This window comes from Marinobacterium sp. xm-a-127 (assembly GCF_013283425.1).
GTDB lineage: Bacteria > Pseudomonadota > Gammaproteobacteria > Pseudomonadales > Balneatricaceae > Marinobacterium_E.
Window position 1 is genome coordinate 287,157 of sequence record NZ_WBYH01000004.1, and the last position, 57,671, is coordinate 344,827.

54 protein-coding genes and 1 pseudogene (2 of these 55 cut by a window edge) are annotated in these 57,671 nt (G+C 48.0%); 14 read left to right on the top strand and 41 right to left on the bottom strand.

What is annotated here, in order from left to right:
• The 6 genes from XMA127_RS09285 to XMA127_RS09305 form a co-directional block, all read right to left on the bottom strand.
• A protein-coding gene (locus XMA127_RS09285; protein WP_173483404.1) for a sigma-54-dependent Fis family transcriptional regulator crosses the window boundary here: on the bottom strand, positions 1-1,191 show its 5' portion. Its footprint begins 585 nt before the window's first position; 1,191 of the gene's 1,776 nt are visible here — the first part of the coding sequence; it begins with the start codon at positions 1,189-1,191; its stop codon lies beyond the left edge, outside the window.
• Positions 1,192-1,567: 376 nt separating this feature from the next.
• A complete protein-coding gene (locus tag XMA127_RS09290; RefSeq protein WP_173483405.1) occupies positions 1,568-1,999 on the bottom strand; it encodes a hypothetical protein in 432 nt (143 codons plus the stop codon).
• Positions 2,000-2,073: 74 nt separating this feature from the next.
• Positions 2,074-2,397, bottom strand: coding sequence for an HGGxSTG domain-containing protein (locus XMA127_RS12095; RefSeq protein WP_371731529.1), 324 nt, complete (start codon positions 2,395-2,397; stop codon positions 2,074-2,076).
• A gap of 113 nt (positions 2,398-2,510) precedes the next feature.
• Entirely contained in the window at positions 2,511-5,036 is a 2,526-nt protein-coding gene (locus XMA127_RS09295) for a phage/plasmid primase, P4 family (protein WP_173483406.1), read from the bottom strand.
• A gap of 225 nt (positions 5,037-5,261) precedes the next feature.
• Positions 5,262-5,489: an AlpA family transcriptional regulator gene (locus tag XMA127_RS09300; protein ID WP_173483407.1), complete on the bottom strand. Its 228-nt coding sequence runs from the start codon at positions 5,487-5,489 to the stop codon at positions 5,262-5,264.
• A gap of 182 nt (positions 5,490-5,671) precedes the next feature.
• On the bottom strand, positions 5,672-6,961 hold the full coding sequence (locus XMA127_RS09305) for an integrase family protein (protein ID WP_173483408.1): 1,290 nt from the start codon (positions 6,959-6,961) through the stop codon (positions 5,672-5,674).
• A gap of 262 nt (positions 6,962-7,223) precedes the next feature.
• Between XMA127_RS09305 and mutS the strand changes: the two genes are divergently transcribed.
• Complete coding sequence (gene mutS / locus XMA127_RS09310; RefSeq protein ID WP_173495277.1) at positions 7,224-9,818, top strand: DNA mismatch repair protein MutS; 2,595 nt, start codon at positions 7,224-7,226, stop codon at positions 9,816-9,818.
• 44 nt (positions 9,819-9,862) lie between these two features.
• On the top strand, positions 9,863-10,186 hold the full coding sequence (fdxA, locus tag XMA127_RS09315) for a ferredoxin FdxA (RefSeq protein WP_173481434.1): 324 nt from the start codon (positions 9,863-9,865) through the stop codon (positions 10,184-10,186).
• Here the strand turns inward: fdxA and rpoS are convergent, their stop codons facing one another.
• The 26 genes from rpoS to rpsB form a co-directional block, all read right to left on the bottom strand.
• Entirely contained in the window at positions 10,187-11,179 is a 993-nt protein-coding gene (gene rpoS, locus XMA127_RS09320) for an RNA polymerase sigma factor RpoS (protein WP_173483410.1), read from the bottom strand. It abuts the gene before it with no gap.
• A gap of 52 nt (positions 11,180-11,231) precedes the next feature.
• Positions 11,232-11,957 carry a peptidoglycan DD-metalloendopeptidase family protein gene (locus tag XMA127_RS09325; protein WP_217362076.1) on the bottom strand — a complete coding sequence of 242 codons (726 nt, stop codon included), beginning with the start codon at positions 11,955-11,957 and terminating at the stop codon, positions 11,232-11,234.
• A 4-nt stretch (positions 11,958-11,961) separates the two neighbouring features.
• Positions 11,962-12,906 (bottom strand): DUF368 domain-containing protein, encoded by a 945-nt coding sequence (locus XMA127_RS09330; protein ID WP_217362077.1) that lies wholly within the window; start codon positions 12,904-12,906, stop codon positions 11,962-11,964.
• A gap of 6 nt (positions 12,907-12,912) precedes the next feature.
• Positions 12,913-13,548 (bottom strand): protein-L-isoaspartate(D-aspartate) O-methyltransferase, encoded by a 636-nt coding sequence (locus XMA127_RS09335; RefSeq protein WP_173481480.1) that lies wholly within the window; start codon positions 13,546-13,548, stop codon positions 12,913-12,915.
• A gap of 35 nt (positions 13,549-13,583) precedes the next feature.
• Positions 13,584-14,336, bottom strand: a complete 753-nt coding sequence (surE, locus tag XMA127_RS09340; protein WP_173481436.1) for a 5'/3'-nucleotidase SurE — start codon at positions 14,334-14,336, stop codon at positions 13,584-13,586.
• A gap of 46 nt (positions 14,337-14,382) precedes the next feature.
• Positions 14,383-15,408 (bottom strand): tRNA pseudouridine(13) synthase TruD, encoded by a 1,026-nt coding sequence (gene truD, locus XMA127_RS12100; protein WP_173483411.1) that lies wholly within the window; start codon positions 15,406-15,408, stop codon positions 14,383-14,385.
• Positions 15,401-15,715: a cell division protein FtsB gene (gene ftsB / locus XMA127_RS09350; RefSeq protein ID WP_371731460.1), complete on the bottom strand. Its 315-nt coding sequence runs from the start codon at positions 15,713-15,715 to the stop codon at positions 15,401-15,403. Before ftsB ends, truD begins: the two co-directional genes overlap by 8 nt.
• 38 nt (positions 15,716-15,753) lie before the next feature.
• Positions 15,754-17,049, bottom strand: a complete 1,296-nt coding sequence (gene eno / locus XMA127_RS09355; protein ID WP_173484535.1) for a phosphopyruvate hydratase — start codon at positions 17,047-17,049, stop codon at positions 15,754-15,756.
• Between the two features lie 15 nt (positions 17,050-17,064).
• On the bottom strand, positions 17,065-18,693 hold the full coding sequence (locus tag XMA127_RS09360) for a CTP synthase (RefSeq protein ID WP_173484534.1): 1,629 nt from the start codon (positions 18,691-18,693) through the stop codon (positions 17,065-17,067).
• Positions 18,694-18,782: 89 nt separating this feature from the next.
• Positions 18,783-20,060 (bottom strand): tRNA lysidine(34) synthetase TilS, encoded by a 1,278-nt coding sequence (gene tilS, locus XMA127_RS09365; RefSeq protein ID WP_173495276.1) that lies wholly within the window; start codon positions 20,058-20,060, stop codon positions 18,783-18,785.
• Positions 20,060-21,019 carry an acetyl-CoA carboxylase carboxyl transferase subunit alpha gene (accA, locus tag XMA127_RS09370; RefSeq protein ID WP_173488743.1) on the bottom strand — a complete coding sequence of 320 codons (960 nt, stop codon included), beginning with the start codon at positions 21,017-21,019 and terminating at the stop codon, positions 20,060-20,062. Before accA ends, tilS begins: the two co-directional genes overlap by 1 nt.
• A 93-nt stretch (positions 21,020-21,112) precedes the next feature.
• Positions 21,113-24,604 (bottom strand): DNA polymerase III subunit alpha, encoded by a 3,492-nt coding sequence (gene dnaE, locus XMA127_RS09375; protein WP_173495275.1) that lies wholly within the window; start codon positions 24,602-24,604, stop codon positions 21,113-21,115.
• Position 24,605: 1 nt separating this feature from the next.
• Positions 24,606-25,208 carry a ribonuclease HII gene (rnhB, locus tag XMA127_RS09380; RefSeq protein ID WP_173483414.1) on the bottom strand — a complete coding sequence of 201 codons (603 nt, stop codon included), beginning with the start codon at positions 25,206-25,208 and terminating at the stop codon, positions 24,606-24,608.
• Positions 25,208-26,401 carry a lipid-A-disaccharide synthase gene (lpxB, locus tag XMA127_RS09385; protein WP_217362078.1) on the bottom strand — a complete coding sequence of 398 codons (1,194 nt, stop codon included), beginning with the start codon at positions 26,399-26,401 and terminating at the stop codon, positions 25,208-25,210. Before lpxB ends, rnhB begins: the two co-directional genes overlap by 1 nt.
• Positions 26,361-27,131: an acyl-ACP--UDP-N-acetylglucosamine O-acyltransferase gene (gene lpxA, locus XMA127_RS09390; RefSeq protein WP_173484531.1), complete on the bottom strand. Its 771-nt coding sequence runs from the start codon at positions 27,129-27,131 to the stop codon at positions 26,361-26,363. Before lpxA ends, lpxB begins: the two co-directional genes overlap by 41 nt.
• Positions 27,132-27,133: 2 nt before the next feature.
• Positions 27,134-27,571 carry a 3-hydroxyacyl-ACP dehydratase FabZ gene (gene fabZ / locus XMA127_RS09395; protein ID WP_173481446.1) on the bottom strand — a complete coding sequence of 146 codons (438 nt, stop codon included), beginning with the start codon at positions 27,569-27,571 and terminating at the stop codon, positions 27,134-27,136.
• Between the two features lie 15 nt (positions 27,572-27,586).
• Entirely contained in the window at positions 27,587-28,618 is a 1,032-nt protein-coding gene (gene lpxD, locus XMA127_RS09400) for a UDP-3-O-(3-hydroxymyristoyl)glucosamine N-acyltransferase (protein WP_254443599.1), read from the bottom strand.
• 7 nt (positions 28,619-28,625) lie between these two features.
• Positions 28,626-29,120, bottom strand: coding sequence for an OmpH family outer membrane protein (locus XMA127_RS09405; protein ID WP_173481448.1), 495 nt, complete (start codon positions 29,118-29,120; stop codon positions 28,626-28,628).
• A complete protein-coding gene (bamA, locus tag XMA127_RS09410; RefSeq protein ID WP_173481449.1) occupies positions 29,120-31,393 on the bottom strand; it encodes an outer membrane protein assembly factor BamA in 2,274 nt (757 codons plus the stop codon). The genes XMA127_RS09405 and bamA overlap by 1 nt, the downstream gene beginning before the upstream one ends.
• 21 nt (positions 31,394-31,414) lie before the next feature.
• Positions 31,415-32,767, bottom strand: a complete 1,353-nt coding sequence (gene rseP / locus XMA127_RS09415) for an RIP metalloprotease RseP (RefSeq protein ID WP_173484529.1) — start codon at positions 32,765-32,767, stop codon at positions 31,415-31,417.
• A 9-nt stretch (positions 32,768-32,776) separates the two neighbouring features.
• The gene (locus XMA127_RS09420) at positions 32,777-33,583 is read right to left on the bottom strand and encodes a phosphatidate cytidylyltransferase (RefSeq protein WP_173481451.1); all 807 of its coding nucleotides are present in this window, start codon (positions 33,581-33,583) and stop codon (positions 32,777-32,779) included.
• Positions 33,576-34,337, bottom strand: a complete 762-nt coding sequence (locus XMA127_RS09425; RefSeq protein WP_173481452.1) for an isoprenyl transferase — start codon at positions 34,335-34,337, stop codon at positions 33,576-33,578. The genes XMA127_RS09420 and XMA127_RS09425 overlap by 8 nt, the downstream gene beginning before the upstream one ends.
• 41 nt (positions 34,338-34,378) lie before the next feature.
• On the bottom strand, positions 34,379-34,936 hold the full coding sequence (frr, locus tag XMA127_RS09430) for a ribosome recycling factor (protein ID WP_173481453.1): 558 nt from the start codon (positions 34,934-34,936) through the stop codon (positions 34,379-34,381).
• Complete coding sequence (gene pyrH, locus XMA127_RS09435; RefSeq protein ID WP_173481454.1) at positions 34,936-35,685, bottom strand: UMP kinase; 750 nt, start codon at positions 35,683-35,685, stop codon at positions 34,936-34,938. Before pyrH ends, frr begins: the two co-directional genes overlap by 1 nt.
• A 92-nt stretch (positions 35,686-35,777) precedes the next feature.
• Entirely contained in the window at positions 35,778-36,638 is an 861-nt protein-coding gene (gene tsf, locus XMA127_RS09440) for a translation elongation factor Ts (RefSeq protein WP_173481455.1), read from the bottom strand.
• A 105-nt stretch (positions 36,639-36,743) separates the two neighbouring features.
• Positions 36,744-37,478, bottom strand: coding sequence for a 30S ribosomal protein S2 (gene rpsB, locus XMA127_RS09445; protein WP_173481456.1), 735 nt, complete (start codon positions 37,476-37,478; stop codon positions 36,744-36,746).
• 387 nt (positions 37,479-37,865) lie between these two features.
• Here rpsB and map point away from each other — a divergent pair, with 387 nt between their 5' ends.
• The 3 genes from map to XMA127_RS09460 are packed head-to-tail and all read left to right on the top strand — an operon-like array spanning position 37,866 to position 41,647.
• Complete coding sequence (gene map, locus XMA127_RS09450) at positions 37,866-38,636, top strand: type I methionyl aminopeptidase (protein ID WP_173481457.1); 771 nt, start codon at positions 37,866-37,868, stop codon at positions 38,634-38,636.
• 5 nt (positions 38,637-38,641) lie between these two features.
• On the top strand, positions 38,642-41,341 hold the full coding sequence (locus tag XMA127_RS09455; protein WP_173481458.1) for a [protein-PII] uridylyltransferase: 2,700 nt from the start codon (positions 38,642-38,644) through the stop codon (positions 41,339-41,341).
• A gap of 9 nt (positions 41,342-41,350) precedes the next feature.
• The gene (locus XMA127_RS09460; RefSeq protein ID WP_173483424.1) at positions 41,351-41,647 is read left to right on the top strand and encodes a DUF1244 domain-containing protein; all 297 of its coding nucleotides are present in this window, start codon (positions 41,351-41,353) and stop codon (positions 41,645-41,647) included.
• Between the two features lie 42 nt (positions 41,648-41,689).
• On the opposite strand, the gene XMA127_RS09465 is transcribed toward XMA127_RS09460, so the two are convergent.
• On the bottom strand, positions 41,690-42,343 hold the full coding sequence (locus XMA127_RS09465; protein WP_173483425.1) for an OmpA family protein: 654 nt from the start codon (positions 42,341-42,343) through the stop codon (positions 41,690-41,692).
• A gap of 178 nt (positions 42,344-42,521) precedes the next feature.
• On the opposite strand from XMA127_RS09465, the gene XMA127_RS09470 reads away from it, so the two are divergent.
• Positions 42,522-44,369 (top strand): beta-ketoacyl synthase, encoded by a 1,848-nt coding sequence (locus XMA127_RS09470; protein WP_173484528.1) that lies wholly within the window; start codon positions 42,522-42,524, stop codon positions 44,367-44,369.
• On the opposite strand, the gene XMA127_RS09475 is transcribed toward XMA127_RS09470, so the two are convergent.
• The 3 genes from XMA127_RS09475 to XMA127_RS09485 form a co-directional block, all read right to left on the bottom strand.
• Positions 44,366-45,139, bottom strand: coding sequence for a TatD family hydrolase (locus XMA127_RS09475; protein ID WP_173484527.1), 774 nt, complete (start codon positions 45,137-45,139; stop codon positions 44,366-44,368). The genes XMA127_RS09470 and XMA127_RS09475 overlap by 4 nt on opposite strands.
• A gap of 1 nt (position 45,140) precedes the next feature.
• Positions 45,141-46,727, bottom strand: a complete 1,587-nt coding sequence (locus XMA127_RS09480; RefSeq protein WP_173481463.1) for a peptide chain release factor 3 — start codon at positions 46,725-46,727, stop codon at positions 45,141-45,143.
• 256 nt (positions 46,728-46,983) lie between these two features.
• Positions 46,984-47,631: a LexA family transcriptional regulator gene (locus XMA127_RS09485; protein ID WP_173484526.1), complete on the bottom strand. Its 648-nt coding sequence runs from the start codon at positions 47,629-47,631 to the stop codon at positions 46,984-46,986.
• Between the two features lie 117 nt (positions 47,632-47,748).
• Here XMA127_RS09485 and XMA127_RS09490 point away from each other — a divergent pair, with 117 nt between their 5' ends.
• The 7 genes from XMA127_RS09490 to eexR are packed head-to-tail and all read left to right on the top strand — an operon-like array spanning position 47,749 to position 51,421.
• Positions 47,749-48,000 (top strand): helix-turn-helix domain-containing protein, encoded by a 252-nt coding sequence (locus tag XMA127_RS09490; RefSeq protein WP_024015942.1) that lies wholly within the window; start codon positions 47,749-47,751, stop codon positions 47,998-48,000.
• Positions 48,001-48,055: 55 nt separating this feature from the next.
• Positions 48,056-48,925 (top strand): hypothetical protein, encoded by an 870-nt coding sequence (locus XMA127_RS09495; RefSeq protein WP_040132807.1) that lies wholly within the window; start codon positions 48,056-48,058, stop codon positions 48,923-48,925.
• Complete coding sequence (locus XMA127_RS09500) at positions 48,912-49,574, top strand: DUF6475 domain-containing protein (RefSeq protein WP_001158521.1); 663 nt, start codon at positions 48,912-48,914, stop codon at positions 49,572-49,574. Before XMA127_RS09495 ends, XMA127_RS09500 begins: the two co-directional genes overlap by 14 nt.
• A complete protein-coding gene (locus XMA127_RS09505; protein ID WP_000848909.1) occupies positions 49,561-50,109 on the top strand; it encodes a lytic transglycosylase domain-containing protein in 549 nt (182 codons plus the stop codon). The genes XMA127_RS09500 and XMA127_RS09505 overlap by 14 nt, the downstream gene beginning before the upstream one ends.
• Positions 50,106-50,405 (top strand): flagellar transcriptional regulator FlhD, encoded by a 300-nt coding sequence (locus XMA127_RS09510; RefSeq protein WP_000210563.1) that lies wholly within the window; start codon positions 50,106-50,108, stop codon positions 50,403-50,405. The genes XMA127_RS09505 and XMA127_RS09510 overlap by 4 nt, the downstream gene beginning before the upstream one ends.
• A complete protein-coding gene (locus XMA127_RS09515) occupies positions 50,402-50,935 on the top strand; it encodes a FlhC family transcriptional regulator (protein WP_000566752.1) in 534 nt (177 codons plus the stop codon). Before XMA127_RS09510 ends, XMA127_RS09515 begins: the two co-directional genes overlap by 4 nt.
• A gap of 54 nt (positions 50,936-50,989) precedes the next feature.
• Positions 50,990-51,421 (top strand): entry exclusion protein EexR, encoded by a 432-nt coding sequence (gene eexR, locus XMA127_RS09520; protein WP_173495274.1) that lies wholly within the window; start codon positions 50,990-50,992, stop codon positions 51,419-51,421.
• Between the two features lie 105 nt (positions 51,422-51,526).
• Here the strand turns inward: eexR and XMA127_RS09525 are convergent.
• A pseudogene (locus XMA127_RS09525) lies at positions 51,527-52,462 on the bottom strand (FAD-dependent oxidoreductase); the annotation flags it as partial.
• A gap of 159 nt (positions 52,463-52,621) precedes the next feature.
• Positions 52,622-53,659 (bottom strand): IS5 family transposase, encoded by a 1,038-nt coding sequence (locus XMA127_RS09530; RefSeq protein WP_173482300.1) that lies wholly within the window; start codon positions 53,657-53,659, stop codon positions 52,622-52,624.
• 187 nt (positions 53,660-53,846) lie between these two features.
• Between XMA127_RS09530 and XMA127_RS09535 the strand changes: the two genes are divergently transcribed.
• Complete coding sequence (locus XMA127_RS09535) at positions 53,847-54,371, top strand: LysR substrate-binding domain-containing protein (protein ID WP_371731482.1); 525 nt, start codon at positions 53,847-53,849, stop codon at positions 54,369-54,371.
• A 216-nt stretch (positions 54,372-54,587) separates the two neighbouring features.
• Here the strand turns inward: XMA127_RS09535 and XMA127_RS09540 are convergent.
• The 3 genes from XMA127_RS09540 to XMA127_RS09550 form a co-directional block, all read right to left on the bottom strand.
• Positions 54,588-55,560 (bottom strand): IS5 family transposase gene (locus tag XMA127_RS09540; protein ID WP_371731477.1). Its coding sequence is split into 2 segments (ribosomal slippage): positions 54,588-54,662 and positions 54,664-55,560, totalling 972 coding nucleotides; the frame shifts between segments, so codons are not numbered across the junction.
• A gap of 168 nt (positions 55,561-55,728) precedes the next feature.
• A complete protein-coding gene (locus tag XMA127_RS12105) occupies positions 55,729-55,896 on the bottom strand; it encodes a hypothetical protein (protein WP_371731478.1) in 168 nt (55 codons plus the stop codon).
• Positions 55,897-56,239: 343 nt separating this feature from the next.
• Positions 56,240-57,671, bottom strand: partial view of a triacylglycerol lipase gene (locus XMA127_RS09550; protein WP_254442938.1) — the 3' portion only. Its footprint extends 488 nt past the window's final position; the window shows 1,432 of its 1,920 coding nt (coding positions 489-1,920); its start codon lies beyond the right edge, outside the window; its stop codon occupies positions 56,240-56,242.

Below are 57,671 nucleotides of genomic sequence, written 5' to 3' on the forward strand. Positions count from 1 at the left end.
GAGTAAAGGCATATCCCCGATTTCATCCAGAAACAAAGTCCCACCATTTGCTTCACCAATTAATCCGGAACTTCCACTACTTAAAGCACCAGTGTAAGCACCTGGAACATACCCAAAAAGTTCAACCTCCAGCATATTTTCGGGAATAGCAGCGCAATTAATTGCAACAAAATTTCCATCTTTGAAGTGACTTTGGGAATGAATTTCTCTGGCAGCAACATCCTTACCGGTCCCAGACGCTCCAGTTAATAATATTGGCAACCGGGATATGACTTTGCCCGCGTTATGTAGCGAGAGTTTTAAATCTTCTTCTCGCATCTGATTTACTAAACGCGATTGAGGAGGCTTACATATTTCAGTTTGGTCCGAATTGAATTCAGATATCAAATTAAGGCCACGAATAGTCGAAGAATTTCGATTTTCAGTCTGTACAACTCCATACAAAACTATGTCATTTTTCAAAACCATTTCAAAGACACGTCCTCGCATCAAGCCAAAGTCGAGCACTTCAGAAAATGAAGTTTTAAAAATATCTTCAAACGAAGCATTTTTTAAATTAAGTTTTTGATATATGAACTTTTTAGCTATTTCGTTAGCTCCCACAAGGCTTTGTGAGTGATCAAAAGATAAAACCAAATTACTAGGATCGCCCCAGTTAGTTGGATTGATCGATAGTTCAATAACCAATGACTCAGGAATTTGTTTTATGATTTGATTTTGAATAGTTTGGGCCGTTGATTTCAGAAGATAAAGGATTGAACTATCCACAATTGGGGACTCGTGCGTTATATCCAATGCCGCACAAACATGTCCTTTTTCATCCAGAATTGGTACCGCAGCGCAATTAAATTGCTCATGCGCTTCATTGAAATGCTCACCACCAAAAACTCTAACTAGAGATTGAGAATGAATTGCACATGACATAGCAGTTGAGCCCACTTTGTTCTCAGATAGAACTATACCCTCTTGGAAAGCACTATTAATCGCTAAGTTTGTATTTGATTTACTTTTAATGGCCCTCAATGATCTACATTTTGTATCTGTAAGCATGAGTGACCAACCAGCTGGAGAAACAGCTTGTGCAAGGCGATCGATATGCACATTGGCAATTCTAAGAAGATTGAGGTTTTTATCTCTAATAGATTCAAATTCGAAACCCTTTAGAATCTCGTAATCTAAGGAAGCATTCATCGATAAAGCGCCATTCGCACACCGCATCCACGAGTCCAATATAGGCTGATGAACACCATGTATTTTATCAAATGCGCCGTTCTGAAATAGCTCCCGATTTGTTTGGATTAGAGACCCCATTTTGAATCCTTATATTTTTATTTTAAGTCCAAGACTACCCAAAAATTCTTAGCAAAGAAACATAACTTTTCTTCATTTTTTTGCGAAAAAATCAAAGATAAAATGAGTCGCAAGGATCCAAAAAAGCACACCTGAACTCTTTTAACAGTCCTTTGCTCTTACGTAACAATTTCAAGACATCCCTAATCCAGAGCACTTGACCATCAAGCATAACTAAACAAATAAAAAATATAACTCATTGGAATATCTAAAGTAGTTAATCAATCAAAGCCTCTAATGCCACATTCATGCAGCCCTGACATTTACAGGCAGGGCAACCGATACCAATCGGAATTGGCTCAATAAACGGATCGCCAAAGTGGACACTCTGTACGGCACTAACGCACTGACTACAAGGTTGCTGTAGAGCCTCGACACGCCGCTTATCCATCTCCGCATTCCAGTGTGCTGATTCTGTTAAATAACGATCATTAAGCTCTTTCTGGCGATTCTTACGCCCCCACCAACCAGTACCTGGTTCAGGTCTTACAGGGCAATTTTCAGGAAAGTCATAGCTGCGATTCTCAATACTGCAACAAGCATCACAGGATACCGTGATAAACTCATTGGCCAGCAAACGGGTAGAGCCTTCACACACAGTTTTAGTGAAATCACATTTTGAGCATTGGAGTTTGAAGAGCTTTCCCATAATTTATTGCCCTGAGCTTAGTTTTTGATTGCAGTTGCAGCTTAAACAAGCTTGGAAAGTATATTTTAAGCAAGTTAAATCATACCAATCTCTAGCATAACAGCTTCTAACTCACGTAATTCTCGCAGTTTGTGCTTTCTGGCGTCACGTAGTGCACTAGTTTCTCTTCCGTGAACATATCGTGCGTTATCGCGGCGTTTCTTACCTTCTAATGTCTTAGCGCTAGTCGAACGACTCCCGTGAAACCTACAGTTGTTTTTGCCGCGCTCTGATGGGTTTCGGCATTGTTGCTTACTTCGCTTACTTACTGCTTGGCATCGTGGGCACGTTACTCGGCCACCAAGGGTTGTGATAGTGGGTTCCTTAATCATTTCGTAGTACCTCTTGGAAGGAAGCATGGTAGATGCAGGTTTGCAGGTTTATATGCCAATTTCTATTTCTTCTACTAAGAGAAAATTTGTAAGAGCTATTAGAAAACACCACTAAAACCTGCAAACCTGCACCACATGAGCTACCCCCCATTTGCCAATTTTTCAGTTAGCTCATCCTCAGCTACTTTTATACCAAGCCGATTACGATTATCAGGAGCAAGTTCATACCCATGTTCTTTTAACTTACGACCGAAACTTTTAGACGTCATACCTTTAAAGCCGTTACAACGACACCAGTTATCAAATGATTGATATAGGATGCTTGCTGGTGTCTTAAAAGTACTACCTATATCGCAGCACTCCATCAACCACTGATTCAGAACATCTTGATCATCCCGATACTCTTTCGTAGCCCCCAATAGCTGATTAGGGACCTCTAAACCTGACTTAACCCATGCTCCTACGCCACTTATAGCCCAGTTCAGAATACCAGCTGCTTCATTACGTAATTTCTGCTGAAGTTTTGGATCTACCTCTTGGTCTGTTATGACATGATTGAATGGTACCAACACCATTCGCCTCCACATTCCCTCACTGTTATCCGTGATGATAGGCTTATGATTACCAACCATTAGTAGTTTATGAGTAGGCGAGAAAGAAATCTCACTACTGTATAAAGGTCTAGCTGTAATTGTATCTCCGCCACTAAGTTCTTTAACCCTCGCATCATCGAGCATTCGCCCTTCTGTTGTCTCACTACAGTAGGCAAATCGCGCGCCCCTCAATTTCATGAGGTCTGGGCTAGCCTGTTGTGTGCTTCGAGTGTGTTTCATTAGTAATTCAGTCTGCAATTTCACTGCGTAATCACCCAGCAACCATCCAAGAAGCTCTATCAAAACAGTTTTGCCGTTGCGGCCAAGACCGTAAAAGAAAACAAATTTGTGCTCAATTACTTCGCCTGTTAAGAGATATCCGACATATCGTTGTATAAACTGCCTGACATCGTGATCAGGCAATACCTTGTTCAAGTACTTTAAAAAGAGAGGACAACTAGCTTCAGAATCGAATGAGACATTGGCACGCTTTGAAACCCTCAAACTGGGCTCACTCCGCAGCAATGAGCCTAACCGAAGATCGATAACACCGTTTTGAACCCCCAGTAAATATGGATCGGCATCGAAGTAAGTCGAGTTTGCCCACATGCCGTGTTCAACTCGCCCCAATTCAACCATCGAATTCAGTGCATTTTTCATGCTAACCCTGCGAATTTCAGTAGCTAAATCCGCAATCCCCTTGTTTTGAGGGTCTATCTGAGCGATAGCGTTCATCTGCGCATGAAGCGAGCATACAACGCTTTTGGCAGCCTCTATTACAACTGGAGGATCTACTTTCGACCACCCTGTTTGTTCATCGAACATCAAATAGATGTTTAAATCCTGAATATAAATTAGACGATCACGATACATGTCAGCGAATAGCTTACCGTTAGCGATATCGCCCTTGTGATTACCACTCGATGTTCGATTAACTAGCGATTTAGTCAGCACCTGTTGGTCGATAGAGCTTCTTTCAATTGCAACTGGCAAGGTTGATTCATAATCGAGCGGTATCCGATGATCCCAAGTATTCGACTGCTTTGCTTTAGCTACAAGGCTTTTCACTCCGAGACCCTCTGGGCGCTCTATACGTTCAGCTAAAGCCCTATCGAACCTCCTGTTACACTCATCGAAACTGTATTTTTCTGATGATGTACCTTGCAGAGCTCCCGAACTGTATTGATGAAACCATTCTCGACCTTCCTCACCATAGACTCTTGCAAGAGCATTCGCCGTATCAGACCAGTCTTGTTCATCATCAGGGTAAATATGCGCTAACACTCTGCTTAAGGATTCTTCTGTAAGTTTCGCGTAGTGGGTCGACTGTTTAGAAAGCTCAGCAGGTTCAAGTTTTTTAGAGGCCGTGTTTCTTAATCCCGAGCCTCCTGTTTCTTTTGCCCAGTCATCGAGATACCCAAGAAGCTTATCCATTCGCTGTTCAGATAAAAACGCTAGCTTTAGACAAGTATCCTCGCCATAGAATGGAATACCCGTTAAGGCCATGAATGAGCCTTGCGAAAACACTTCAATTTGCCTGTTTTTGTATTTCGATATGCCGGGATGACGAGCAGCAAATACTGAAGGACTAAAATCAAAAACCTCCTTGGTTCTAGGTGGGCGATCACTCAATATGAAAATCTTAAAACCCGTGCCTGAGGGACTTTCCTCCACATAGGCGTCTAGTTTGTTCACTAGGTCGCGAACGCCCGAATCAACTTCAGTCGAATCTATATCGGCGAATCCGTCGCCATCTAAACAATAAAGGTAATACTTATCGACTTCATTGACGGCAGTTGTCGCCAACCCTGATTTACCAAGAGAAATACCAACTCCAGTCCCCGCTCTATTTGCTAGATCAATTGTTTCATGCAGCTGATACCTGTTCTGATTCTCTAGGTGACTTACACGATCGCCATGGGAGTTAACTGGTGATTTTAACCACTTACCACTCTCGGACTTAAATCTGTTCCACAGCATGAAATCACGGCCGAAATAATCTAAGAAAACTTCGCTTAAAACATCTCCAGCAAATTCACTACTTGGTTCTATATGAACTGTTTCAATAGCCATCAATGAACCCCGCTCGCGCCGAATACGGTATTTTTGATTGGCTTAGGTGTCCAATGCCCAACCGTAATAATTTCATCGTATGGCCTAGCGCAATCTTCACAAATAACTGCATATGACTGCTTAAGATCTCTAGGCTTACGAATTGTAAGAACGACAGATGCTTGCGCATTACATCTATGACAGTTTTTATCACCATATCGCTGAGTGGCCTTGGCTATTTTTGTTCTAGAAATTTTCATCACAGCCCCCCAACTCTTCGATAAGTGACTTGATATCAGATTTACGCCATGCCCTACGTTTGGCAGAAACTTGAACAGATGAGGGATAAACCCCACTTTGAACGCATCGATAAAATGTAGCTTTAGATATTGGAATCAGATCAGGGATGATCTGTTCGATTGAAATGAAACCCGGCCCATCCAGACTGATAGGCACTGTAGTGTTTTGAGTCATGTTGCATCTCCCGATTAACAGAAGATACCCATCATAGGCATATTACCTACCCTCGCAACCAGTATTTCTCCAACCCACTGTTAACTTGTTAACACAAAGCATCAACGAAACTTTATCCAATAAAAACAAACACATAAGAACTACCTAATATATAAAAACCATATTTTTAATAAAAAATAATTCTATAAAAAACCAACTAAACCACTGTAATGATCGGATAGTTTTTTTAGCCACTCACGTTTTTCATCTAGGTATCTGTGCTGATTATAAAGACCACCGACACCGGGAAGTTTATGGTGGAGAACACCTTCTGCCACTTCGAAGGGACAGCCAATCGCTGCTAGTTGGCTACGTGCAGTTTTACGAAGATCATTAGGAGCCCAATCCTTTACTGGGCATACGGCTTTATCTGAATAGATTTTAGCCTTTGATCGGCCGGAATGAGCATACACCTCAACGCCCAAAACCTTTTGAGCTATATGCCCCCCGATTCGTGAGGGGAACCAATACCCACTACCTTTGCGTCTATTTACAATTTCTAACGCTCTACCCTCAAGCGGCACCCAGTGATCAGAGTGCTGCCTTTTCATTTCTGCCTTAGGGATAACAATCCACAAACCTTCCTCACGCTCATGTAACCACTCATCACGAAGTTTGCACACCTCTCCACTACGCAACCCAAGATAAAGTACTAGTGCTAATACATCGGCCACAGTATCAGAGTAATTATTTAGCCACGGTAATAGCTGGGATATCTCTTTAACATCAAGCGAACGCTCTCTTTTACCTTGAGTTAACTTCCCGCCCATATCAGTATTAATCAAGCAAGCCTTGTCTGTACGTCCGACATTAACTGCAAATTGCCATGCCCTGCGTAGCTCTTGCCGAAACACTCTTGCAACATCTGGAGCTCTATCAGCGATGTTCAGAATATGGTTGTGCAACAACGGCCCATTCGACTCAGATACTGCCATGGACTTCAACTTACCAAGATCACCTTCAAGCAACCTGCGCGTCTCACGTGCGCCTTTTAGCTGCCGATCCTTTTCAACTCGCTCAGTTAAGTAATCCTCAACCATATCACCAAACGTATAGACAGGTTTCACTCTCTCACTTTCAGCTAGGTATTGCTTAGCGCGCTCAGCCTCTGCGACAGATCTAGGGTCACAGTTAGTCTCTCTCAGCTTCCTCTGATTCAGAAATGCTGCCCGCGCCTCGGCTAGTTCCATACCGGGCCACGTACCTAGCTTTATCTGCTTTAGCTTATCTCCAGCCCGATAGCGATACGTCCAAGTTTTTGTCCCATTCGCATTAGCCCTAAGCCTCAAACCTTGATACGGATGTGTATCAGCCAAGATACCTGCTTTGTGATTCTTAACGGCGAGAGCAGTCAGTGGTTTCTTTGGAGTAGCATCTATACCGCTCGTTTGTTTGCGCGATTGAGTCGGCAGTTTTAGAATGTCAGCAGCCATCCTCACCTCCTTCTAGGTAGAGTGGTTAGCAGGCCCAGCGTTGCAGCGTTGGGTTTTGCGTAAATAAGTAGCTTAGGATTTAGTTTACTACACCAAGCACTATTTACTACACCAAATGCTACACTAACAACTGAGATTTAATGAAATCTCTTGAAATCCATTGAGACGCACCGAGACATCAAAACACTTAACGCAAACCGACAAATAACATATGAATCAAATAGTTAAAAACAAAAACATCAATAATAACACCGGTTTGCATATGCAAAATCTTTCCCAGCACACGCCAATGATGCAACAGTATTTACGCATCAAAGCCGATCACCCACATGAATTTCTGTTCTATCGCATGGGGGATTTTTATGAGCTTTTTTACGACGATGCTAAACGAGCTGCCGAGCTGTTGGACATTTCGCTAACTGCACGTGGCAAATCGGGCGGTGAGCCCATTCCAATGGCCGGAGTCCCTTTTCATTCAGCCGAGGGCTACGTCGCCAGGCTGGTTAGACTGGGTGAGTCCGTTGTCATCTGCGAGCAAGTAGGTGATCCAGCCACCAGCAAGGGGCCGGTTGAGCGTCAAGTTGCTCGAATCATCACACCTGGCACATTGACAGACGAGGCGTTTCTAGAGGAGCGTCGTGATAATCTTTTAGCCGCCATTTATGAACATAAAAATCGATATGGCCTAGCAGTACTGGACATTAGCGCAGGTCGCTTTCATGTCTCTGAACTCGACACTTCAGCATTCGCACACTCCGAAATCGAGCGACTAAAGCCTGCAGAGCTGCTTGTCTCAGATGAGCTTGCTGAGCAAGAGTGGATCCAGTCGCTTCGTGGTCTTGGCCTGAGGCGCCAGCCACCTTGGGCGTTTGAGATTGAGACCGCACATCGAATCCTAAACGAGCAATTCAAAACTCGAGACCTAGTGGGGTTTGGCTGTGAAGGCATGTCACTTGCTGTTGCGGCGGCTGGCTGTTTAATGCAATACGCTAAAGATACTCAGCGAAGCGCTCTACCCCACATCAACAGTTTAATCGTAGATAAGGGTAACGAGGCGGTTCATATCGACGCCGCTACACGTAAAAATCTTGAGATCGATGTCAACCTCAATGGTGGTAGCGAGCAAACCCTGGTCTCTGTTTTAGATAGAACTAAGACACCTATGGCTGCCAGAATGCTGCGCCGATGGCTGCACAGACCCCTTCGTAATATCACTGCTCTACAAGAACGACAGCAAGCCATCCAATGGATGCTGGATCAGTTCCGTTTTGAAGCCTTTGACGATGTCATGCGCTCAATTGGCGATATAGAGCGAATTCTGTCACGTGTTGCTCTGCGCTCAGCTCGACCAAGGGATCTAGAGCGTCTCAAATTGGCACTGAATGCGCTACCAGACATCCAAGAATTACTGACAGATTGCGAAGGCAATCGACTCATCCACCTCAAACAGGCTGTCTCTTCCTTTCCGGATCTAGCCTCGCTTTTGAGCCGAGCTATTAAAGTGAATCCTCCCGTTGTCATTCGTGAAGGCGGTGTCATTGCCAGTGGCTACGATGCTGAGCTTGATGAGCTTCAGGGCCTGAGTGAAAACGCAGGTAGCTATCTAATTGACCTCGAGGAACGTGAACGAGTTCGCACAGGCATCGCCACACTTAAGGTTGGCTACAATCGCGTGCACGGCTACTTTATTGAGGTCGGTAAAGCCCAACAGTTTGAACCTCCAGTAGAGTATCAACGCCGTCAGACTCTTAAGAACGCAGAGCGTTTTATAACACCGGAACTTAAAGAGTTTGAGGATAAAGCACTTAGCGCGAAAAGCCGTGCATTGGCCCGCGAAAAAGCCCTCTATGATGAGCTGCTCGATCTACTTGCCGAACAGCTTACTCCTCTTCGTTCATCAGCCGAGGCACTGGCAGAGTTAGATTTGCTACGCAACCTCGCTGAACGCGCCTCTACTTTGGAATACAGCTGCCCAGCTTTGATTAATTCGGCTAGTTTAAGGATTACTGAAGGTCGCCACCCTGTTGTTGAACAGGTGTTAGACACGCCCTTTGTCGCCAACAATGCCGAACTCAATTCAGAACGACAGATGCTGATGGTGACCGGTCCAAATATGGGTGGTAAATCCACCTATATGCGACAAATAGCCATCATTACCTTAATGGCTCAGATTGGCTCCTTTGTTCCGGCCAGCAGCGCGGAAATTGGCATCGTCGATCAAATCTTCACTCGAATGGGTAGCTCCGATGACCTGGCGGGCGGACGCTCTACCTTCATGGTTGAGATGACCGAAACGGCTAACATACTGCATAACGCAACAGAGCGCTCTTTAGTTCTAATGGATGAGGTAGGAAGAGGCACAAGTACATTTGATGGCCTATCACTTGCATGGTCCGCAGCAGAGTATTTAGCTAAAGAGTGTAAGGCTCTGACGCTATTCGCAACCCACTATTTTGAACTAACACAACTATCAGAGCTTATTGACGGCGTCGTCAATGTACACTTAACGGCTGTTGAACATAACGACCATATTGTCTTTATGCATGAGGTCCAAGAGGGGCCTGCAAGCCAGAGTTACGGTCTGCAAGTTGCTCAATTGGCAGGTGTACCTCGCTCAGTGATTCAAAGTGCCCGATCAAAACTGATTCAGCTCGAAGAGGGGAGCCAATCTCAACCTCTTACTTCAACCAGCCTCAAAACAGCTGGAGCGGCATCACCACAACAAAACGATCTCTTTATCGCTCCTATTCCATCTGAGAGCGACTTAAAGTTAAAAGCATTGGATCCTGACTCACTCACACCTAGAGAGGCATTGGACCTAATCTATGAGCTCAAACAGTTAGTTGAGAAATACTGATCCGCTTAATCTATACTCAATAGAAAGCTGATGGGAGGTAACACATGACGTTTATCGTGACCGAAAACTGTATCAAGTGTAAGTATACGGATTGTGTCGATGTGTGCCCCGTGGATTGTTTTTACGAAGGCCCCAATTTCTTAGTGATACATCCTGATGAGTGTATCGATTGCGCACTGTGCGAACCTGAATGCCCTGCTCAAGCTATTAAACATGAGGATGACCTTCTCCCACAGGAGGATATCTACTACAAACTCAATGCCGAACTGAGTGAGCAGTGGCCAAACATCCGTTACCGGAAGGCACCACTCTCTGATGCTGAAGAGTGGAATGGAAAAACCGACAAGCTAGCGTTACTAGAGCGTTAGCTACAGCCTAAACAGCGAATCGACGTTAAGACCATTCTCTAAACAGATCGCTCTAAGCTTTTTGAGTCCTTCCACCTGAATCTGTCGTACCCTTTCGCGAGTCAGGCCGATTTCATTACCCACCATTTCCAGGGTCTGAGCATCAAAACCACGCAAGCCGAAGCGTCGAGAGATAACCTCGCAATGTTTTTCTGGAAGCGTGCCTATCCAATATTCTAGATTCTTGTGAAGGTCTTCATCGGCGTTATGGTCATCGGGGGACTTAACATTTTCATCCGAAATGGCTTCCGTTAGCGATCGACCATCCTCTGTTGCCACAATATCCAAAGACCCAACGCGTTGATTCAACCGCATAATCTTTTCAACATTCTCCAGAGGCTCATCTAGATGACGAGCCACATCTTCTGGGGTCGGCTCACGATCCAGTGTAAGAGAGAGCTCACGTGCAACGCGAAGATAGTTGTTCAACTCTTTAAGAATATGGATGGGTAGACGTATGGTTCGCGTCTGGTTCATGACCCCACGTTCAACCGCTTGGCGAATCCACCAAGTGGCATAGGTGGAAAAACGAAAGCCTTTTTCAGGGTCAAACTTTTCTACTGCACGAATAAGTCCAAGATTACCCTCTTCAACGAGATCCATCAGTGATAAGCCGCGATTTTGGTAACGACGCGCAATGTTAACCACCAACCTCAGATTAGCCTCGATCATTCGCGCACGGGATTTCATGCACCCCTCTTGTTGGATCGCTCTACCCAAAGATTTCTCTTCATCGGGCGTCAACAGCGAGGCAGCACCAATTTCATTGAGGTAGAGTTGGGTCGAGTCCAGCTGACCTGCTGAGATTAAATCTTCATGAGCGACACCGTCTTTACCACGACGAGAGTCGACGACTGTCTCATGCTCATTTTGATTATTATTTTGTTCGCCATCTAAAAGATCTAAATCATCTGACAACTCATCATTGAACTCAATCTTGCTGTCTGAATTCATACTGCACTCACTTCATCAAGCTATTGGGTGAGGGCTTGTTGAAACGTTCGGGCTATCGTTTGGGTAGATAGCGCAACGGATCAACCGGCTTACCGTCTTTTCGAATCTCAAAGTGAAGCATGGGAACCGTTGCTCCGCTGCTTCCAAGCTCAGCAATCACTTGCCCCGCTTTTACCTGCTGATTCTCTTTAACCAGAATTTTACTGTTGTGCGCATAGGCACTCAAAAACTCTTGGCTATGACTGATAATGACAAGATTTCCGTATCCTAGCAAACCGCTGCCGGCATATACCACCTGCCCAGGTGCTGCTGCTTTAACTGCATCACCCAGTTTGCCAGAGATATCCAAACCTTTATTGCCACCCTCTTTAGCTGAATACCTAGCAAGAATCTTGCCAGAATGTGGCCAACCCCAAGAAAAATTTGTCACGACTGGCGCAACTCTCTTTTTAGGTGATGGGGTTTTGTTGACTGATTGCTTAGCAACCGCTCTAGAGGGGGGCTTTGAAGGAGTAGCAACAGGGCTGCCTTGAGTTTTTAAAACCTGGCCGGCGTATATTAGATCTTTATCTTTAATGCCATTGATTGCTGCCAATCTTCTGTGATCGATCCCTAATTTAAAGGCGATACCAATCAAAGTATCACCCGATCGAACACGATACTCACCGGCACCGATGGTGGGTCGCTGAAGACCTAGTGACTGATCTGAAACTGGGGCATACCCTGTGCTACAAGCAGAGAGAAGTAGCGCAAATGCAAGTAAAGCAGTGAGCCGCAAACAGTTAGCCTCTCGATGGCAGTCTATCGATTAACAGAACAACCGCTAAGCCAAACAGCATCAATAGAATGGCCAACACTAGTTGAGATGGTTCACCCGTAAGATCTGTAAAGGCTGTTGGGGTAACATTCTGCTCCACGAGCGGCACCTGATGCCCTTTAGAGTTGATGGTGTAAGAGAGTGTGTACTTCCATGGCCACACCTTATTGAGTGAACCCAGCAAAAAACCTGACAACAGCGCTAAAGTCATTGAGCGATAATGATTGAAAGCCCAACTCAATACTCGAGAAAACGCCAATAAACCAGAGGCCGCACCAGCGGCAAACAGTGCGATAACAGCAAAATCAAACTCTTTAATCGCTGTCAGAATGGTCGTATACATCCCTAATAGAAGCAGAATAAAGCTACCTGAGATACCTGGAAGAATCATGGCACAGATGGCAATCATCCCTGCAAAAAAGACCATCAGCGCCGAATCAGGCACACTACTGGGCGACATGGAGGTCAACAAATAGGCCAACACCGCGCCAAGAACAAAGACGGACATCCGATTGGCGCACCAACCTGCAACATGACGAGCCACACTCCATGTTGACGCAAGAATCAAACCAAAGAAGAACGACCACAACAGAACCGGGTACTCGTCTAGGAGAAACAGAACCGTCTTCGCCAATAAGATGATACTGAGCGCGATACCGGCTACAAGGACCAACAAGAAGGTTCCGTTAACCTGTTTCCAGGCAGCCACTAAGCCTTTCTTAAAAAGAACATTCAGTGCTTTCAAATCGAAGCGACGAATCGAGTGAATGAGCTCTTCATAGATACCGGTAATGAAGGCAATAGTTCCACCTGAAACACCAGGAACAGCATCAGCCGCACCCATCAACATCCCTTTCAATAACAACTTAAAATATTGAAACGCTGTGCGCTGCTTATTTAAATGATCCATTGTCTATTAACTTACCAACCCATTGAGTAGAGGAACAAACTTAACCGGCTCTATCACTTTGGTCTCAAAATGCGAATCACTGCGTCGCAAAATGCGAACCAGTTTTTGCTCTTCATCTCCAACAGGGGCCACTAAAACGCCACCCACCTTCAATTGCTTCTTCAAAGATTCAGGAATAACTGAGGGGGCTGCCGTTACCATAATGGCATCAAACGGTGCCTCATGCTCGAGCCCCATTCCACCATCAGTGTGAAAAAGAGAGACATTACTCAATCCCAAGTAGCCCAGTACAGATGCAGCTCGCTCTTGTAACGGAAGAATTCTTTCTACACTGAAAACCTGCTGACAGAGCTGAGCAAGAACTGCTGTCTGATAGCCAGATCCCGTGCCAACTTCTAACACCTTATCTTTAGCACCAAACTCCAACAGCAACTCGCTCATTCTAGCGACAGTGTAGGGTTGAGAGATGGTTTGGTTATATCCAATTGGCAGCGCGGTGTCTTCATAGGCTTTATGCGATAGCGCTTCATCAATGAAGAGATGACGGGGCGTTTCAACGATCGTCTCTAATACCGCTTTATCGGTGATCCCTTGATCCTGCAAGCGATTGAGAAGCCTCTCTCTTGTTCGGCGTGAAGTCATTCCGATCCCTTCACGTAAAAGCTGTTGGGACACTATTACTGCTCCAACCAATCAGCCACCTGATCAAGATCAGAGTAGCGAGTCATATCCAGCTGCAGAGGGGTGACCGCAACATAGCCATTTTCAACCGCATAGAAATCGGTACCTTCAACACGATCTTTGGCTTCACCGACGGCGGCAATCCAATAGCGAGTTCGACCTCGTGGGTCTTGAGTAGGTAGTGGCGGTTCGCCAGCACTGCGGTGGCCCAAACGGGTAATTTGCACACCCTTTAATTGATCCATAGGGAGATCAGGAACATTCACATTAATGACGGTTCTCGGTGCAACCTTCAAGGATTCAATATTCGCGACCAGATCAGCCACTACCTGTGCGGCCGTTTCATAGTGTTTAGGGTGAAAATTGCAGGTCGATACTGCTATAGGTGGTAGTGTCAAATGACGACCTTCGGTTGCCGCAGCCACGGTACCTGAATAGACAATATCGTCACCCAAGTTTGCACCCGCATTGATACCGGAAACGACGATATCAGGGATATCACCATCTGAGAAAATCCCAGAAACCCCTAAATGCACACAATCGGTTGGCGTTCCATCGACTCCAAAATAACCACTACTATGCACAATTGCATCAAGAGGACGATCCAAGGTTAACGAGTTACTAGCACCGCTTCTATTACGATCAGGTGCTACAACCGTACAGCGGTGACCTGCCTCTTTTAGACGTTCAGCAAGAACCCGCAACCCCGGTGCGTAAACACCATCATCATTGGAAACCAAAATATGCATCTAGTTATCTCTTATCTATTATTGGCTCAATCCTAAGTGGAAAGGGTTACCAGACACACAGCTCACGCAAAACACTCGTGGCAAACGAGCCTGATGGAAGAGAGAAACTGAGTTTTACGACCTGTTCCTCTAGCACTTCCACATGCAAATCTCTTGGGACCAATCGCATACTGCGACGCTCTTGTCTAAGCCCAAGCGTTTCCAACCCCTCAGATATTTGAGGATACCCCGCGACGACCGACTTTTCTATCATCTGAGCCTTATCCAGGGAGTATAATTCGCCTTTACCCCACATCGGCGCAGTCAAATGCAGATCGCACTGATCGAAACGGGCTTTTTGATCAGGATCATTAGCGTCGTAACGATGAACTTTTTGCGTGAAGTCTTCGATCAAGACATCCCCATCGAGAGGGCTATCCCAGGTGCCTTGATCTATACGAGTGGAGATCACTCGATTGAATAGATAGGAACGCAGTGCCGAAATGTACATGCTGCGTTTGTTGCGCTGACGTTCAACCAACTCACCCGACAGGATAGCCAATCCTGAGTGAAGATTACCGAACGACTGACCAAATCGCTGCTCACCAAAGTAGTTAGGAACCCCTGATTCAAGAGAAGTCGCTTTATGCAGAAGTCGATTTACATCAGAGACCTCTCTGAGGGTAATCTCAAATCGGTTACCCTTAAGATGACCGAGTTTAATCTTGCGACGATGTTTACTCGACTTGAGAACATTGATCGTATCACCACCGAATAACGCCCAGTTAAGCACACGTCGAGATCCGGGCAGATGGACACTGAACCACTGCTCAGTTACGGCATGGCGATCTTTTTTACCTGCGTAGGCCACATCTCTGGGGCTGACCTGGCAGAAGTTAGCTAGCTGACGCGCCACCCAATCGGTGTTTTCACCGCGTTTCTGAATGTATAGGTAGTGATGTTCGCCTTCACCCTCTGGTTCATACCCCAAATCTTCAACAACACGAAAATCCTCTGGTGCAGAACGAAGCTGTGCCTTCACATCGGGTTGGCCGTTCACATAGCTGAAAGGCTCTACAACAAATTCAGTCACTATCCATCTCCGATGGTGTCAAAGGCTTAACCACCTGATAAAAAGTCTCCTCTTTACCAATCATTCCCATTTCAGATCGGGCTCTCTCTTCGAGTGCTGACAAGCCGCGTTTTAGATCTTGCACTTCAGCTTCCAGCTCTGAGTTTCGCTCCAACAGCCTCTGGTTAATCTTGCGCTGCTCTTCAATATCGCTCTGTACCTGCCAAATTTGAGGCAAGCTTGGCTCTCCGAACCAGAGTCGATACTGAAGCGCCACTGCCATTAGGAGCAGAATTAACCAAAACCAACGCAAGCTGTTTTTCTCCACAAAAAAAGGGCCTAAGGCCCTTTTATATCATGTTTCTATTAACCCTGGCCTTTAATCTCAACTAGGCCTCGGTATGCTGCTGCAGCACCCAACTCCTCTTCGATACGAATGAGGCGGTTGTACTTAGCAACACGGTCCGAGCGACAAAGTGAACCGGTCTTAATTTGCCCAGCGGCTGTTCCCACTGCAAGGTCAGCAATGGTTGTATCTTCAGTTTCGCCAGAACGGTGTGAGATGACTGCCGTGAAGCCAGCATCCTGAGCCATTTTAATCGCATCCAAGGTTTCAGACAGTGAACCGATCTGGTTGAACTTAATCAAGATCGAGTTACCGATGCTCTGTTCGATACCACGAGATAGAATCTTAGTGTTGGTTACGAATAGATCGTCACCAACTAGCTGAACCTTATCGCCGATCTTGCTTGTCAGGCTCGCCCAACCATCCCAATCAGACTCATCCATGCCATCTTCAATAGAGACAATTGGGTAGTTTTCAGTCAATGCTTTAAGGTAGTCACCGAATCCTTCTGAATCAAACTTCTTACCTTCACCCGCAAGATCGTACATACCCTCTTTGTAGAACTCAGAGGAGGCACAGTCTAGTGCCAGAGTGACATCTTTACCCAACTCGTAACCTGCGTTAGCGATCGCCTCTTTAATGACAACCAGTGCCTCTTCATTAGACGCAAGGTTTGGCGCAAAGCCACCTTCGTCACCAACCGCTGTATTAAGGCCTTTAGCTTTAAGCACCGCTTTTAACGCGTGGAAAATTTCAGCACCGCAACGAAGCGCTTCGGCAAAACTTGATACGCCAACCGGCTGCACCATGAACTCTTGGATATCAACGTTGTTATCCGCGTGCTCACCACCGTTCAAGATATTCATCATTGGCACAGGCATAGAGTAGCGACCTGGAGTACCATTGATCTCTGCGATGTGTTGATAAAGTGGAATGTTTTTAGCTTGCGCAGCCGCTTTTGCAGCTGCAAGTGAAACAGCAAGAATGGCGTTCGCACCAAATTTGCTCTTATTCTCAGTACCGTCAAGCTCAAGCATCTTGTTATCCAGAGCGCGTTGATCAGTCACATCCATACCAACAAGGGCATCTTTGATTTCGCCGTTCACGGCAGCGACAGCTTTAAGCACGCCTTTGCCTAGGTAGCGAGATTTATCACCATCACGTAGCTCTAGTGCTTCACGTGAACCAGTTGATGCACCCGATGGCGCACAAGCAGACCCCATGATGCCGTTCTCAAGAACAACGTCCGCTTCAACCGTTGGGTTACCACGTGAATCCAATACTTCACGTGCTTTGATGTTTGCAATTGTAGTCATTTCCCTAACTCCTAATTAGCTGTTCGCTTGGTACTCAAGCGCAGCGCCAATAAATCCTTTAAATAGACCGTGTCCATCACGTGGCGTAGAGGTGAACTCTGGGTGGAACTGACAAGCCACAAACCACGGATGATCTGGTGCCTCCACAACCTCGACTAACTCACCATCCGTTGAACGACCTGAGATAACAAGTCCGGCAGCTTCTAGCTGGGCAACGTAATTATTGTTCACTTCATAACGATGGCGGTGACGTTCAACAACTTCAGTTGAACCATAGGCTTCAGCAACATGCGTGCCCGCTTTAAGATGACATAACTGAGCACCTAGGCGCATAGTGCCACCTAGATCTGAATCATCAGTACGCTGTTCAACTTCACCGGTGTGATCCGTCCACTCAGTAATCAAACCGATAACAGGGTGCTCAGCTTCTGTATTGAACTCCGACGAGGTCGCACCCGCCAAGCCAGCAACATTACGTGCGTACTCAATTACAGCAACCTGCATGCCAAGGCAGATACCAAGGTAAGGGACTTTATTTTCACGAGCGTAACGTACCGCCTCGATCTTACCCTCAACACCACGCTCACCAAATCCACCAGGTACTAGGATCGCACTGAAGTCCTTAAGGATCTCAACCCCTTCCCGCTCAACACGTTCAGAATCGATGTATTCGATTTTTACTTTCTTACGATGTGAGATGCCTGCGTGTGATATCGCCTCGATAAGAGACTTGTAGGCATCCAGAAGTTCCATGTATTTACCGACCATCGCGATGGTCACTTCACCCTCTGGATTCAAAAACGCATCAGCTACCGCATTCCACTCACCTAGATCAGCCTTAGGGCAATCCAGGTTAAATCGTTCAACAACGATCTGATCCAAACCTTGTGCTTCTAACATCGCAGGGATTTTGTAGATGGTATTTGCATCAGGCAATGAAATAACAGCGCGCTCTTCTACGTTGGTAAACATAGAGAGTTTTTTAGCTTGTGATTCAGGCAGCGCAAAATCAGAGCGGCATACCAAAATATCAGGCTGAATACCGATAGAGCGCAGCTCTTTCACAGAGTGCTGTGACGGCTTAGTTTTAATCTCACCGGCCGTAGCAATGTAAGGCACAAGTGTAAGGTGCATGAACATAGCGCGGTTTGAGCCCAGCTCCACTTTCAGCTGACGAACAGCCTCCAAGAACGGCAAGGACTCAATATCACCAACGGTACCGCCAATCTCACAGAGAGCGATATCAGCATCACCTGCACCTTCGATAACGCGGCGCTTAATCTCATCAGTGATGTGAGGAATAACCTGAACAGTTCCGCCTAGGTAATCACCACGGCGCTCTTTACGAAGAACGTGTTGATAAATACGGCCTGTCGTAAAGTTGTTTCGCTTGCCCATGGTCGTACGAATAAAACGCTCGTAGTGGCCAAGGTCCAAATCGGTTTCAGCACCATCTTCGGTGACAAATACCTCACCATGCTGAAACGGACTCATAGTACCAGGATCCACGTTAATGTATGGATCGAGCTTAAGCATGGTGACTTTAAGACCACGCGCTTCCAAAATTGCCGCGAGAGAGGCCGAAGCAATGCCTTTGCCCAATGAGGAAACAACACCACCGGTGACGAAAATATAGCGCGTCATGCAGAACCTGTCAGATAGAGTTTGTAGGGAGTTCTAGCGAACTCAAGATGGGAAATCAGTCTACCAAAAGAGCGCTTTGGTAACAAACATCAAACGACCCAATTTAGTAAAAATCCGTCTTTAACACAGACTTTTTCATCCAGCCATATTTCAGGAATCGCCACCACCTGACCCGACGAACAGACAATTGGCCAACACTCTCTTAACCAAGGTGGGATTCGATGCTCATTCATCAGCTTTTTAATACTGACATGCCCCCCGCGAGACTCAATGTAAACAGACTCACCTGGCTCTCGAGCTCGAAGAGTTAGCTTCATATCTACCGGCAGCCCAGCCTCAGATCTAATGGCGCTCAACTGACCAGGACCAAATGTCACTGTCTCATCAGACACCACCCACTCCATGGACTCACAGGGTTGACGTTCAATATCAGGTGATAAAAATAACTTCTCATCATAGGCGCGCAAAATCACTGTGGAAAATTGCCACTCACCCTTTGCTTTTACATCCAGCTTTGCAATCGATTCCAGCTGTTTCTCCGAGCCTACCCTCTGGCCAGCAGAACTTAACCAGTGATAGAGAAGATTTTTCTTACGTGCCAGTGAGAGCTGCAACAGGAGTGCTAAGGAGAGAACCCCCTCCTCTAGCTGACAACGTTCAAGATCCATCTGCGCCAGCGCTTCATGCAATTCACTCGCTTCGCTCAAACGTGACGCTGTTTTAGCCAGCGTAGATTTCCAGTCAGGCCATTGAGCGCTCAAAACGCCCGACAAATCTCTACGAATCCAGTTTCTGGTAAAGCTTGTATCAAGATTACTGGGATCATCCACCCAAGCAATCTGCAACTCTTTGGCCGCTGACTCGATATCAGACTTTGTCGTATTCAGAAGCGGTCTGAAAAGCTCTCCTTCCCCAACCGATCTATTTGAAGCAATTCCCGAAAGCCCATTAACACCTGAGCCTCTAAAGAGGTTAAAGAGGACCGTTTCGGCTTGATCATCTTGGTGGTGGGCTAGCAGCAAAGCCTCTTTGGGCTTTAAACGCTTGTTAAATGCAGAGTAACGCGCCTGCCTTGCGCTCTCTTCAGACGAGGAGTCACAGGTCACTTTTTCTGATTCAAAAGAGACACCCCATTCGGATGCTGATTCAGCACAAAATCGCTCCCAGCTATCAGAACCGCTTTGCAGCTGATGATTAACATGCAGTGCTGACAAGCGATCAGGAGGGAGTATGTCAGAACAGAGCTTGAGAAGCAGGCTTGAGTCTAGACCGCCGCTGTAGGCAACGACCCAATGCTCAATATGGGGATGATGTAGAAAAAAAAGCCGCAGACTCTCTCGAATATCTGCGGCTGTTTTATTGCTCATTAACGACCAATTGCGCCGTAAGAGAGAATTCGCTGATAACGTTGATCCAGCAACTCTTGATCAGCTAGGCCAGTCAGTTTTTGCAGTGAGGCTTGCAACTGCTGCTTAAGACTAGCGGCCATCAACGCGGGATCACGGTGCGCACCACCCAACGGCTCAGCAACAATCTGATCAACCAGACCCAGTTCGTGGAGACGCTCAGACGTGATACCCATCGCTTTAGCTGCGTCTGAAGCACGCTCTGCGCTCTTCCATAGAATTGAAGCACAGCCCTCTGGGGAGATGACTGAGTAAGTTGAGTACTGAAGCATTAGTAGCTCATCGCAGATACCGATAGCCAATGCACCACCAGAACCCCCTTCACCAATCACCGTTGCGATAATAGGCGTCTTCAACTTAGACATTTTCGCAAGGTTGAATGCAATCGCTTCCGATTGACCACGCTCTTCAGCATCGATGCCTGGGTAGGCCCCTGGAGTATCGATAAAGGTAAGAATCGGCATGTTGAATCGCTCTGCCATCTCCATCACACGGAGTGCTTTACGGTAACCTTCTGGACGAGGCATACCAAAGTTGCGACGAACCTTCTCTTTGACTTCACGACCTTTCTGATGACCAATCACAGCAACAGGCTGACCGTCTAAACGACCAATACCACACACAATCGCCTGATCATCAGCAAAATGACGGTCGCCATGAATCTCTTCAAACTCATCGATGATGTATTTGATGTAGTCCAGTGTGTATGGGCGTTGCGGATGGCGAGCTAATTGCGAAACCTGCCAAGCACTCAGGTCAGAGAAGATTGAACGAGTCAGAGAGTGACTTTTTTCACGAAGGCGCGATACCTCGTCAGAGAGATTGATACTCTCATTATCTTCGCCAACGTGTTTAAGTTCATTGATCTTTGCTTCCAGATCAGCAATTGGCTGTTCAAAATCAAGGTAGTTGGGGTTCATACAATTCGCTTCTAAAAGATAAAACTGATTGTTGAATTCTACCGCGCACGCAAAAAAGTAGCCACCCTAGGTGGCTAAATACTGTCAGGAAAACTAGTAGATCAGCGAGACGCTCTGATTACCAAACTGCTCGCGAAGTGATTGCATCAGGTCGTCATCAGGAGAGACAATCCACTCTGAGCCAAGCTCAATCCGACCCTTCGCCTCAGCACAGCTATAGTCAATCACAACAGGCATACCCTGCTGATAAGCGCGTGCTTTTTTCAAAGAGTCCTGCAACATTCTCAAGCTTTGTTGAGTTAATCCCTTTGCGTCGGCCTTAATCGTTAACGACTTCGCATAACGAATACGGGCATCCGCGACACTTAATACCTGCTGTCCACGCACCTTGAGGCCACCGTTATAGTCGTCTTGAGCCACCTCTCCTTCCACCACAATCACCTGATCTTTTTGAATCAGACGACGCGCTTCATCATAGGTTTCACCAAACAGACTCACATCGATACGAGCAGATCGATCATCCAAGGTTACAAAGCAGAGATTTTCGCCTCGCTTGGTCTTTTTAACACGCAGGTCGACAACCAAGCCGGCCATTTTTTGAGCTCGCCCTCTAGCCGGTTGAAGCTCTTGTAGTTTGCGAGAAACAAAGTGTTTTAATTCAGACTCATACTCATCAATAGGGTGACCCGTCACGTAAAGACCGAGGGTATCCTTCTCGCCATTCAGACGCTCTTTGTCGCTCCACTCGCGAGCATTCATGAACTGCTCGAAAGGATCGGCATCGACAACCTCTTCAGACTCACCAAACAGGTCGAACATTCCCGCATCTTGATTGCGCGCATCTTGATCGGCCGACTGCAAAGCTGCAGGTATAGCGGCCCACAACACCGCTCGATTGGGACCTAAGGCATCAACAGCACCAGAGCGTACTAAGGATTCAAGCACTCGCTTGTTGAGTTTTTTAGACCCTACTCGTTTACAGAAATCGAACAGATCTTTAAACGCTCCCGATTTCCGAGCCTCCATGATCGCTTCAACAGGACCCTCACCTACGCCTTTAACCGCTCCAAGCCCGTAGACAACCTCCTGATTTGGACCCACCGTAAATTTGAACTCACTCAAATTAACGTCGGGAAGCAGTACTTTAAGCTTCATTTGACGACACTCTTCAATGAAGATCACCACCTTGTCGGTGTTCTGCATATCAGAGGACATAACAGCAGCCATGAATGGCGCTGGATAGTAGGTTTTTAGCCAAGCTGTTTGGTAAGAGACCAATGCATAGGCAGCCGAGTGGGATTTGTTAAATCCGTAACCCGCAAATTTTTCAACCAGGTCAAAGATATTACCGGCCAGTTTTTCATCAATGCCCTGAGCGCTTGAGCCCTCAATGAAAAGATGTCGCTGTTTCGCCATCTCTTCTGGTTTTTTCTTACCCATCGCTCGACGCAGCATATCCGCTCCGCCCAGCGTATAACCCGCCATCACCTGAGCGATCTGCATGACCTGCTCTTGGTAGAGAATGATGCCGTAGGTCGGCTCCAATACCGGCTGAAGAGAATCCAGCTGGTAATCAGGGTGAGGCCAAGCCATCTCAGCGCGGCCATGCTTACGGTTAATAAAGTCATCAACCATGCCCGATTGCAAAGGACCGGGACGAAACAAGGCCACCAGTGCGACGATATCTTCGAAACGTGACGGCAAGAGACGACGAATCAAATCTTTCATACCACTGGATTCGAGCTGGAAAACCGCCGTAGTCTCTGCACGCTTGAGTAGAGCGTAGACCTCTGGATCCTCTAAATCGATCGCTTCAATTCGCAGCGGCTCTTCGCCTTCAATCTCTTTCTGTTTATTGATGGTCTCAAGTGCCCAGTCAATGATAGTCAGGGTTCTAAGGCCCAAGAAGTCGAACTTAACGAGACCCGCTTCTTCAACATCATTCTTATCAAACTGGGTCACCAAGCCCTGACCTTCAGCATCACAGTAAGTTGCCGAGAAATCGGTCAGTTTGGTTGGAGAGATCACCACACCACCGGCGTGCTTACCTACATTTCGAGTAACCCCCTCGAGTTTGTAGGCCATCTCCATAATCTCTTGAGCCTCTTCACTGCCTTCAACGAACTCGCGAAGCGCCTCTTCCTGCTCCCAAGCTTTATTGAGTGTCATTCCCACTTCAAATGGGATCAATTTAGAGAGGCGGTCAGCAAGACCGAAGGGCTTACCTTGAACACGCGCCACATCTCGAACCACCGCTTTAGCCGCCATGGTACCGAAGGTAATGATTTGCGAAACGGCATCTCGCCCATAGGTTTGAGCGACGTAGTCAATGACCTGATCTCGATTATCCATACAGAAATCGATATCAAAGTCCGGCATCGAAACACGCTCCGGGTTAAGGAAACGTTCGAACAGAAGATCGTACTCAAGTGGGTCAAGGTCGGTAATTTTAAGGACATAAGCGACCAATGAGCCGGCACCGGAACCACGCCCTGGCCCTACAGGAATACCATTCTCTTTAGCCCATTTGATGAAGTCCATGACGATCAGGAAGTAACCTGGGAAACCCATCTGGATGATGATATCCAGCTCAAACTTCAACCGCTCATCATAGGCCTTACGAATCTCAGAAAACTCTTCTGAGTTTCGATCAAAGAGAAAATCGAGGCGCTCTTCTAAACCGACTTCAGACACTCTCCTGAAGTAGTCATCCATCAACACCCCTTCAGGTATTGGGAATCTTGGCAGGTAGTAAGTTCCGAGTTCAATCTCGATGTTGCATCGTTTGGCGATTTCAACGCTGTTTTCGATCGCTGAGGGAATATCAGAGAAGAGCTCAATCATCTCCTCAGAGGATTTGAAATATTGCTGATCAGAGTAATCTCTTGGGCGCGTAGGATCATCCAAAGTGCGCCCCTGGTTAATACAGACTCGCGCTTCATGAGCATCAAAGTCATCCTCGCGGACAAACATCACTTCATTGGTTGCAACGACAGGACAACCCAGCGACTGGGCAAGCTCGATACTTTTATGGATGACCGTCTCTTCATCAGAGCGCCCTGTTCTAACCAATTCCAGATAGAAGGCATCTGGAAAAAGATCCATCCAATATTGCAGACGAGCCTCTAAATCCGCCTGACCAGATAGGATCGCCTGACCTATCTCCCCACGGCGACCGCCCGAGAGCGCGATCACACCCTCAGATTTTTCAGCAATCCAGCTTTTATAGATAAGCGCACGCTCAGGGTCGAGTGACTGACCTTCGGCATAGGCTCTAGAGACCAGTTCGGTGAGATTACGATAACCCAAGCCGTTTTTAACGAGCAGCGTCAACTGGGTCGGTGGCGACTCCGGATCGGCATCATCTACCACCCAAAAATCGACCCCGCAGATTGGTTTAATCCCCGCCGCAGTGGCCGCTTTGAAGAACTTAACCAACGCATAGAAGTTGGTCTGATCGGTTAACGCAACAGCGGGCATCTGCGCCTGTGCAGCATGCTTAACTAGCTCTTTAACACGAACCAGACCATCATAGAGTGAGAACTCAGAGTGCGCACGAAGATGGACGAACGATGCGTCAGTCATTCTACTGATTCCCCTCTATTAGGCGCCTTACTGGCGCAAATGAACGACGATATTCCGGTAATACCCCGTGCTCTTGTATCAGTTGAAGATGAGCCGGCGTCGGGTAGCCTTTATGTTTGGCAAATTGATACTGCGGAAATTGTGCGTCCAATTCTAGCATTTGATGATCACGATGTACCTTAGCAATGATAGAAGCCGCACTGATCTCTGCGACTTTTGAGTCACCTTTCACTACCGCTTCAACAGAGTAAGGAATCTCGGGGCATCGATTACCGTCCACATAGACATGATCAGGCACTTGGGATAAACCCAACACCGCTCGCTTCATCGCCAGCATTGTCGCGTGCAAAATATTCAATTCATCAATCTCTTGCGGCGTTGCAACCGCGATTGACCAGCACAACGCTCGCTCTTTAATTTCAATGGACAAAGCTTCACGACGCTTTTCAGACAGCTTTTTCGAATCCATCAACCCCTCAATAGGATTGTTAGGATCGAGAATCACTGCTGCTGCAACCACATCGCCAACAAGCGGTCCTCGCCCTACTTCGTCCACACCGGCAAAGAGAGAGTGCTCAGCAAAGTTAAATTCTTGAGGCTGCATCAGCTTCTAAACTCCAATAGTGTGGATACAGCTTCTGCCGCTTGCTCATCGGCATCTTGGCGAATTAGCCCAGACAGATCAGAAAATTCCTGCTGCAGCGATTGAATGTAATGGCTATCCGTCAGACTTTGTAAAACCAGAGGCTCTAATACCTCGACCCTCACATCAGACTGAAAAATCTCGGGAACCAATGCTCTGCCTGCCAATAGGTTAGGCAGGGATACATAGGGAGTTTTTAGCATTCGAGAAATAATCGCATAACTCAGCGGGGCCATTTTGTAGGCCACCACCATAGGCGTTGAACAGAGCATCGCTTCCAGTGTTGCCGTACCGGACGAAATCAAAACTGAGTCTGCCGCCATCAAACACTCCTGCGAGGAGCCTTGAACAAGTTTAATCTTACTCTCTGCCTGAGCCTCTCGAATTAACAGGGCTATCTGCTGATAACGGGCTTCGTTAGCGGCTGGAAGGATGACCTGAAGATTGGGAATCTTACTGCAAAGCGCGAGTGCCGTTTCAATGAACGGGGGTGCCAACTTACCCACTTCAGAACTGCGACTTCCTGGCATCAGAGCCAATACGGGACTCGCATCACTCAGACCAAGAGCCGTTTTGGCTTGGCTTTGACTAATAGAGAGTGGCAGCTGAGTGGCTAATGGATGGCCAATAAACTGAGCATTAACCTGAGTATCTTTGTAATACTTCGCTTCAAAAGGGAGAAAGCAGAGCATCAAATCAACCGACTGTTCAATCTTTTTTAGACGTTTCTCTCGCCAGGCCCAAACCGAGGGGCTGACATAGTGAACCGTTGGGATGGCACGCTCTTTTAAGACTCTCTCAAGACCTAAATTAAAGTCGGGAGCATCAATGCCAATAAAAAGATCGGGGGGTGTTTGCAACCACTTTTCTATTAACTTCTTGCGCCGTTTTAAAAGTTCGCGAAGCCGTTTTAAGACCTCCACCAGACCCATAACCGACAGACGCTCCATAGGAAACTCTGAATTAAGGCCCTGAGCAATCATTCGACGGCCTCCTACCCCCTCAAATGTGGCATTGGGATAGCGCTTCTTTAACGAACTGATCAACCCAGCGCCAAGAATGTCACCGGACTCTTCTCCAGCAACAATAGCAATCTTAATGGGTCTAGTTGAATTAACGGATGATTCCACGAGAGGAGTTACGTAGCGACTCAATCAATGGGGTCAATGCTGACTCGCCAGCTTCAAGCGACTCTAGTTGAGCGATCGCATCCGCAAGAGTAAGGTTTTTACGGTAGATCGTTTTATAGGCATTCTTAAGCGCACGGATCGACTCAGATGAGAAGCCTCGACGTTTTAGACCTTCAGCATTAATGCCGTGTGGTGATGCGGGATTACCGGTTGCAAGGGTGTAAGAGGGGATATCCTGGAGCACAACAGTACCGGCACCACACATAACATGTGCACCAATGTGACAGAACTGATGAACAGCTGTAAAACCGCCCAATATCGTATGATCACCAACATGAACATGCCCAGCTAAGGCTGCATTATTGGCCAAAATCGTATGATCACCGACAACACAGTCATGGGCCACATGGACATAGGCCATCAGAAGGTTATGACTGCCAATCTGCGTCAGGCTTTTATCCTGAACTGTTCCGCGGTGAATCGTTACGCCTTCTCGAATAACGTTGTTATCACCGATGATCAACTCTGTGGGTTCACCGGCATACTTTTTATCTTGGCAATCTTCGCCCACAGATGCGAATTGAAATATATGATTTCCGCTACCGATTTTGGTCGGGCCTTTGACGACAACATGTGATTCGATACGAGTATTTGCACCGATCTCGACATCAGGTCCGATGTAACTCCAAGGTCCAACCTCAACACCCTCTGCCAACTTAGCAGAGGGATCGATAATAGCTTGCGGGTGAATCAAAATCAGACCTTCCTATCAGCACACAGAATGGTTGCCGAGCTAACCGTTTCACCTTCAACCGTCGCTTTAACTTGGAACTTCCAGATACCGCGTTTTTCAGACAATACCAACGCTTCAAGCTGAAGGCGGTCGCCAGGCACTACTGGGCGTTTAAAACGCAGATTATCGGCACCCACAAAGTAGTAGATCGAACCATCCTGAGGTGTTTTATCCATGGTTTTAAAACCAAGAATACCGGCCGCTTGAGCCATCGCTTCAACAATCAAGACACCCGGCATGACGGGATGATCAGGGAAGTGGCCGTTAAAGAAAGGTTCGTTAACGGTCACATTCTTGTAAGCGACAATGGATTCACCGGGTGTTAGTTCTACAACGCGGTCAACCAATAGAAAAGGGTAGCGGTGCGGAAGGTATTTACGGATCTCATTTACATCCATCATATTCAGTTTTTAGCCTTATTCAGCAAGCTTTTTTACAAGCTTTTCTAGATTTTTAACGCGTTGGGACAACTCATCAAGTTGCTTAAACCGGACCACATTTCGCTTCCATTGAGCGTGAGGTTCAACCCCAGTACCCGATGAGTAAGCACCCGACTCTTTGATTGATTTACTGACCAAAGTCATCGCCGTGATGTGGGTTCGGTCGGCAATCTCTAAATGCCCCGTGACACCGCTCATACCTGCAATAGTACAATGAGAGCCGATACGAGTGCTACCCGCAATTGCAGTACAACCAGCTATGGCCGTTGACTCTCCGATCTCAACATTGTGTGCAATCTGAATTTGATTATCCAATTTCACACCATTAGCAATCAAAGTATCCGACAGAGCACCGCGATCGATCGTTGTGTTTGCACCGACCTCAACATCATCACCTAAAATCACACCACCGGCTTGGGCGATTTTTACCCAGCCTTGACCGTCATGAGCAAAACCGAACCCATCGGCTCCAATCACAGCACCAGAATGAATAATGCATCGCTTACCGATGGAAACTCCAGGATAGAGGGTTACATTCGCTTCAAGCCGTGTTGACTCACCGAGCAATACACCCTCACCTATGACCACGTTGGGACCCACATAGGCATGGGCAGCCACCTTAACTTGAGCGCCAACAATTGCACCCTCCGCAATCTGAGCAGAGGGGTCGATCTCGGCAGTAGGGTCTACTGTTGCAGTCGGCGCAATTCCAGCGACTAAAGGACCACGCCAATCAAACAGCTGCGATAACTTTGCAAAGGCTAGGTAGGGATTAGCAACGACAATAGCGCTATTGGGGACCAGATCAACGAACTCTGCACTGACTAGAACGACTTCAGCCTGAGTGTCTGGAAGCTGTTTTTGGTATTTGGCGTTGGATAGAAAAGAGAGCTGACCGATACCCGCTTTATCAAGGGTAGACATCCCAGAGATTAGACAATCACTACCAACAAGCTCTCCACCAACGCGAAGAGCTAAATCGGACGCTTTTTCGGAAAAATCAGTCAAACCCCAGTCACTCTTGGGCATTCAGGCGTTTAATAATCTCACCTGTAATATCGATTCTAGGCTCAACATAGATAGCCGACTGACGATTGATAATCAGCGAAATATCGCCTTCATCAATAAGCGCTTTGATGACCTGATCCAACTTAGGACGCATACCCTCTAAAAACTCTTTCTCCATAGCCGCTCGCTGCTGCTGAAGCGCTTGCAGCTGTCGCTGATACTCGCCATAGACTTTCTTGAATTGGAGATCTTTTTGCTGAATCTGTTCTTGAGTCAGCAGCCCCTTGTTCAACTCAAAATCAGACTGCATCTTCTTAGCCTGTGTCTCTAGATCACGAACCTGAGACTCTTGCTGGGAAGTGCTTTTGACTAAATCAGCGCGAAAGGCCTCTGCAGCATTACTCGACTGAAGCGCCGCTTGGACATCCAATACAACAGCCTGACCCGCATACGCTACGGAGGTAGTAAGGATTGCCAGAGAAACTAGGAGATTTTTCAACATCAGAACATACGCCCAATCGCAAACTGAACCTGCTCTTCTGTATCATCAGAAGAAGCATTCAGGGCTTTAGCACTTGAGATAGAGAGAGGACCAATCGGCGTGATCCATGATATGCCTATACCCGCTGAGTATCTCATATCATCAAAACTAGGATCGTCCTGATAGACAGAGCCACCATCTACAAAGAATAGAGTGCGCCAAGAGTCTTTATCTTCGACAAAGGGCATTGGGAAGATGAACTCAGCAGAACCAGATAGCAATCCGTTACCACCTATTACACTTGCACCATCTGCAGATTTTGGACCAATAGTATTAGCCGCATAACCACGCACACTGGTCAAACCACCGACAAAATAGTTTTCGAAGAAGGGGTAGTTACCGCCATCAATGGAGTCGGCGTAGCCTACTCGAGTGCGCAAAGCGCCAACAAAAGTCTCTTGTCGGTCAAATGGGTAGTAGTACTTACCAGTGTAGGTTGCCTTGGCGAAACTCAAATCACCGCCAGGCACCGCTATTTCAGTACTTAAAGATTGGTAAGTACCGCGAGTCGCGAACATAGCACTATTGAGTCGGTTACTGGTCCAAGAACCTGTCAATTTATAGGTCAGGTAATCCTTACCTTCAACATCGGTAAAGTCAGTAATAAATTTGGGTGCATTAGTACCTAAAACAATATCAGTCTTATCGATACCTAGACCAAAACGAAGGCGCTGGTACTCGTCGATTGGGTAGGAGAAGTTCACATCACCGCCAATAGAGTTGACGTCATAGTCTGAGATATCAGCTTCTGCATAATCTTTTTGGCTTACATAGAAGCCAAAACCGCGGCCAACACCATCGAGGGTGTAGTAAGGGTCATCGTAAGAGAAGGCTACCGATGTAACGACGTCAGACATATTGAATGAGGCGTTAAAACTGGTACCTGATCCTAAGAAATTATCCTGTTGGAATGCAGCTTGATAACCCAACCCCTCTGAGCTTGAGTAACCAACACCGGCACTGATTTGACCTAGCAGGCCCTCTTCAACATCGATGACCACATCGACTTGGTCCTCAACCCCAACAACGGGCTTGGTATTGATCGAAACCTTAGTAAAGTAGCCTGTTTTATCCAACAACTCTTTGGAGCGTTTAATATCTTTGCCGACCGCTACCGTACCCTCCATTTGCGGCATGGTACGACGAATCACTTCATCTGCAGTTGTTGAGTTACCACGAATCTCTATACGACGAACGTAAGTTAACTTTCCTGGAGCAACGAAGAAGGTTAAATCAACCTTACCCTCACCCTTCTCTTCAGGAACAACGGATACGCGAGCATTCAGGTAACCGTAGCCTGAAATAATCTCATTGAGTTCTGACTGAGTTTCAGTCACCAATTTTCTAGAGAAGGTATCTCCTGTAGAGACAAGCAGTGCTGCATTTAACTCTTCAGCATATTCTGCGATATCACCGGCCACTTTTACATCACTAAGAGTGAATAACTCGCCCTCGTTGATCGCTATCGTGATAAAAATCTGTTTCTGATCTGGGCTGATTGAGACATCGGTAGAGTCAACATTGAATTTCAAATAGCCACGATCCAGATAAAAACTGGTCATACGCTCAATATCAGCACTTAAGCGCTCTTTTGCGTATTTATCGTTATCGGTCCACCAAGAGAGGTAGTTGGTTAAGCCTGAATCAAACAGGTCAAGCAACTCTTCATCGCTGAATACGGTATTTCCTATAATGTTGATCTTCTGAATAACGGCCGTTTGACCCTCTGTAATCTCAACATTAATCGCCACACGATTGGACTCTAACTGTTCAACCTCGGTAGTCACCTCAGCGGTGTAGCGACCGGCCTCATTGTAGACACGAAGAAGTTCTAAGCGGATTTTATCCAATGCAGCCCGTCGAAAAATATCTCCCTCTTGAACGCCAGCTTGTTCTAGAGCACCCATAAGCTGCTCATCTTTAAGCATGTCGTTACCTTCAAGACGAATCAGCGCAACGGACGGGCGCTCTTTAACTCGAACAATCAACACACCTTGATCTTTGAGTAGCTCTACATCATCAAAATAACCGGATTCGAACAGATCTTTTGTCGCATCATTGAGAGCTCGTTGATCGACAAGATCACCACGATTAATCGGAAAATTTCGGAATACAATGGCTGGATCAACCTGCTGCAAACCTTCGATACGAATGTCATCGACGGCAAAATCACTGGCAATAGCATGGACCGAGAAGATAAGTCCTAACAGTGATAAGAGTGTGAAGCGTTTCATCCAGTGATTCCTCTAGTACGCTTAAAGACGCGCTAAATCGTTAAAAAATGCAATGGCCATCAAACTAAACAACAGCGCCATACCCAACCTCATTCCGAAAGCTTGGGTACGCTCGCTGACAGGACGACCTCGAATCAGTTCTACAAAATAGTACACTAAATGACCGCCATCTAGCATCGGAATTGGTAAAAGATTTAGCACACCCAAACTGATGCTGAGATAGGCCAAAAAACTGATAAAGGATTCCAACCCTGATGATGCCGAAGCGCCGGCCACCTTAGCGATCGTAATTGGGCCACTCAGATTTTTCACTGAAATGACACCAACGATCATCTTCTTGATCGAGTCCAGCGTCAGTCCAATCATCTGAACGGTCTTTTCGTAGGCACTCACTAGAGCATCCACCGGCCCCTGAGAGAGATCCCTTAACATATCGTCTGGCCACTGAGGGACGACAACGCCGGCACCGATATAGCCAACTAAGGCATCACTGCCGGGTCTTAGGCCGGGTCTTACAATCACCTCTTCGGACTGTTCATCACGAACAATTTCAAATCGAAGATCGGTATCGTAAGAAGCTTGCACTTTGCCAACCAAAGCCATCCAGTTATCGATAGGCGTATCGTCAATGCTGACGACCCTATCGCCCTCTTGCAGACCTGCTTTATAAGCTGGGCCATCAGGAGAGATTTGACCTATAACGGCAGGCACTTCTGGCTGCCAGGGTGACAAGCCAAAGGCTCGAAGTGGCGAAGTGGTCTCTAGATCAACATCCCAAGTTTGCAGATCAGCCGAGTAGTTTCTTAACCAACCAGAATTAGGTTCACCTGCACGAAGAGTTAATACACCTGTCTCACCCACTCGAGCAGCAAGCGCTAAATTGATCTCTTCCCATGAAAGCACTTCTCGCCCGTCAATCTCAGCGATCTCATAATTGGGCTGAAGACCGGCTTGCTCTGCAAGGGAGTCAGGTGCAACAGCGCCAACGACAGGTTTTACAACCGTCACCCCCCATATGAATAGGAACCAATACGCGAATAGGGCAAAGATCAAATTAACAAGAGGACCTGCTGCAACGATCGCGATTCGCTGATAGACGCTTTTGTTGTTGAACGCTTGAGATTTGAGCTCATCTGGAACCGGTCCTTCACGCTCATCGAGCATTCGAACATAGCCACCTAAAGGGATGGAGGCGACAGCATACTCAGTGCCATCTTTACCCTTGCGCATCCAGATAGGTTTACCAAAGCCGACAGAGAAGCGAAGCACCTTAACGCCACAACGACGAGCTACCCAGTAGTGCCCCCACTCGTGAATGGTGACCAGTATGCCAAGTGTTACAAGAAGAGAGAGAACCGTTTGGATAAAATCCATCACTTACCCTTAAAGAATCGGAAGCAGTTGAATTCCTAACAAAAACAGCGGTGCAGCAGCCGTAAGACTGTCGACACGATCCAGTACGCCACCATGACCTGGCAGGATCACACCACTGTCTTTGATACCACGTTCACGCTTAAACATGCTCTCAAACAGATCGCCAAATACAGAGACAACCACCACCAAAGCAGAGAGCGCCATCAGCAGAATAATAGAAGTAGAAGAGAGACCTAAGACAATCGAGAATCCAAGAGCGATCATCATGGCCGCTAACAAACCACCATAAACCCCTTCACGCGTTTTGCCAGGACTAACTTTAGGTAAAAGCTTAACTCGACCAAAGCGCTTACCGGCAAAGTAGGCGCCTATATCAGCACCCCAAACCAACAAAAACAGCAGCAGTAGTAATAGATGCGCGCTCTCATGGGTTTTCAGACCCACCATCGCCACCCAAGCAGGGACTAGCACCAACAGACCGGTAATCAACTTAGTCACAGTCCCATCGATACCTAGGGTCTTTGGGTAGCGAACCACCCGAGTAATCGCAAACACCCAAAATAGCGCTGCGACAACTAATATAGGGAGCGTCAAAGCAGTAACAAATGGGTAGATCGCTGCGATTACCACTCCCACTAACGCCACAAAGAGCGCTCGCATGCGACGTGAATAGAGCGCGAAATTACCCCACTCCCAGGCCCCAATCATCATCACAAGCGCCATAACGATAGCAAACCCAGACAAAGGTAGAAGGAAAACCGAACCTAGCGCCAATGGCGCCAAAATTGAAGCGGTAATGACGCGCTGTTTAAACATGACTTTCGGCCTCCAGTTGCTCACTGGTTCGGCCAAATCGACGCTCACGCGTTTGGAAGTTATCAACCGCTTTGAGAAGCTCTTCGCGGTTAAAGTCTGGCCAGTAGAGATCGCTGTAGTAGAACTCTGTGTAAGCGAATTGCCAGATTAAAAAGTTAGAGATTCGCTGTTCACCGGCCGTTCTGATGCAGAGATCTGGCAGAGGCTGATCGGCCAGTGAGACATGCTTTGAAATAAGATCTGCATTGATATCGGTAGGTTCTAGCTCGCCCTGCTTGACCTGCTCAGCAATCTGCTGAACCGCATGAGCAATATCCCACTGACCACCGTAGTTAGCTGCAATATTCAGATTAAGCGCAGTACAGTGGGCAGTCGCTTGTTCGCCTTTTTCGATGCGCTGCTGTAGTGATTCGGAAAAACCAGACTTATCACCAATGACACGAAGACGAATATTATTTTTGACGAGTTTTTTAACCTCACGATCGAGGGCAAACTTGAAGAGATCCATCAGACCACGGACCTCTTTTTCAGGACGGCGCCAGTTCTCAGAACTGAAGGCAAAAAGAGTCAGAGATTCAACCCCTGACTCCATACAGCCTTGAATGACATCACGGACACTATCGACGCCCGCTTTATGACCGGCGAGAGACGGCAAGCGACGCTCTTTGGCCCAACGGTTATTGCCATCCATAATGACGGCAATATGGCGTGGAGCAGGACGTGTATTGACGGTGTTATCGTTATTATCGGCCATTAAAGGTCGTATCCTAATGCGCTGTGCGCGAATTTGATGGATTAAATCTCCATCAAATCCTTCTCTTTTTGAGCCAACAGCTTGTCGATCTCAGCAACGTGCTTATCAGTCTCTTTTTGAACCTGATCTTCGCCACGACGCGCATCGTCCTCTGTTATCTCTTTCTCTTTCAAAAGATCTTTAATATCACCGTTAGCATCACGACGCACATTGCGCACAGCCACTCGAGCATTCTCAGCTTCGCCACGTGCCTGACGAATATAGCCCTTACGAGTCTCCTCGGTCAGCGCTGGCATTGGCACGCGAATAACATCACCGGCTGTCGCTGGGTTAAGACCAAGATCTGATTTCATGATCGCTTTTTCGATCTCAGGAACCATGTTCTTTTCCCATGGGATGATCGACAGTGTACGCGCATCTTCAACCGTCACGTTAGCAACCTGCTGAATCGGCATATCAGAACCGTAGTAGTGGACCATCACAGAATCAAGAATGGCAGGGGTCGCACGACCTGTTCGAATTTTTTTAAACTGCTCTACAAGAGAATCAACGCTTTTTGACATACGCTGATCAGCGTCTTGAACAATCTCAGTAATCATTATTTATCTCCGTTAGCGCTGCCGCTATCGATCAATGTACCCTCGTCGCCACCTACAACTAGGTTAACAAGAGCACCATGCTTGTTCATATTGAAAACGCGCACGGGCATATCGTGGTCACGGGTCAGACAGATTGCTGTCATATCCATCACACCCAGCTGACGCTCAAGCACCTCATCAAAACTTAGACGGTCGTAGCGCTCAGCCGTTGGATCTTTCATAGGATCCGCAGTGTAGACGCCGTCAACCTTAGTTGCCTTAAGTACCACATCGGCTTCGATCTCAATGCCGCGCAGACAGGCAGCAGAGTCGGTTGTAAAGAAAGGGTTACCGGTACCAGCAGAGAAGATCACCACATCACCTTGTGACAGGTAACGCATCGCATTTCGACGATCATAGTGATCCACAACGCCGCTCATCGGAATTGCCGACATCACTCGCGTCGCAATATTACAGCGTTCGAGTGCATCACGCATTGCAAGTGCGTTCATCACAGTGGCTAGCATACCCATATGGTCGCCAGTCACTCGATCCAATCCTGCTTCACTTAGCGCAGCGCCGCGAAACAGGTTACCACCACCAATCACTAGACCGACCTGAACGCCGATACCCACTAACTGACCGATCTCCAGAGCCATTCGATGAAGAACTTTTGGATCGATACCAAAGTTCTCTTCTCCCATTAAAGCTTCACCGCTTAATTTCAGAAGAATTCGCTTATATTTGGAGTTAGGCTTGTTTACAGGCATGGGCACCCCCGGCAGGCGATTAAAAGAAGTGTGATAAAGGTATATCGAAAACAACTAGCCCCGCAAGTCGGCAGGGCTAGTTTAGTACAGAATTAGCCTTGCAGCTGCTCTGCTACCTCTTGAGCGAAGTCTTTCTTCTCAACTTCAATGCCTTCACCAACTTCTAGACGGGTGAAACCGTTGATGTCAGTACCAGCATCTTTGATAAGTTTGCCGACAGTTGTCTCTGGGTTCTTAACGAACGCCTGTTCAACAAGGCTGTTTTCAGAAAGGAACTTCTTAACACGGCCGATTGCCATTTTCTCTTTGATCTCTTGTGGCTTACCTTCCATGTCAGGCTGAGCCATGATGATCTCTTTCTCGCGATCAAGCTCTTCCTGTGGCATATCTTCAGGCTTACACACACGAGGGTTAGCTGCAGAAACGTGCATAGCAACGTCACGAGCCACTTCAGTGTCACCACCTGCAAGAGAGACAAGACAAGCGATACGGTTGTTGCTGTGTACGTATCCAGCAACGACTGCACCTTCAACAAGAGCGATACGGCGAACAGTAATGTTCTCGCCAATCTTTTGAACTAGCGCTTCACGAGCCGACTCAAGGTCACCAGCCATTAGAGCTGCAACATCTGTCTGCTTATCAGCAAACGCTTTGTCAGCTACCTGGCTAACAAAACCAAGGAAACCTTCGTCACGAGCAACAAAGTCTGTTTCAGAGTTAACTTCAACGATTACACCGTAGCTGTTGTCGTCAGCAACACGAACCACAACAACACCGTCAGCAGCAGTACGGCCAGCTTTTTTAGCAGCTTTTAGACCTGAAGACTTACGTAGATCTTCAATCGCCTTATCAACATCACCACCAGACTCAGCAAGTGCTTTTTTACACTCCATCATGCCTAGGCCAGTACGATCACGCAGCTCTTTTACCATTGCCGCAGAGATATTTGCCATTTTGCAATCCTCATTTAAGAAATTAGTTAGGTAAATCTAAAAAAGGGGAGCCTGGCTCCCCCTTTTGAAAGTATGTAAGTTAAAGGTTACAAACCTAAGACTGAATTACTCAGCCGCTTGCTCTTCAACTTCAACGAATTCGCTTGCAGCGCCACCCGTTGCATCAGAACCTTCTAGGCACGCGTCTGCAACAGACTGAGCGTAGATCTGAATGGCACGTAGTGCGTCATCGTTACCTGGGATAACGTAGTCAACACCGTCTGGGTTGCTGTTAGTATCAACAACACCGATGACAGGGATACCAAGCTTGTTAGCTTCGTTGATTGCGATGCGCTCGTGATCTACGTCGATAACGAATAGAGCATCTGGAAGACCGCCCATATCCTTGATACCGCCGATAGATAGCTCAAGCTTAGCCATTTCACGGCTACGCATTAGCGCTTCTTTCTTAGTCAATTTCTCGAAAGTACCATCTTGTGCTTGAGCTTCAAGATCACGTAGACGACGGATCGACTGACGGATTGTCTTGTAGTTAGTTAGCATGCCACCCAACCAACGGTGGTTTACGTAAGGCATGCCCGCACGTGATGCTTCTTCTTTAACAACCTTAGCTGCTGCACGTTTAGTACCAACAAAAAGAATTTTGTTTTTGTTAGAAGCCATGTTTTTAACAACGTCTAGTGCGTTGTTCATAGCTGGCAGAGTGTGCTCAAGGTTGATGATATGAATTTTGTTACGCGCACCGAAGATGAACTTCGACATTTTTGGGTTCCAGTAACGAGTCTGGTGACCGAAGTGAACACCTGCTTTAAGCAGATCGCGCATATTTACTTGTGCCATTTGGTATTTCCTCTATGGGTTTAAACCTCCACACCCCCCATTTATCAACCCCTTAGGGCACCCAGACAAACGTGTCGAAGTGTGTGTGTTTTAGTTTTAGTGCCGAAGCACGATTTTTGGGAGCGCAGTTTATACCATAAAGACTAACGTTTGAGAAGTAATTTTACTCCCTACCTACCTTTTAAAGCGGATGTCAGGCTGAAGGCCAGACACCCAATTAAAAACCACTTAAAGATCTAGGGCGTCTGGCTTTCAGCCTGACATCCGCTTTCAAAATTACATAGCAAACTCCGGTAGACCAAAACACTACCTCCTGTACAATAAGCAGTATCAAAAACGCCTTCAATTTTCCGAAGCGCAAATCACCGATTTAAAAAGGATTCACCGATGACCATCAAGATCAAAACCGCTGACGAAATCGAAAAGATGCGAGTGGCTGGACGCTTAGCCGCCGAGGTTCTTGAGATGATCGAAGAGCATGTAAAGCCTGGCATCACAACCAATGAGATTGACCAAATTTGTCACAACTACATTATTGATGTGCAGCAAGCGATTCCAGCACCTTTGAACTACCACGGTTTTCCTAAATCCATCTGTACATCAGTCAATTCAATCGTTTGTCACGGCATCCCCAATGACAAAGCCTTAAAGAACGGCGACATTGTCAACATCGACATTACCGTGATCAAAGATGGGTACCATGGCGACACCAGCAAAATGTTCTTTGTAGGTGATGTTGCACCACATGCAAAACGCCTCTGCGAGATCACTCAAGAGTGTATGAACATGGGTATTGAGCTGGTCAAACCGGGTGTGAAACTCGGTGATATCGGCGCTGTGATTCAGAAACATGCCGAAGCAAACCACTACTCGGTGGTTCGCGAGTATTGCGGCCACGGCATCGGTGCAGAGTTCCACGAAGAGCCTCAAGTCCTCCACTACGGCAAAGCAGGAACTGGTGAAACCCTTGAAGAGGGTATGTGCCTAACCATCGAACCGATGATTAACGCCGGCAAACGCCAGGTTAAGTTAAACAAGCGTGACGGCTGGACTGTTGAAACAGCAGACCGTCGTCTCTCTGCTCAGTATGAACACACGATTTTAGTGACGGCTGATGGCCATGAAATTCTCACCCTGCGTAGTGAAGAGAAAGGCTAAATTTGATGAGCCAAGCTATCAAGCTGACACCCGTCCCCATCAATGGCATCGAGAAGTTTTTAGATATCAAACGGCTCGAACAAGAGATCAATGATGGCAACTTGACCACTGCCCTGAAAAGCGCAGTTAGACATGCTACGGAAACGATGCATGAGAGCTTCAAAGCGAAAGAGGATATTCGCAAGTTGATCTACGGTCGTGCCTGGGTGATTGACCAAATCTTACGAGTTGCCTGGCAACATTTCGATTGGCCAGACGAATCCAAAGTCTCGCTGATCGCAGTCGGGGGCTATGGCCGAGGGGAGCTACACCCCCACTCCGATGTCGACATTCTGATTTTGATCGATGGTGTTGAGGCTGAAAGTTTCGAGGAGACCATTAGCGGCTTTTTGACACTTCTTTGGGATATCAACCTGGATATTGGCTCTAGTGTGCGCACCATTGAAGAGTGCTATCAAGAGTGCCGTAATGACATTACCATCGCCACCAACTTGATCGAGTCACGCCCGCTGACAGGGGACCCATCCCTGCAACTAAAAATGTTTGAGCGCGTCACTCAGGATGACGCCTGGACAGACTCTGAATTTTTCAAAGCGAAAATGAAGGAGCAGACAGCACGGCATCAAGGCACCAACAACACCGAATACAATCTTGAACCTAACATCAAAAACTCCCCAGGTGGACTGCGCGATCTTCAAACCATCGGCTGGGTTGCCAAGAGACACTTTGGTGCCACCTATATTAGAGACTTAGTCAATCACGGCTTTTTAACGGAGTCAGAGCTTGAAACACTCAACAAAGGTGAACTCTACCTCTGGACAGTTCGTTATGCCCTGCATATGCACTCAAAGCGCCGTGAAGATAGACTGCTGTTTGATCACCAGCGCACTCTGGCTGAGTACTTTGGATACTCGGATGACAAAGGTTCGTTAGCGGTTGAACAGTTCATGAGCCGCTACTACCGTGTTGTTAAAGCGATGTCAGAATTCAACGGCATGCTACTGCAATACTTTGACGAAGTTATTCTTAGAGCCGATGTAGAGCAACAGATACAGAAGCTAAACTCACGCTTTATCGTTCGCGACAATTTTCTGGCCGTCGCACACAACAAGGTATTTGAGCAGAACCCTTTTGCCATCATGGAGTTGTTTGTTCTGATGGCACAGAATCCTGAAATTAAAGGTGTTCGTGCCTCGACGATTCGATTACTTCGAGATCACAAACACCTGATCGATGATGATTTCAGGTCTGACCTACGAAATACCAGCCTCTTTATGGAGCTACTGCGCTCACCTGAACGTGTCTCAACAGAGTTGAAGCGAATGAATCGTTACGGCATTTTAGGCCTCTATCTACCTGAGTTCGGTAATATTGTTGGCCAGATGCAACACGATCTTTTCCATATCTACACGGTTGATGCACACACGCTCAAAGTGATTCAGATGATGCGTCAGTTCCGGCACACAGAGTTTCGTGAAACCTTCCCTGTGGCTCATCGCGTAGTGAACAATCTACCGAAAATTGAGCTACTTTACGCGGCCGGCCTCTACCACGACATCGCCAAAGGTCGCGGAGGTGATCACTCAGAACTCGGCGCAGTCGATGCACTGGAGTTCTGTAAACGACACCACCTAGGAAAATGGGACAGCGCACTGGTCGCCTGGCTAGTGGATAAACACCTGATCATGTCGATGACGGCACAACGACGCGACCTTTCAGACCCTGAAGTCATTCATGAATTTGCTAGCATCGTGGGCGATGTGACACACCTGGACTATCTCTATGTGATGACCGTCGCTGACATCAATGCGACCAATAATGAACTTTGGAACAGCTGGCGGGCAACCCTGCTTCGTCAACTCTATGCCGAAACCAGGCGTGCTCTTCGACGCGGACTAGAGAACCCTCTGGGTAAAGAGGAGTTGATTGAACAGACTCAGTTTGAAGCACTGCAATCCCTTAAGCGATTGGGAGCCAAAGAGGAGCGCGTTAAAAATCTGTGGCAACACTTTGGGGATGACTACTTTTTACGCATCGACAGTCAAGCCGTTGCCCGGCACACACAGGCCATACTTGAACATGGCAACCAGCCATTGCCGGTTGTGACGCTGCACCAACACAGCTATCGCTCTCATGAGGGTGCGACGGAGATTTTCATCTTTACTGAAGATACGACCAACCTCTTCGCCGCAACGGTTGCCTCATTAGACCAGCAAAATCTCAGTGTTCAAGATGCCCGCATCATGGCAACCAATAACGGCTACACGCTCAGCATCTACATGGTGCTGGATGAGAACAATCAGCCATTGAATGACAATCCAGACTACCAAAAAGAGATTCAACAGCAGTTGGTCGATGAACTGGATGATCCCGCAGACTTCCCTGACATCATTCATCGAAGAGTACCGAGGCAGCTTAAACTGTTTCCGATCAAAACCAGTGCTTCAGTACACACCGATCCCAATCTGAAACAGACCGTACTTGAGGTATTCACAGCGGACCGCCCTGGTCTACTCTCTCGAATCGGACGTATCTTTGCGCAGTTTGAGATCAATGTTCACAACGCCAAGATCGCCAACATCGCCGAGCGCGTTGAGGATTTTTTCTATTTAACCAATGCCAACAATCAGCCGATTACTGATCCAGAAATCTGTGAGCAACTCACCAGTGAGATCTGTAAAGAGCTTGATCAGCATATGCAGTAAGGAACCGAGATGGAACAACAGACTAAAACAGAAATCGAAGCGGCGGTATTTCGCCGTCTAGTGGAGCATTTAGACAACCACAAAGAGGTTCAGAACATCGACCTGATGAACCTAGCCTCTTTCTGCCGAAACTGTCTCTCGAAGTGGTATGTTGCAGCGGCTGAAGAGCGCGGCGAGAGCGTTGATTATGAGCAAGCGCGAGAGCTTGTCTACGGCGAACCTTATGCTGATTGGAAAGTGAAGTACCAAAAAGAGGCCAGCGCAGACCAGTTGAGCAAGTTCAACGAAGTCACCGGCGCTAAGTAATCTTTTTACATTCTGGTGCTCAACCGAGCACCATCTTCTTTTTTAAACTTCCGCACCACGAATCCAGATCTCTACTCGGCGATTCTGTGCACGCCCCTCTTCTGTCTCATTAGAAGCCAGCGGATAGCGTTCACCAAAACCGCGAGTCGCGATACGAAGAGCATCCACACCTACCTGTCTTAAATAGTTCGACACAGCAGCCGCACGCCTTTCAGATAGCATCTGGTTGTATTCAAATGACCCAGTCGAGTCGGTGTAACCATCCACATTAATGCTAGTCTTTTCAAACTTCGCCAACACTTTAGCGACTGAATCCAAAACCGGATAAAAGGCGTTATCAAAACGCTCACTGTTCACAGCAAAGGTGATATTACTCGGCATGACCAGGCGAATCTCATCACCCACTCGTTCGACGCGGACACCCGTTCCTTCAAGCTCTTGACGAAGCAGCATCTCTTGCTGATCCATGTAGTAACCGACACCTGAACCAACAGCACCACCTAGGGCTGCACCAATCAGTGCACCTTCGGCACGATTACCTTTAGATACAATGGCACCCAGTACAGCACCCGCTGCTGCGCCAATACCGGCACCGCTAGTCGCATTGGCTGTTTTAGTTTGCTGTGTATAGGGATCAATGGTTTGACACCCAACCAGAGCACAACATACCGCTATCGAGAGTATTGAACCTTTCATCAAATTCCTCTTACATCTCTTAAATTCATCCTTTTCTATGCTCAGTGTAGCCTCAAAAGTCGAACCGAGCATGTGGGTTAACATTTTTTTACATTTGCCGCCTCAGCGTCTAGCCAGAACCTGACCTGCAAGTTACAATTTCCTGATATTTTTTGTGTCATTTATGGGGAGCAAGGCAGTGTCTCATTTACCGGTCATCGTTGGTTTTGGTGGCATCAGCCCCGCCGGTCGCTCCTCATTCAACCAAGGCTACAAACGCCTCATCTTTGAAACCTTGTCTGATAAAGATCAGCAGGATGTGTTACAGGATCTCGCCGTTCTCACCAACAGTAATGCAGATGAGCGGCAGGCACTGCTTGATGCCACCCTGATCCGTAAAATTCCAAGTTCATTCTTTGACGCAAATCGTGTCCTGATGAACAAGGCATCGAAGATCCATCCAGCAGGTGAATCCATTAAATTCACTCTGCGCAAACGTGATCTTCCGACCAACATCCCCGACAACTGGACATTGGCAGATACCGAGGCAGGCCAGGTCGAAGTCACCCTAACCGGTGCGCTCGACCTAATCTTCAACGATACACGCGTACTGCCTGTTCAGAGCGCCGGTATGTTGCCTGAAGGGTTTGAACCGGGTTCTCTATACCAATCACGCAACCATCCGCGCGCACTGCAAATGGCGATCTATGCAGCCTCTGATGCACTGGCCTCCACAGGTCTGGATATCGATAAACTGCTCGATACTCTGGCTCCTGATCAAATTGCGGTATTTGCCTCTAACTCAATTGGCCAACTCGACGACTTAGGCTTTGGCGGTCTCAATAAATACCCTGCGATTGGTAAGCGCACAACCTCTAAGCAGATGCCGTTGGGTTATGCGCAAATGCCGGCTGATTTCGTTAACGCCTACATGCTTGGCAACCTTGGCACGACCGGCGGCGCGCTCGGTGCCTGTGCGACTTTCCTGTACAACCTGCGTAATGCCGTTGAAGCGATTCGCACCAATAAGGCTGAGTTTGTTCTGGTTGGCGGGTCTGACGCCCCTGTCACTCCAGAGGTTATTGAAGGGTTCCGCGCCATGGGCGCATTGGCTGAAGACAAACAGCTTCAGGCACTGGATAAGCTCGCTTCACTTGCTGATGTAGACCACCGTTCAGCCTGCCGTCCATTTGGGGACAACTGCGGTTTCACCATTGGTGAATCGAGTCAATTTATTGTTCTGATGAGTGATCGCCTAGCGATCGAGACCGGCGCTCAGATCTATGCTTCGGTGCCTGATGTCTATGTTCATGCCGACGGTTATAAAAAATCGATCTCAGCACCCGGTGTCGGTAACTACTTAACCCTGGGCAAAGCGGCCTCTTTGGTTGAGAAGCTACTCGGTTCTGAAGCGCTACAGCAGCACTCAATGATTCAAGCGCATGGCACCAGCACACCACAGAACCGAGTGACTGAATCACATGTATTAAACGAGGTCGGTAAAGCGTTCAACATCAATGATTGGACGGTCACTGCGGTTAAGACTTACCTCGGACACTCTCAGGGCACTGCGGGTGGTGACCAACTGGTTTCAACACTGGGTGTTTGGGAACAGGGAGTCATCCCCGGCATAGTTACTACTCAGGCAGTAGCTAGCGACGTTCATCAGAGCCATCTTGAGCTACCTCTTCAGCATAAAGAGGTGGGTAATCAATTCATTTCTAACGCGTTGATCAACTCTAAAGGCTTTGGTGGCAACAACGCGACTGCGGTACTCATCTCGCCGACTGAGACGATTAACCTGCTTCAAAAACGTTATGGCGCTGCAGAGATGCTTGAGTGGCAGAAACGCTCAGAAGCGACAGTCGCTCAGGCTCAAGAGTATAACCAAGCCGCACTCAAAGGCACGACTCGACCGACCTACCGTTATGACTATGCGGTGCTTGCTGGTGAAGATTTAGAGATCACTCATTCTGGAATTAAAGTTCCAGGTCGCTCTTTGCCAGTCAGCTTCGACGTTTCAAACGCCTACGAAGATCTAACCTAAAGCCCCAAAAGAGCAGTCACATTGTGATGAGTTTGCTGAGCAATAGATTCAGTAGACTCACCACGTAACTCGGCGACGGCATCAGCCACTTCTGCAACCCGATACGGGTGATTTGGCTTACCCTGATGACCGCTTAACGGCATATCGGGCGCATCCGTCTCAAGCGCCAAGCTTGTCACTGGCAGTGAACAGACGACCCTTCTGAGTCGATTAGCTCGATCATAGGTCACTGCCCCACCAACACCAATCAAAAATCCCAAGGCAACAAGATTATCCGCTTGCTGCTGGCTACCCGAGAATGCATGGGCAACGCCACCTCTACGTAAACGGTGGCGTTTTAAGCGCTGCGTAATCAGATCGACGGAGCGGCGAACATGAAGCACAACCGGCAATTCAAATGCAGCCGCTAACTCTAACTGAGCATCAAAGAGTTTCTGCTGCCTATCTAATTGTGGATCTTCAATAAAAAGGTCTAATCCACACTCACCAATCGCAACAACGTCATCTCTCTGCTTAAGGAGCGTCTCTAGGGTCAAAAGATCTTGATCAATATCGTGCTGTTTTAGAAAACAGGGGTGCAAGCCAAGCGCCAGATGACGCCGAATGGGATGGTTAAGCTGACAGGTATGGATCACTCTAGGCCAATCGCTAGCCGTGACTCCGGGTACCAGAATATCCGTTACACCCTTTGCCTGTGCTTGATCGAGATGAGAGCTGATTCCCACTGCAAACTCGGGAAAGTCGAGATGGCAATGGGAATCAAAAAGCATGTTAGTGCTCGCGAGTAGCGCGGAACTGAATATCCGGCCAACGCTCTTCGGTGAGGTTTAAGTTCACTCGTGTCGGTGCCAAGTAGGTCATTAGACCTGCACCATCTTCGGCCAGGTTGTCATACCCTTTTTTGCGGAAGTCATTGAGCATCTTATCGTCAGCACACTCAACCCAACGAGCCGTCGCAACACTGATCGCCTCATAGACACAGTCCACTTTATACTCATCTTTAAGGCGATACATGACCACGTCAAACTGAAGCTGACCGACCGCGCCGAGAATCAGATCGTTGTTGCGAAGTGGCATAAACAACTGCACCGCACCCTCTTCTGATAGCTGCTGCAACCCTTTCTGAAGCTGCTTCATCTTCAGTGGATCAGTAGGACGCACACGCTTAAATAGCTCAGGAGCAAAGTGTGGAATGCCGGTAAATTTAAGCTCTTCACCTTCTGTAAAGGTGTCGCCGATTTGAATGGTACCGTGGTTATGCAATCCGATGATGTCACCAGACCAAGCCTCTTCCACCGCCTCGCGATCACCCGCAACAAAGGTAACCGCGTCTGCGATACGAACATCTTTGCCGATGCGCGTATGTTTCATCTTCAAACCTTTGGTGTATTTGCCTGAACAGATACGCATAAAAGCAATGCGGTCACGGTGCTTTGGATCCATATTTGCTTGGATCTTAAAGACAAAGCCTGTGAATTTATCTTCATCCGCCTGAACCTCACGTGTCTCTGTTGCACGATGAGAAGGGGCAGGAGCCCAATCAACAAAATCATGCATCATCTCTCGAACACCAAAGTTACCTAATGCCGTACCAAAGAATACCGGAGTCATGGTACCCGCTAGGTAGGACTCCTTGTCCCACTGGTGGGTAGCCCCTTGTACCAGTTCGATCTCGTCACAGAACTCTTCATAATCGGCACCCAACAGCTCACGAGCTTCGTCGCTATCCAAGCCTTGAATGATATTCTGTTCAGCAAGCAGATGCCCCTGCCCCTTGGTGAACAGGTGAATTTGATCCGTGTAAAGATTGTAGACCCCTTTAAAACGCTGACCGGCACCGATAGGCCAGTTAATCGGTGCGGCTTCAATTTTTAGTACCGATTCAATCTCATCCAAGAGCTCAATAGGGTCACGTATCTCACGGTCTAACTTATTCACAAATGAGAAAATAGGAGTATCGCGAAGACGACAGACATCCATCAGTTTAATGGTACGGTCCTCGACACCCTTTGCGCCGTCAACCACCATCAAAGCAGAATCCACCGCGGTCAATGTGCGATAGGTATCTTCCGAGAAGTCCTCGTGCCCCGGTGTATCCAGTAGGTTAACGATACGGTCACGGAATGGGAATTGCATCACAGACGAGGTGATCGAGATGCCACGCTCCTGCTCCATCGACATCCAGTCAGAGGTCGCGTGACGATCACTGCCTCGGCCTTTTACGGTACCAGCAACCTGAATCAACTGACCTAATAGCAATAGCTTTTCGGTCATAGTGGTTTTACCCGCATCAGGGTGGGAGATGATAGCAAAGGTCCTTCGCTTATTGATTTCATTGAGAAAATCTTGGTTTGCCATGTATAAATTCTTTTAGTTTGTACACGGATTTGTACACACTTTTGGAAGTACTCTCTTTTCAGTTCTTCGCTTGTCAAATCCGTCGTGTTAATCGTAATTGGCCGCTATTTTCGCTGATCTTGACTTTATAAACAATCAATGGTTATCTAATCGGTTACCATTTACTCTCAGCGTGCGCCAATGCTCAGTTGTAGCTGTTTGCAATCGTTGCTTCTTCAGCTAATGAACAACTGTGGCTAAACCACAAATTCCTTCGCTACCAGAAATCGATGATAGCTTGTCGTACTACACCGATGATGGTGCAGTTGCCGTTGATCGGTATTGCAGGGTATTGCGGGTTCAAAGGTTTTAGATACTTCTGTTCACCATCAATAACCAACTGCTTAAAGGTTGCTTCTTTCGAATCATCCAAACGCGCAACAACCAATGAACCTGAAGAGTAAGGTAACTCAGGATCAACAACGATCACTGCCCCCTCAGGTATGGATTTTTTTCCGCTTGGATTTTCCATACTGTCGCCTTTTACGCGAAGTGCGAAACAACCCTCATGTGCTTTCCCAGTGACTTCACGCCACTCCTCAGCATCTTCATGGGCAAATCCCTCCGCTATTCCAGTCCAATCACCGGCCTGAACCCAGTTAATGAGAGGAATTCTTCCCTTAATATCAGGCCCGACTTCTACATTACCGACCCCCAAGCCAATCTCGCCATCACCTGTGGCGAGCCAATGAGCATTCACGCGAAGCGCCTCCGCGATCTGCATGGTGTAACGAGACCTAGCCGATTTACCAGAGCAAATCTGGCTGATCGACTGCTGTTTGATACCAATGCGACGAGCCAACTCAGACTGAGTTACCCCAGTAAGCTGCAAGGCATGGTTTAGTCGTTCGGATAAAGTTTTCATAAGCCCGCATTCTACAAATAAAACTGTAGTCTTTCAACAATTTTAACTGTTGACTTATCTACAGTTTAAACTGTAACATTCAATCTTGTAACAGTTATTATTGTAACAGGAGACGGTATGGAAGTGTTCAAAACGACACAAAAACATCTCCGCCGTGCCATTGACTTGGTCGGCGGGCAATCAGCATTAGCAAGAGCCATCAACTCAAAACAGCAAAACGTCTGGTTTTGGTTGAATAAATCAGGGCGTGTTCCCGCTGAATTCGTTTTACCCATCGAACAAGCTACGCAAGGACAGGTAACCCGATCTCAGTTAAGACCGGACATCTATCCCGAATGCCCAAGCGAGCTGAAAGCCAGTAACCAGTAGGATTAAGGGCAAATAATGGTCAGCATTTTACGTAAACACAAAAGCGAGTTCCTCCATGCGTGATTATGGCAAGGTCTATACCCGCTTTTGGCTAAAGCAAAATGTTTTGTCCTGGAGTGACTCAGCGAAGTTGCTAGGACTGTATTTGCTTACATGCCCACATTGTAATTTGCTTGGCTGCTTTCGACTGCCGATTGGTTACGTTGCTTCTGACTTGAACTGGGATGAGCAACAGGTTGCCAAGACGTTAAGTGAGTTAGAACAAGATCAGTTCCTGATTCGTTGCGAGGGATCTGGTTGGACTTTGATTCGAAGCTTTCTGAAGCACAACCCAATCGAAAACCCAAACCAAGGTAAGGCAGCCTTTCGGTTGCTTAAAGATGTACCTGCCGACTTCATTGGTATGGCATCGCTTTTGAAATCTCTTGCCGCTTTTCAAGCTCGGCTACCAGAAGAATTTTCATCATTGTTTATGCCTGATGGCAACCCGGTAAGGGACTCTCAACGGTCGGATGACTCTGAGAGAAGCAATAAACCAACAGTTAAAACTGTTGACCACATACAGTTTGAAGACTTCTGGGATGTACAAATACGCAAAGAAAAAAAAGCGAAAGCCAAAGAAGAATGGCTACGCATGGGCCTCAATGAAGACCATGAACTCGCCTTGGAAGTGCTAACACGCTGGAAAGAGCAACGAGACAACCGATTACAGTATCAAGATCGGACTAAGACCCCTATGCCACATAACTGGCTTTTAAACCGGCAATGGGAAGACGAGTACGTTCGCATTGATGAAGTACAGCAATCATCGACGAGCCTAAAGGGCAGCAATCACCAATTGAATATTGAAGAAAGCAATCGCCGCATTGCTGAAAGCTGGGCCGGACCAGGTATTCGGGAGGTTCGTTCAAGTGCAGGAGGTTGATAAACGCGAGTTTGCTGAAGTTTGGGGAGCAGCTTGGGCCATGTATGGCAAAAGCGTATCACCACAATTGCTATCCATCGCATTTGAAGCCCTTCGTGCTTATAGCATTGAAGAAGTGCGAATCGGTCTGACTCGGCATATTCAATCACCGGATACTGGGCAATTTTTTCCAAAGCCCGCTGACGTCATCAAGCATATCGACGGCAACTCAGGTTCAAGAGCCATGGTTGCTTGGAACAAAGTTGACAAGGCTGTTCGTCAGGTTGGCGCTTGGACATCCGTGATGTTTGACGATGCGCTTATCCACCGCGTGATTTCAGACATGGGTGGATGGGTTGAACTCTGCAAGGTTGATGACAGGGAATACCCCTTTAAGCAAAAAGAGTTTTTAACACGCTACCAGGCTTACTTGCTACGGGACGAAGTGGGTGAATACCCAAGGCTATTACAGGGTATTGCAGACCATCAGAACCAGCAAAAAGGATTTGATATGCAAGCGCCTGTTGCCGTAGGCGACTGGTCAAAAGCGGCACAAGTTTATACGAGAGGCATCGCCAATTTTAGCGCAGTGCCTTTGAAAAGAATAAGCCCGAAAGCCATTCAGGCGCTTCTCGGAAATCAATTAGAGGACAAAAATGAAAACGATTAAAGCAAAAACCGTTGCCCTAGTGATAGCCATGTCCGCAAGCACTTCAGTCTATGCGTTTCCGGGCTATCAGTGGGAAAAAGCAGCACAAAGTGTTGGTATTGATCCAGTCATGCTCTACGCCGTTGCCTTGGCTGAGTCAGCCTCACATCGAGGTCTTAACATGACCAGTCCATGGCCATACGCAATTCGCAATGGTTCAAACGCAACCTACGCCAAATCTAAGACAGAAGCGGAGCAACTGTTAAACCAGGCACTTCAAGAGAGTGAAAAATACCAGCTCGATATTGGCCTTATGCAAATCAATTTGCATTGGCATGGGCATCGAGTGAGCTCAGCAGCTGAACTGCTAGACCCCATCACCAACCTTACTGTCGGCTCCAGTATTTTGGCCGAAGCAATCAAGTCTTCACCAAACGATTTAGAGCTTGGCATAGGCCGCTATCACAGTTGGAACGAAGAGCGTGCACGCTGGTATGGGCAAAGAGTGCTTTCTATCTATCGCAATATTTTACATGAACTGGAGGTCCGTCAATGACAACCAATCAACAAGACTTCTATCAATTAAATTTGGCGTACCTACACGCAGCACGTGAATTGGCGCGCATTGATCCGCAAGAGGCGGTCTTGCGCTTTGGACTTACACGCGACGTGGTGGATGCACTTATTAATGCCGGTGTTGACGACCTGCAACGAGTGGCGACCTCATCATTCATGCTGTTTCAACCAAGGGGTAACCAAAGCCAACTGATTGAGATGGTGAAGAGCAAAGGTACAGGTATCCCAAGAATCGCTTATTTATTATCAACCCTAAACAACAAGGGGGATGCATGATTGATAACCTGTCCAAAAGTGAGCTGTTTACCCGAGCCTCGCTGCTTATTAAGTACGGATTTCGAACGACCATTATCGCGCTCGATACAGGTTTGCCAATCCACATTATCAGAAGGCTGCACAAAGAAGTGACTGGCAAGTCACCTTGTCCTGGTCAATTGCCAGAATCTGATGCCATCGTTAAAAGCAGAAGAGCCCTAGTTGAAGGCTCCCTGCTGATGGCGCTTTATGTCAATATTGGTGGTGATAATGTCTACAAGAAATTAAATATCGATGCTTTGATGAAGGCTTACGATGCGTACTTGGTTGCAAGAGAAGAGGCAGATCTTCCAGCTGAGATCCCCTGGAAAAAACTGACCATCAATGAAGGTTGGGTTCTAGCTCGTGATTTAAGATCACAGCTTGCATCCTTACACCGGTGTCGATGCGGCAGTCTGTATTTGACGGTATCTCAACAGCGCATTCAGCTTAAATGTCCTGTGTGTGAGATTATGGCCGAGCAAACCACTAGAGCACTTTTTGAGAACTAACATGCTGATGCATGATTTGATTGTGCACCGCCCGTGCACTTTGAGAGTACTAAGATGATAAAATTACTTAAATCTTTACCAGCACGCTGCTGGTTTATATCACTGGGGCTTTTTCTGGCGACTTTGGCTGCGGCTCATTTTTTTCCCTCAGAAATATTAACGGCATCTGCCAAGTTAGCGGCTTTGCCATTTCTGATTTGCACCGTCGTTTTTTTCAGCTACTTGGGATTCAAAGCGACCTGTAATCCCATCGGACTTATAGCCATCATCACTATGCTTGTAGCAATCGCATATTGGCAAGCGAGTTGGACAATTTTATTTGTCGGTTTAGCCTTCTTAGGCTTAAGCGGACTAATCCATTTATTTCAAAGACAACTGAAAGATACCGGTCGAGAACTAAGCCTGAGCGAAAAAAAATATTGGTACTGGGTAAACGAATTTGCAGATGGTCGCTCATCTATCCTCCCTAAAAAAACAAGGTCATAGTAAATTGACTGCTTTTTTACTTATACTCAAAAAATTGATTGGCACTTTCGTACTACGAATGAAAAATGCCATTTCCATCAATGAATACGGATCAACTCAAGTTCGTTACCCAGCACAACAGGACAGTTCTTTGACATCCTTGTTAAAGGTTTGGGCGCAGAGCTTCAAACCCTCCACCATAGTCAGGTAAGGGAAAAGCTGGTCGGCTAATTCCGTCACCGTCATACGGTTGCGGATCGCCAGCGCCGCACTCTGGATCAGTTCTCCACCTTCATGCGCCAGAATCTGCGCCCCGATCAGGCGGCCAGTGGCTTTTTCCGTCACCAATTTGATAAAACCATCGGTCTCGAAATTCGCCAGTGCGCGCGGCACGTTCTCCATCTCCAATACACGACTGTCGGTTTCAATGTCTTGTGCGTTGGCTTGCTCTTCCGTGAGCCCAACAGTTGCCACCTGGGGATCGGTAAAAATCACTGCTGGCATGGTGGATAGATCCAGTTTGGCGTATCCGCCCGTCATGTTGATGCCGGAACGGCTACCGGCGGCCGCGGCGACATAGACGAATTGCGGCATGTTGCAGCAGTCTCCGGCGGCGTAAATACCGGGAACATTCGTTTCCATGCGTTCGTTAACAACGATTTCGCCCTTTTTGTTGGTCGTAACACCCACCGCGCCCAGATTGAGTTGGCAAGTATTGGCGTGTCGCCCGGTGCTTACCAGCAAACGATCGCAGCGTAGATCGCCCGCGTTAGTTTCCAATGTAAATTGGCTTCCATCGTGGGTCACCTTGGTAGCTTGCGTACTGTTTAATACTCGAATGCCTTCTTTTTCAAAACATCCGGTGAGTTTTTCACCGAGCAAGGGATCTTCCCGATAAAGCAATGTATGTCTTGCTAATATGGTGACTTCACTGCCTAAACGGCGATAAGCCTGGGCAATTTCCAGCGCTACAACCGACGAACCAATCACGACCAGGTGCTGCGGCAATTCCTGAGCAAACAGCGCTTCGGTAGAGGTCCAATAAGGTGTTTCAGTTAAACCATCAGGGCACCTCGAAAAACCCGGCTTATACGTTGCCGAACGGGCTGAGCTAACCGCAAGACTCCAGTTTTAATCGATTACGTCTCGTTTTGGGGCCCTCTGGACCTGCAGCGGAGGTCTCTGTGTGCCCATGAGGCACACCGAACCACCACCAACGGCTCAAAACGCCTTAATCCCGGCCCGCTGGAAGTACACCAGCCGCTTCAGGTTATAGCAGGCAGCCATCATGGTCATCGCAAAGTTGGCCCTCGCTTGACCCACTGTGCGGATCAACTTGCCACCCATCTGATCGACGCTGGCGAACACATGCTCGACACGGGCACGGGTTTTGGCAATCCGCTTATTGCGTCGTTGCTGGCACTCCGATAACGGTTTCTGGCGGTGGCCTTTGCGCTGAATATGGTTGCGATAGCCGTGCTCTTTCAGCCAGGCTTCTCGCTCGGTCGAGGGGTAACCGCGATCGGCATAGACGTCCTGACTGGTGTTGTGCCGATCAAGAACAGCCTCGAAATGTTGGCTGTCATGCACTTTGGCAGTGTCACACTGAAAACGCCGGATCACCTTGTACTTGGCATCGACGTTGATTGACAGTTTGTAGCCAAAATGGCTCTTTCCGTGCTTCTTGGTCCAGCTGGCATCGGTATCCTTCTGCCGCCGTTTAGCGGGCTTCCAGTCCGCTGGCATGGCATTTTGATCCAGCAGCTCTTTGTCACTGCGTCGGTTATGCTGCTTGGGCGCTGGCACCAGAGTAGCATCAATGATCTGGCCACCACGGGCGATGAAGCCCTGCTTGAACAGTTGCGCCGATACACCATCGAACAGGGCCTGGGCACCGGCTTCACCGATGCGATTTTCAAAGTGCCAAATCGTGGTGCGATCCGGAATATTGATGGCTTGGGTCAGCCCGCAGAAGCGCTGATAGCTCATTCGGTCCAGCAGCTGGTACTCCATCTGTTCATCCGACAGGTTATAGAGGCGCTTGAGTACCAGGATGCGCACCATGGTTTCAGTCGGGTACGGTGGTCGCCCACCCTGAGTGCTTTCGACTCGAGGCGCGATGCAGTCAACTTCAGCGGCCAGTGCGGAGAAGTTGATGTGCTGCTCAATCTCAGCCAGAGGATCGCCGATCCGGTCGATCTTTTCACGGTGATGTTCGCTGGCAAAGAGGTCGTTTTTGATTGCGCTACGCTTCTTCATGGTACTGATCTATCGGGTGTTAGTGGTTGCTTGATGCTATCACAGGGCTACCGGTGCTGTGAGGGAGGTTTTTCGAGGTGCCCTTTGATCTCCACTGCTTGCTCCTGGGTCAACATCTCGGCGGCTCAAAACCGCCATTATCGCCCAGGGGGTCAATTTTGCCTCGGCGTCAGGGGGTCAGTATTACATCGGCGTTAACACCCATCATGGAGGGGTTGAAATTGAGCTGTTTTGTGAGCAATCCACCGCTCTGATTCCACGGGTTGAGAACGGTGACCTAGATCTCGCACTTGTGTCTCGGGAACATCCCCGACACGGCACGCTATTGTTCTATGAACCGATGGTGTGGGTCGGCTCATCTGAGTTTCGGATATGGAGGCGAGATCCGCTTCCCATAGCGGTTTACGAAAGCACAAGCCTAGCCAAACGCAGTGCTATCAACTCATTGTCTTTGCAGGGACGGCGTTATCGAGTTGTGTACAATAGTTCAAGCCTTGCTGGACAAATTGCTGCTGTTGAAAGTGGCCTCGCGATTGCTGTACTGACGCGTTGTAGTGCCCCTCCTCATTTGGAGGTTCTGGGAAGTGAGCATGGTTTAGGGCCATTGGAGCCTATGGAGGTATCTGTATACCGAAGCCTGGCGTCGCACGGAAATGCAGCCGTCGATCAGCTCCATAATTTATTGGTCAAAACGCTCAGAAGTTCGCTTTAAGAAGGCCTTCTCCCAATGTGGAGAGGAGGTACGGTGTTTGTTTTCGCTGTAACGCGCATGGCACACTTAATGTCCGCTTCGGGACGTTAGGGAACGTATGAACAAGTCCCTTCAGTGCCATTAAAACTGCATTTTCTCTGTGCTGGGGCGCATAAAATGCGCACAACCGCCCCTTCTTAACCGACTGCAACCGCCTTTTCAGGCAGTACAGACGGATTAACCCTGTGCTCTCAACATCTGGTCCACCCGCACAACATTGGCCAGCGCGAACAGCATGGCCCAGCTTGCTGTCGTTTTTCTTCAGGCCACGGTAACGGGCTTTTACGAAGCCGAACTGGCATTTGATGATCCGAAACGGATGCTCAACTTTCGCACGGATGCTGGCTTTCAGATACTCGGTGCGGATTCTGACCTTATTGATCCGAGGGTGTTTTTTCAGGGTCTTCAGCTTCCCTGGCTGTTCAGCGATGTACCAGTCCGCACTGACATCTTTCAGCTCGTCTCGCTTTTCGGCGCCCCGGTAACCCGCATCAGCAAAGATGAATGCTTCTTCACCGTGCAGTAGCTGGCCAGCCTGATTGAGATCGTGTTCGTTTGCGGCAGTTGTGCTGAAACTGTGTGTGATGCCGGTGCGGGCATCCACGCCTATATGAGCTTTCAAGCCAAAGTGCCACTGATTGCCTTTTTTGGTTTGATGCATCTCCGGATCACGCTCGCCCGTTTTGTTCTTGGTGGAGCTGGGGGCTTCGATGATAGTGGCATCAACCAGTGAGCCCTCTTTCAGAAGGACACCGGCCTCAGAGAGCCATTGGTTCACCTCTTGAAAAATCTGTCGGGTCAGACCGTGGCGTTCGAGTAAGTGCCGGAACTTCAGAATGGTGGTGTGATCGGGGATGGCTTTATCCAGTGACAAGCCTGCAAACAGCCGCATTGAGGCAATCTCGTACAGCGCATCTTCCATTGCTGGATCACTGAGGTTATACCACTGCTGCATGCAGTGAATGCGCAACATGGTGGACAAGGGGTAAGGCCGACGGCCGTTTCCAGCCTTGGGATAGTGGGGCTCGATAACGGCTTCGAGACGCGCCCATGGAATCAGCTTGTCCATTCGGCCAAGGAACTTCTCCTTGCGGGTCTGACGGCGCTTGTTGCTGAACTCGCTGTCCGCGAATGTAAGTTGCTGATCCATCTTATGCGTCCTCGATCATGTGCAGTCAGCATTATCCCATGTGGCGGACTTGATCACACCTTCCTTAGCCCGCTTGATTCACCGCACGCATAATGTCTGCTCTGGGCCAACTTCAGCATCACTGACAGGTTGGCCTGGCTAGCGCACATAACGGACCTTAGCGGGTGACTACAACTGCCGGTATACAGCCGCCGTCACGATGCCTGCCGCAATGGCGGGCAACGGTTTTTTCAGTATAAACATGAGGAATGCGGTAATGAGTAGGGCGAGTTTGGCTCCAGCATCTCCAGTTACTGCCATTGGCGCTATAATAGCCACCAGCACCGAACCAGACATTGCTTGGATAAACTGCTTAACGCGGCACCCGATTGGTACAAACGAGATTATGTAGACGCCACCCAGCGGGTCACCAATGTTACCAACGCCATCACCAGAACAATAATGATTAGGCCGATACCGGAGGCTTCAATATTCATCGCCTTGCTTCCCCGCCCCCAAAATTGTACCCGCAACACCGCCCGCTAGGGAAATGCCATAGGAGGGGGATTCCATCCCATTCCCCTAGCTCCCTGACATAAGTCTGATGCTCTTTGCACATTACAGATGAATGCACTTCGCCCACCTGAAAGATAGCAGCCTGCCCAAATCAGCTTGGCTGCGTACAGAAGATGGCAGTTGCCTATGGCTGCATGAAATGCTCTTCCTGCAGAGCCATGTCGTCTTTGAGGATACGCTGGATCTCCAGTACCGCAGCCGCGTTCTGTTGCACGCTGTGTCCCGAAATTATGACTTTCTCAGATTCTGCACCGGGAAGGTGGGCGCTGCGGTATGGTACCAGGCCGTCATCGGAATCCTCAAGCGGCACGTCGGCATTGGTCTGCGCCAGGATCGAGTGATAGCGCACCTGAGCCGAGATGGGAAAGTCCGCCGCCGCGCGCACAAAAGGATCGTTCTCGTCGAGGTTGTCGACGCTATTGGGGATATGCCCCAGGCTTTCGTGGCTGCTGGCCGCCGCATTGGGTGCTAGTGTGTGGGCGAGTTCTTCGAGCACCGTAACGGGGAAGCGAATGAATCCCGCCATCCAGCGCCCCAGGCGTCCACCTGCGACCGACGTGCCCCGGTGCGGTGCTGCGATGAAGATGGCGCGGCTGACATGCGGGAAGGGCTCGAAACGCAACATCGGATCTATGCGTTTGATCTGCTGCGGCGTCAGCCGACTGCGATCCGCAGCCAGCTGCACCAGCGACTGGTCGGTTGACGACACCATCAACCGCGCGATGACCCCGCCCATGCTATGCCCCACCAGTACAAGGTCGGACGATGCCGGCGCCTGGCCGGAAGGATCGAAATGCGCCAGCGTATCCCCGAGCGCTCTGCGAATCATCGCGTGGTTCAATGCGATCGGCAGATTGGTCGGGTAGTAGACCTGCCAGATTTGGTAATGCTGGCGCAGGGTCTCATCGCCCAGGATTTCGTTGGCGAGCTCCACCCAGGCTTCCGGGCTGCTGGCTAGTCCGTGCAGCATGACGATGATACGTCTGTTCGGATCGTAGGGTTGCATTAGGTAGACGTGCGGGCGGTCGATGCCGCCCTCGCGCCCAAGCAGGCTGCGCAGAGACTGGCGGTTGAAGTTGGCACGGGCCAGCCACAAGCCGTAGCCGGCCGTAAAATTGGCTGCCAGCGGCACACGTTGGCCGTGCAGCATGATAGCCGATTCCTCATAGGGATCATGCACCGTCAAACGGGCGGTACGGGTATGCAGCACGCTGTCCAGATCGTCTCCATCAGGGTGCAGAAGAACCGTCATGGGCGGCGCGGACATCTCGCTCCAGGGTAGTGGCTGCTGATCGTGTTTAGCTGATGAGCTACCCTCGCTGGTAGGGGCAGACGTCAAGGGGGCATCCGGCATGACGGCCACCAGCTCGGCTCCGAATCCGTCGCGTCGGTAGAGACTGCGCATTCCGCGGAAAGACAGGGATGAGGCTGGTAAGAGTTCGGCTGGCACCGCCGTACTGCCCGGCAAGCGCTCACCGCGCATATCCAGTTGCAGCTCCCAGCCTGCAATGTTCCGGTGGGGCTGCGCTGGCAACTGCGTAGGCGTTTGTTGCTCA

Excerpts from the sequence above, each read along its gene's own strand:
- eno (WP_173484535.1), bottom strand. The coding sequence starts at position 17,049 with ATGACTACAATTGCAAACATCAAAGCACGTGAAGTATTGGATTCACGT.
- XMA127_RS09425 (WP_173481452.1), bottom strand. The coding sequence starts at position 34,337 with ATGGCCGATAATAACGATAACACCGTCAATACACGTCCTGCTCCACGC.
- mutS (WP_173495277.1), top strand. The coding sequence starts at position 7,224 with ATGCAAAATCTTTCCCAGCACACGCCAATGATGCAACAGTATTTACGC.
- XMA127_RS09465 (WP_173483425.1), bottom strand. The coding sequence starts at position 42,343 with ATGAAAGGTTCAATACTCTCGATAGCGGTATGTTGTGCTCTGGTTGGG.
- map (WP_173481457.1), top strand. The coding sequence starts at position 37,866 with ATGACCATCAAGATCAAAACCGCTGACGAAATCGAAAAGATGCGAGTG.
- XMA127_RS09510 (WP_000210563.1), top strand. The coding sequence starts at position 50,106 with ATGACAACCAATCAACAAGACTTCTATCAATTAAATTTGGCGTACCTA.
- surE (WP_173481436.1), bottom strand. The coding sequence starts at position 14,336 with ATGCATATTTTGGTTTCCAATGATGATGGTGTTTACGCACCGGGGTTG.
- XMA127_RS09295 (WP_173483406.1), bottom strand. The coding sequence starts at position 5,036 with ATGGCTATTGAAACAGTTCATATAGAACCAAGTAGTGAATTTGCTGGA.
- eexR (WP_173495274.1), top strand. The coding sequence starts at position 50,990 with ATGATAAAATTACTTAAATCTTTACCAGCACGCTGCTGGTTTATATCA.
- rseP (WP_173484529.1), bottom strand. The coding sequence starts at position 32,767 with ATGGATTTTATCCAAACGGTTCTCTCTCTTCTTGTAACACTTGGCATA.
- XMA127_RS09335 (WP_173481480.1), bottom strand. The coding sequence starts at position 13,548 with ATGACTTCACGCCGAACAAGAGAGAGGCTTCTCAATCGCTTGCAGGAT.
- frr (WP_173481453.1), bottom strand. The coding sequence starts at position 34,936 with ATGATTACTGAGATTGTTCAAGACGCTGATCAGCGTATGTCAAAAAGC.
- XMA127_RS09330 (WP_217362077.1), bottom strand. The coding sequence starts at position 12,906 with ATGGATCATTTAAATAAGCAGCGCACAGCGTTTCAATATTTTAAGTTG.
- XMA127_RS09300 (WP_173483407.1), bottom strand. The coding sequence starts at position 5,489 with ATGACTCAAAACACTACAGTGCCTATCAGTCTGGATGGGCCGGGTTTC.
- XMA127_RS09460 (WP_173483424.1), top strand. The coding sequence starts at position 41,351 with ATGGAACAACAGACTAAAACAGAAATCGAAGCGGCGGTATTTCGCCGT.
- fdxA (WP_173481434.1), top strand. The coding sequence starts at position 9,863 with ATGACGTTTATCGTGACCGAAAACTGTATCAAGTGTAAGTATACGGAT.
- XMA127_RS12095 (WP_371731529.1), bottom strand. The coding sequence starts at position 2,397 with ATGCTTCCTTCCAAGAGGTACTACGAAATGATTAAGGAACCCACTATC.
- XMA127_RS09290 (WP_173483405.1), bottom strand. The coding sequence starts at position 1,999 with ATGGGAAAGCTCTTCAAACTCCAATGCTCAAAATGTGATTTCACTAAA.
- fabZ (WP_173481446.1), bottom strand. The coding sequence starts at position 27,571 with ATGATGGATGTAAATGAGATCCGTAAATACCTTCCGCACCGCTACCCT.
- bamA (WP_173481449.1), bottom strand. The coding sequence starts at position 31,393 with ATGAAACGCTTCACACTCTTATCACTGTTAGGACTTATCTTCTCGGTC.
- tilS (WP_173495276.1), bottom strand. The coding sequence starts at position 20,060 with ATGAGCAATAAAACAGCCGCAGATATTCGAGAGAGTCTGCGGCTTTTT.
- XMA127_RS12105 (WP_371731478.1), bottom strand. The coding sequence starts at position 55,896 with ATGTCTGGTTCGGTGCTGGTGGCTATTATAGCGCCAATGGCAGTAACT.
- XMA127_RS09405 (WP_173481448.1), bottom strand. The coding sequence starts at position 29,120 with ATGTTGAAAAATCTCCTAGTTTCTCTGGCAATCCTTACTACCTCCGTA.
- XMA127_RS09420 (WP_173481451.1), bottom strand. The coding sequence starts at position 33,583 with ATGTTTAAACAGCGCGTCATTACCGCTTCAATTTTGGCGCCATTGGCG.
- XMA127_RS09455 (WP_173481458.1), top strand. The coding sequence starts at position 38,642 with ATGAGCCAAGCTATCAAGCTGACACCCGTCCCCATCAATGGCATCGAG.
- rpsB (WP_173481456.1), bottom strand. The coding sequence starts at position 37,478 with ATGGCACAAGTAAATATGCGCGATCTGCTTAAAGCAGGTGTTCACTTC.
- XMA127_RS09490 (WP_024015942.1), top strand. The coding sequence starts at position 47,749 with ATGGAAGTGTTCAAAACGACACAAAAACATCTCCGCCGTGCCATTGAC.
- XMA127_RS09360 (WP_173484534.1), bottom strand. The coding sequence starts at position 18,693 with ATGACGCGCTATATTTTCGTCACCGGTGGTGTTGTTTCCTCATTGGGC.
- XMA127_RS09485 (WP_173484526.1), bottom strand. The coding sequence starts at position 47,631 with ATGAAAACTTTATCCGAACGACTAAACCATGCCTTGCAGCTTACTGGG.
- XMA127_RS09505 (WP_000848909.1), top strand. The coding sequence starts at position 49,561 with ATGAAAACGATTAAAGCAAAAACCGTTGCCCTAGTGATAGCCATGTCC.
- accA (WP_173488743.1), bottom strand. The coding sequence starts at position 21,019 with ATGAACCCCAACTACCTTGATTTTGAACAGCCAATTGCTGATCTGGAA.
- XMA127_RS09530 (WP_173482300.1), bottom strand. The coding sequence starts at position 53,659 with ATGAAGAAGCGTAGCGCAATCAAAAACGACCTCTTTGCCAGCGAACAT.
- XMA127_RS09495 (WP_040132807.1), top strand. The coding sequence starts at position 48,056 with ATGCGTGATTATGGCAAGGTCTATACCCGCTTTTGGCTAAAGCAAAAT.
- XMA127_RS09475 (WP_173484527.1), bottom strand. The coding sequence starts at position 45,139 with ATGCTTTTTGATTCCCATTGCCATCTCGACTTTCCCGAGTTTGCAGTG.
- pyrH (WP_173481454.1), bottom strand. The coding sequence starts at position 35,685 with ATGCCTGTAAACAAGCCTAACTCCAAATATAAGCGAATTCTTCTGAAA.
- XMA127_RS09515 (WP_000566752.1), top strand. The coding sequence starts at position 50,402 with ATGATTGATAACCTGTCCAAAAGTGAGCTGTTTACCCGAGCCTCGCTG.
- XMA127_RS09480 (WP_173481463.1), bottom strand. The coding sequence starts at position 46,727 with ATGGCAAACCAAGATTTTCTCAATGAAATCAATAAGCGAAGGACCTTT.
- rnhB (WP_173483414.1), bottom strand. The coding sequence starts at position 25,208 with ATGCAGCCTCAAGAATTTAACTTTGCTGAGCACTCTCTCTTTGCCGGT.
- XMA127_RS09305 (WP_173483408.1), bottom strand. The coding sequence starts at position 6,961 with ATGGCTGCTGACATTCTAAAACTGCCGACTCAATCGCGCAAACAAACG.
- rpoS (WP_173483410.1), bottom strand. The coding sequence starts at position 11,179 with ATGAATTCAGACAGCAAGATTGAGTTCAATGATGAGTTGTCAGATGAT.
- tsf (WP_173481455.1), bottom strand. The coding sequence starts at position 36,638 with ATGGCAAATATCTCTGCGGCAATGGTAAAAGAGCTGCGTGATCGTACT.
- dnaE (WP_173495275.1), bottom strand. The coding sequence starts at position 24,604 with ATGACTGACGCATCGTTCGTCCATCTTCGTGCGCACTCTGAGTTCTCA.